General features: G+C 47.0%; 39 protein-coding genes (1 of these 39 running past the window's edge). 25 read left to right on the plus strand and 14 right to left on the minus strand.

Features of this window, described 5'->3' with window-relative positions; genetic code table 11:
• The first annotated feature begins 158 nt into the window (after positions 1-158).
• From BMZ56_RS20135 to BMZ56_RS20180, 10 genes are all read left to right on the plus strand, one after another.
• Entirely contained in the window at positions 159-1,970 is a 1,812-nt protein-coding gene (locus BMZ56_RS20135) for a DUF4838 domain-containing protein (protein WP_177195231.1), read from the plus strand.
• A gap of 5 nt (positions 1,971-1,975) precedes the next feature.
• Positions 1,976-3,544, plus strand: a complete 1,569-nt coding sequence (locus BMZ56_RS20140) for a hypothetical protein (RefSeq protein ID WP_218146631.1) — start codon at positions 1,976-1,978, stop codon at positions 3,542-3,544.
• Between the two features lies 1 nt (position 3,545).
• Complete coding sequence (locus BMZ56_RS20145; protein WP_090629973.1) at positions 3,546-5,123, plus strand: sulfatase family protein; 1,578 nt, start codon at positions 3,546-3,548, stop codon at positions 5,121-5,123.
• Entirely contained in the window at positions 5,120-6,697 is a 1,578-nt protein-coding gene (locus BMZ56_RS20150; protein ID WP_090629977.1) for a sulfatase, read from the plus strand. The genes BMZ56_RS20145 and BMZ56_RS20150 overlap by 4 nt, the downstream gene beginning before the upstream one ends.
• Positions 6,698-6,722: 25 nt before the next feature.
• On the plus strand, positions 6,723-8,273 hold the full coding sequence (locus BMZ56_RS20155) for an ADP-ribosylglycohydrolase family protein (protein WP_090629979.1): 1,551 nt from the start codon (positions 6,723-6,725) through the stop codon (positions 8,271-8,273).
• A 21-nt stretch (positions 8,274-8,294) separates the two neighbouring features.
• Complete coding sequence (locus tag BMZ56_RS20160) at positions 8,295-10,103, plus strand: arylsulfatase (protein ID WP_090629982.1); 1,809 nt, start codon at positions 8,295-8,297, stop codon at positions 10,101-10,103.
• 205 nt (positions 10,104-10,308) lie between these two features.
• On the plus strand, positions 10,309-11,334 hold the full coding sequence (locus tag BMZ56_RS20165) for a nucleoside hydrolase (RefSeq protein ID WP_090629983.1): 1,026 nt from the start codon (positions 10,309-10,311) through the stop codon (positions 11,332-11,334).
• Between the two features lie 124 nt (positions 11,335-11,458).
• Positions 11,459-12,973 carry an aldehyde dehydrogenase (NADP(+)) gene (locus BMZ56_RS20170; protein ID WP_090629986.1) on the plus strand — a complete coding sequence of 505 codons (1,515 nt, stop codon included), beginning with the start codon at positions 11,459-11,461 and terminating at the stop codon, positions 12,971-12,973.
• Between the two features lie 11 nt (positions 12,974-12,984).
• The gene (locus BMZ56_RS20175) at positions 12,985-14,637 is read left to right on the plus strand and encodes a UxaA family hydrolase (protein WP_090629989.1); all 1,653 of its coding nucleotides are present in this window, start codon (positions 12,985-12,987) and stop codon (positions 14,635-14,637) included.
• Between the two features lie 18 nt (positions 14,638-14,655).
• Positions 14,656-15,501 carry a fumarylacetoacetate hydrolase family protein gene (locus BMZ56_RS20180; protein ID WP_090629991.1) on the plus strand — a complete coding sequence of 282 codons (846 nt, stop codon included), beginning with the start codon at positions 14,656-14,658 and terminating at the stop codon, positions 15,499-15,501.
• On the opposite strand, the gene BMZ56_RS20185 is transcribed toward BMZ56_RS20180, so the two are convergent.
• Positions 15,492-16,397 (minus strand): AraC family transcriptional regulator, encoded by a 906-nt coding sequence (locus BMZ56_RS20185; RefSeq protein WP_090629993.1) that lies wholly within the window; start codon positions 16,395-16,397, stop codon positions 15,492-15,494. The genes BMZ56_RS20180 and BMZ56_RS20185 overlap by 10 nt on opposite strands.
• A gap of 55 nt (positions 16,398-16,452) precedes the next feature.
• On the opposite strand from BMZ56_RS20185, the gene BMZ56_RS20190 reads away from it, so the two are divergent.
• From BMZ56_RS20190 to BMZ56_RS20240, 11 genes are all read left to right on the plus strand, one after another.
• A complete protein-coding gene (locus BMZ56_RS20190; RefSeq protein WP_090629996.1) occupies positions 16,453-17,328 on the plus strand; it encodes an AraC family transcriptional regulator in 876 nt (291 codons plus the stop codon).
• 296 nt (positions 17,329-17,624) lie between these two features.
• Positions 17,625-20,651: a SusC/RagA family TonB-linked outer membrane protein gene (locus tag BMZ56_RS20195; protein ID WP_090630000.1), complete on the plus strand. Its 3,027-nt coding sequence runs from the start codon at positions 17,625-17,627 to the stop codon at positions 20,649-20,651.
• Between the two features lie 12 nt (positions 20,652-20,663).
• Positions 20,664-22,331: a RagB/SusD family nutrient uptake outer membrane protein gene (locus BMZ56_RS20200; RefSeq protein WP_090630002.1), complete on the plus strand. Its 1,668-nt coding sequence runs from the start codon at positions 20,664-20,666 to the stop codon at positions 22,329-22,331.
• A 24-nt stretch (positions 22,332-22,355) separates the two neighbouring features.
• A complete protein-coding gene (locus BMZ56_RS20205; protein ID WP_090630005.1) occupies positions 22,356-23,885 on the plus strand; it encodes an ADP-ribosylglycohydrolase family protein in 1,530 nt (509 codons plus the stop codon).
• A gap of 1 nt (position 23,886) precedes the next feature.
• Positions 23,887-24,675: an SDR family NAD(P)-dependent oxidoreductase gene (locus tag BMZ56_RS20210; protein WP_090630007.1), complete on the plus strand. Its 789-nt coding sequence runs from the start codon at positions 23,887-23,889 to the stop codon at positions 24,673-24,675.
• Positions 24,676-24,687: 12 nt separating this feature from the next.
• A complete protein-coding gene (locus BMZ56_RS20215; RefSeq protein ID WP_090630010.1) occupies positions 24,688-25,980 on the plus strand; it encodes an MFS transporter in 1,293 nt (430 codons plus the stop codon).
• Positions 25,981-26,000: 20 nt separating this feature from the next.
• On the plus strand, positions 26,001-26,834 hold the full coding sequence (locus BMZ56_RS20220; protein ID WP_218146632.1) for a sugar phosphate isomerase/epimerase family protein: 834 nt from the start codon (positions 26,001-26,003) through the stop codon (positions 26,832-26,834).
• Positions 26,835-26,864: 30 nt separating this feature from the next.
• Positions 26,865-27,362 carry a ribose 5-phosphate isomerase B gene (gene rpiB, locus BMZ56_RS20225; RefSeq protein WP_090630012.1) on the plus strand — a complete coding sequence of 166 codons (498 nt, stop codon included), beginning with the start codon at positions 26,865-26,867 and terminating at the stop codon, positions 27,360-27,362.
• Positions 27,363-27,524: 162 nt separating this feature from the next.
• Positions 27,525-28,184, plus strand: coding sequence for a 3-keto-disaccharide hydrolase (locus tag BMZ56_RS20230; protein ID WP_090630014.1), 660 nt, complete (start codon positions 27,525-27,527; stop codon positions 28,182-28,184).
• 64 nt (positions 28,185-28,248) lie between these two features.
• Positions 28,249-31,050 (plus strand): PVC-type heme-binding CxxCH protein, encoded by a 2,802-nt coding sequence (locus tag BMZ56_RS20235; RefSeq protein WP_090630017.1) that lies wholly within the window; start codon positions 28,249-28,251, stop codon positions 31,048-31,050.
• Between the two features lie 16 nt (positions 31,051-31,066).
• A complete protein-coding gene (locus BMZ56_RS20240; protein ID WP_177195232.1) occupies positions 31,067-32,233 on the plus strand; it encodes an FG-GAP repeat domain-containing protein in 1,167 nt (388 codons plus the stop codon).
• Here the strand turns inward: BMZ56_RS20240 and BMZ56_RS20245 are convergent.
• The 4 genes from BMZ56_RS20245 to BMZ56_RS20260 form a co-directional block, all read right to left on the minus strand.
• Complete coding sequence (locus BMZ56_RS20245; protein WP_090630022.1) at positions 32,209-32,670, minus strand: retropepsin-like aspartic protease; 462 nt, start codon at positions 32,668-32,670, stop codon at positions 32,209-32,211. The two genes, BMZ56_RS20240 and BMZ56_RS20245, sit on opposite strands and share 25 nt — an antisense overlap.
• A 3-nt stretch (positions 32,671-32,673) precedes the next feature.
• Entirely contained in the window at positions 32,674-33,612 is a 939-nt protein-coding gene (locus tag BMZ56_RS20250) for a malate dehydrogenase (protein ID WP_090630024.1), read from the minus strand.
• Positions 33,613-33,756: 144 nt separating this feature from the next.
• On the minus strand, positions 33,757-36,063 hold the full coding sequence (gene tamL / locus BMZ56_RS20255) for a translocation and assembly module lipoprotein TamL (RefSeq protein ID WP_245893338.1): 2,307 nt from the start codon (positions 36,061-36,063) through the stop codon (positions 33,757-33,759).
• Positions 36,056-41,305 carry a translocation/assembly module TamB domain-containing protein gene (locus BMZ56_RS20260; RefSeq protein ID WP_090630029.1) on the minus strand — a complete coding sequence of 1,750 codons (5,250 nt, stop codon included), beginning with the start codon at positions 41,303-41,305 and terminating at the stop codon, positions 36,056-36,058. The genes tamL and BMZ56_RS20260 overlap by 8 nt, the downstream gene beginning before the upstream one ends.
• 135 nt (positions 41,306-41,440) lie before the next feature.
• On the opposite strand from BMZ56_RS20260, the gene BMZ56_RS20265 reads away from it, so the two are divergent.
• The 3 genes from BMZ56_RS20265 (at position 41,441) to BMZ56_RS20275 (ending at position 48,018) form a co-directional block, all read left to right on the plus strand.
• A complete protein-coding gene (locus tag BMZ56_RS20265) occupies positions 41,441-43,555 on the plus strand; it encodes a ComEC/Rec2 family competence protein (protein WP_090630032.1) in 2,115 nt (704 codons plus the stop codon).
• A gap of 144 nt (positions 43,556-43,699) precedes the next feature.
• Positions 43,700-45,586, plus strand: coding sequence for a RecQ family ATP-dependent DNA helicase (locus BMZ56_RS20270; protein ID WP_090630034.1), 1,887 nt, complete (start codon positions 43,700-43,702; stop codon positions 45,584-45,586).
• Between the two features lie 218 nt (positions 45,587-45,804).
• The gene (locus BMZ56_RS20275) at positions 45,805-48,018 is read left to right on the plus strand and encodes an NADP-dependent isocitrate dehydrogenase (RefSeq protein ID WP_090630036.1); all 2,214 of its coding nucleotides are present in this window, start codon (positions 45,805-45,807) and stop codon (positions 48,016-48,018) included.
• A 43-nt stretch (positions 48,019-48,061) separates the two neighbouring features.
• Here BMZ56_RS20275 and BMZ56_RS20280 read toward each other — a convergent pair whose 3' ends face one another.
• From BMZ56_RS20280 to rpsA, 4 genes are all read right to left on the minus strand, one after another.
• Positions 48,062-48,487 (minus strand): DUF1801 domain-containing protein, encoded by a 426-nt coding sequence (locus BMZ56_RS20280; RefSeq protein WP_090630040.1) that lies wholly within the window; start codon positions 48,485-48,487, stop codon positions 48,062-48,064.
• Between the two features lie 4 nt (positions 48,488-48,491).
• A complete protein-coding gene (locus BMZ56_RS20285) occupies positions 48,492-49,058 on the minus strand; it encodes a YdeI/OmpD-associated family protein (protein ID WP_090630043.1) in 567 nt (188 codons plus the stop codon).
• A 1-nt stretch (position 49,059) separates the two neighbouring features.
• Positions 49,060-49,584 (minus strand): SRPBCC family protein, encoded by a 525-nt coding sequence (locus BMZ56_RS20290; protein WP_090630045.1) that lies wholly within the window; start codon positions 49,582-49,584, stop codon positions 49,060-49,062.
• Between the two features lie 110 nt (positions 49,585-49,694).
• Positions 49,695-51,638: a 30S ribosomal protein S1 gene (gene rpsA / locus BMZ56_RS20295; RefSeq protein WP_090630048.1), complete on the minus strand. Its 1,944-nt coding sequence runs from the start codon at positions 51,636-51,638 to the stop codon at positions 49,695-49,697.
• Between the two features lie 143 nt (positions 51,639-51,781).
• On the opposite strand from rpsA, the gene BMZ56_RS20300 reads away from it, so the two are divergent.
• Positions 51,782-52,705: an OmpA/MotB family protein gene (locus BMZ56_RS20300; RefSeq protein WP_090630051.1), complete on the plus strand. Its 924-nt coding sequence runs from the start codon at positions 51,782-51,784 to the stop codon at positions 52,703-52,705.
• A gap of 76 nt (positions 52,706-52,781) precedes the next feature.
• On the opposite strand, the gene BMZ56_RS20305 is transcribed toward BMZ56_RS20300, so the two are convergent.
• The 5 genes from BMZ56_RS20305 to BMZ56_RS20325 all read right to left on the minus strand — a co-directional run.
• Positions 52,782-54,905: a response regulator gene (locus tag BMZ56_RS20305; protein ID WP_177195233.1), complete on the minus strand. Its 2,124-nt coding sequence runs from the start codon at positions 54,903-54,905 to the stop codon at positions 52,782-52,784.
• A 96-nt stretch (positions 54,906-55,001) separates the two neighbouring features.
• Positions 55,002-56,009: a YihY/virulence factor BrkB family protein gene (locus BMZ56_RS20310; protein ID WP_090630056.1), complete on the minus strand. Its 1,008-nt coding sequence runs from the start codon at positions 56,007-56,009 to the stop codon at positions 55,002-55,004.
• Complete coding sequence (locus tag BMZ56_RS20315) at positions 56,006-56,419, minus strand: acyl-CoA thioesterase (RefSeq protein WP_090630059.1); 414 nt, start codon at positions 56,417-56,419, stop codon at positions 56,006-56,008. The genes BMZ56_RS20310 and BMZ56_RS20315 overlap by 4 nt, the downstream gene beginning before the upstream one ends.
• A complete protein-coding gene (gene mltG, locus BMZ56_RS20320; protein ID WP_090630062.1) occupies positions 56,420-57,466 on the minus strand; it encodes an endolytic transglycosylase MltG in 1,047 nt (348 codons plus the stop codon).
• Between the two features lie 30 nt (positions 57,467-57,496).
• Positions 57,497-57,671, minus strand: partial view of a PASTA domain-containing protein gene (locus BMZ56_RS20325; RefSeq protein WP_245893337.1) — the 3' portion only. The gene runs 590 nt beyond the window's last position; the window shows 175 of its 765 coding nt (coding positions 591-765); the start codon falls outside the window, past its right edge — the gene reads right to left on this strand; the stop codon is at positions 57,497-57,499.

Consider the following 57,671-nt stretch of genomic DNA (forward strand, 5'->3'; position numbering starts at 1 on the left):
TAACAAAAGGTTAGATAATAAGAGCCGTGTAAGCGGAGACGCTTACGCACGGTTCTGTGAGAATCTCGGGCTGAAATGCCCGGGTTTACTTGACAATGTAGTTTGTTGATAACGAAACGATGGAGATGCTTCGTGATATCACAATAAAGGCCGTTTTCATGGGGTGGATTGTTTGCAGCGGCGCCCTCGGACTGAAAGCGCAGCCGATCCGGCTTGCATCCGACGGTGCCGCTAACTACCGTATTTTCACTGCGGATTCGAGTCGTATCGCTTCGGAGGCCAGTGAAGAGTTAAAGAAATACCTCGCACAGCTGAGCGGCGCGGTTTTCGCGGATTCGGACGGATTAACCGGACGCACGATCGTGGTAGGTACAGCGCTCACAATCAAACAGCATCCTGCTGCGATCGATATTCCCTTGCTAACCCATGATTCCTATGGCTTGCTAAAACGTGGGCATACGATTTATTTGCTGGGGGGATCCGAACGGTCTATTTGGTATGCCGTGTATGATTTTCTGTCGAGACTGGGGTGTCGTTGGATAGCACCTGAATTTACCTTTTATGAAGGAAAGGATAAATATGTGCCCGTACGACCCCGGCTCGACTACCGCTATGCGGGTGATATCATCGAACAGCCGGCATTCAATTATCGAAAATTATATATCGAAGAAGGGCTTTCGCATAACGTTGAAAACCTATTGCAGTTGATTAGGTGGATGCCACAAGCCCGTTTCAATGTGCTGGTTGCCCCTATTGACTATCAGGGGCACGGTCGTGCCCAATGGGACAATTGGCGCCAACAGCTGATTCCGGAGCTTAAAAAACGCGGAATCGGCATTGAGGTAGGCGGACATGGCTACCAGAACTTCCTGCATGCAGGGATGGAAGATGGACGGTTATACACCGATCATCCGGAGTGGTTCGGAATGGACCAGAACGGACACCGTTCGGCGGATCCACATATTGTGTTCTGCACATCCAATGCGGAGGCCGTTGCCTACCTGAATCACCGCATTGGTGAATACCTGGATGCTCATCCTGAGATTGATATTTTTGATTTCTGGCCGCCGGACAATGAAAAGTGGTGTATCTGTGAACGTTGTGAGGCGTTGGGAACGGTAACAGAAAGACATGCTTTGCTGGTTAGCGAAACGGCCAGCTACCTGAAAAATAGATGTCCCGATGTAAAATTGGAATGCCTGGCTTATCACCATTATACGGAACCTCCGCAACACACCACGTTGGATAACAGCGTTCTGCTTGATTTCTGCCCAATTAATCAGCAGTTCGAGTACCAGATTTATGAACAAGAATCGGAAAACAACAAACGTTACAACGAAAGTTTACGTCGTTGGATGGACAGTTTCGGTGGCGATATCAGCATTTATTCTTATTATCGGAAATATGCTTGGCGCAGCTTGCCCAATGTGATTCCCCACTATATGCAACGTGATCTTATTTATTATCGAGACATTGGTATTAAAGGAATTTCTGTTTACTCGGAACCTGGCGATTGGTTTACTTTCGGATTGAACCACTATGTATTGGGAAACTTAGCTTGGAATCCGCGAATTCATGTAGATAGCTTGATACAGGGGTACTGTACGACGTTATATGGCGAAGCGGCAGATTTGGTTGGTGATATTTATACGGAACTGGAGGATATTGTTCGATTTGGATGTAATATTCCTTTTTCTGCACCGAAAACTATGGCAGCGTATGAAGCGTATACTGCCCGCCTTCTGGTATGTGGTGAGCAGCTCGAAGCGGCAACGGCAAATCCGGATTTGGACCTCATAACGCGTAGACACCTAAAACGTGTAGCGCTTATGGTAGGATATGCTAAGGCGAGCGCGCGTACGAAGTTGCTGAGTACACGCGGTGCGGTGGAAGAAGCCAATCGGGTGGCGAGGGAGATGAAACAAACGATCAATGAAAACAAGCATGCAGGGGTATTTATCCCGCGATAGACACCATGAATATCAATTATCATAGCGCAGCAAGTCGGTTACTTCAGGTAGCCAAACAGACGGTTGTTATGCTATTGGCTATGGCCTGTATCACTGGCTGTAAACGAAATAATATCCTACCGGATGATGAAGGAAATCTTCCGGAAGAACCGACGGAAACCGAAGCATATCCGGGCGTGCCAAAATCAACAATCTATGAGGTGACGATCATTCGCGAAAACGAACAGCAAAAAATGACCGTTTTTCAAAATTCATGTCCTGAATTCTCTTTGGGGTATATGGACATGCAGGAAAATGACCGGTTTCCCTTGGATATCTTTGCCGGTCGCAGCATCAACTGGACTCAATTCTCCTTTTCGGGGAGCGTTACCGTAGAGGTGAAAGTGGTCGATCCGCAGAAAGTACCGGTTGGAGAAACCATTAGCGTATGGCCTTCGCGGCATAGAGTATCAGCCACCGTCGAGGGAAACACCGTGCGGTTTACATTGACCAAACCGGGACAGTATTCGGTAGAAATTGGTGAAAACGGCTATAAAAATGGTTTGGTTATTTTTGCAGATCCACCGGAAACAGATCCACCGGGAAGCAATCCCGAGGGCTATGCGCTCTTAGATCAAGCTACAGCCGCCCAAGTCAATGCAGTGCCCGCTTCCTATTCAGGTGTTTACTTCAGGAAGGGCGTGCATGACATCGGTGTGTATCGTGTCCCTCCGCATATAAAAAATATTTACTTTGAAGCGGGCTCCTGGGTATACGGGGCGTTAATCATGGACGGGAATCCAAACGTGAAAATCTTCGGAAGGGGTGTCCTTTCTTCCGGTAGACTGAAATACCGCGAGTCCCATTGCATAGAGGCGATCAATCAAAGTAATAACATCCATATCGACGGGATTGTAGTAGCCGATCCAAAGTATTTTGCCGTCCGGTTAATCGGACAGAATAATACAGTCAAATGGACTAAGGTCGTCGGCGGATGGGTCTATAACTGCGACGGGATTGCAGCCTATGCCGGTTCTACGGTGTCGGATTGCTTCATCTGGGCGAATGACGATGCCATTAAAGTATACCGCAACAACATCACCTGGTCGGACTGTGTGGTATGGCAACTGAACAACGGGGGAGTCATCCAAATGGCGTGGGGCGGCTCCAACGCGACCAACGTGCACATCCGCGGTGTGGATGTGCTGCGCGCCGAATGGAACAAACCGGGTTTTAATCGGGCCTTGCTCAGTTGCGTAGGGAACCGGTATCAAGAGCCGGGCAAGTCCGGTAGTCAGCAAGATTGGGTCATCGAAGACGTGACCACGGAAACTCCGATTCCCATCGTCTTTAACGTTGTGCCTGATCCGTTCAGTCCAAATACCATCCACGGATTGAACCTTAAAAACTGGGATGTAAAAATGCCAATGGACACAGAATACCGAAACACCATTGTCGGAAATGATCCGGACGAACCGTTTGATGGATTTGTTTTTGATAACTTCCAGTTTAACGGAACGAAACTTACGCCAGCCAATTGGCTGGAAGTAACCGATTTGGAGGTAGACAATCTGATAACCCCTGAATTTAAGTGATATGAACAAATTCAACAGACTGCTGACATTGTTTTTACTTGGGTACCTCGTTGTGCCGTCTGCTTTGGGGCAGGACAAGGAACAGTTGCCTAACATTGTCATCATTATGGGCGATGATCTCGGCTGGGGCGACTTGAGCTGTTACGGTGCCACCGGCACGTATACCCCGGCCATTGATAGTCTCGCCGCTCATGGGATGCGGTTCACGGATGCGCATAGCTCATCCTCCCTGTGTTCGCCATCGCGATACAGTTTAATGACCGGGCGTTATTCCTGGCGTACTCATCTGAAGAAAGGGGTGCTCAAATGGTTTGCCAAACCGCTCATCGAAGAAGGACGGACAACGCTGGGAACCATGTTGCAAGCACAGGGTTACCAAACGGCCTATATTGGCAAATGGCATTTGGGATTCGAATGGCCCCTGCTGGCCGATCGACTGCCGGCCGATGCGGATAAGGAGGTGTTTGATACCTGGGAACGGACCTCGCAGGATTACATCGACTTTTCACAACCCGTGAAACAGGGGCCAACGCAGCGTGGATTTGATTATTACTACGGCATTGCGGCATCCAACAACATGATCCCGTTTGTCTTCATCGAGAATGACCGGGTGGTACAGCCGCCGACGGTAGAAAAAGAATATGTATACGACACGGACCAGGCTAAACCGCGTGCTCCCAATTGGGAATTGGAAAAGCTTGATCAGCATCTAACCGAGCAAGCGGTCAAAGTCATCGACCATCATTTTTCATCGGTAACCAAAAATCCATTGATGCTCATTTTCTCCACCGCATCGGTTCACCGCCCGTGTCTTCCCACCTTTACGAAGGGGAAAAGCAAAGCGGGGTTGCGCGGTGACATGGTGCTGGAATTTGACTGGGTGGTCAATGAAGTTGTCCAGGCATTGAAACAGCACGGTGCATTTGAAAATACCCTGCTGATCGTCACATCTGACAACGGCGCGGTGCCCGGCGATCCGGTGTTCGCGCTGGAGCGCTATCACAGGGATTTGGGGGACAAATATTACCTGGATTATTTTGACGGGCAGGTGCCGGAACACATCGACCCGAACGGTAACGAAATTGCGCAAAAAGGATGGTATACGTACGGCCATGCATCCGCCGGACCGTTTCGGGGGTTCAAATCGGAACCGTGGGAGGGCGGACACCGCATCCCGTTGATCGTACATTGGCCGGGAAAGATACGGGCGGGCAATGTGAACGACAATATGATTTGTAATGCGGATGTTATGGCTACGCTGGCTGAGCTAACCGGATATCAGGGTGGGATCGGGCAAGACAGTTATAGTTTTTTAACTAACTTGTTGAGCCAATCACCCGACCAACCCCGCCAATCCATGGTATTGGCGTCCGGTAGGAGCGGAGCGCTCATTGCCCGAATGGGCGAATGGAAATACATTGCCGAAGCCAATGGCCACCAAAAAGGAAGCCTATATAACATGATCGATGATAGCAAGGAACAGCACAATGTATATAACCAGTATCCGGATACCGTGATGGCTATCCAGCAGCTAATTGATCAAGTGGAACAATATAATAAACGGGAGACTTTACCATGAATACCAGACTCTTTTATTTGCTAATCGTATTTTTAGCGATTCGCCTAACCAGTGTGGCACAGGAACGCCAGCAGACAGGCAATCGGATGAATGTCATCTTCTTTCTGGTAGATGACTTGGGGTGGAGTGACGTAGGCTGCTATGGCAGCGACTTTTACGAAACCCCGAATATTGACCAATTGGCCAAGGAAGGGGTCAAGTTTGAACAAGCCTATGCATCCTGCCATGTATGTTCGCCTTCCCGCGCCAGCATGCTTACAGGTAAATATCCGGCCCGCCTCAACCTGACGGACTGGTTGCCGGGGCGAAAGGAATTTCCGTTCCAAAAGCTCAAGAATGCAGAAATCAACCAACATCTACCCTTGGAAGAGACAACGATTGCGGAAGCGTTACACGAACAGGGGTACCAAACGGCAATTATCGGCAAATGGCATTTGGGCGAGGAAGGATCAACGCCCCTAGACCATGGATTTGACTACCGGATTACGTCTTGGAATAAAGGTTGGCCGCTGACTTACTATGCACCCTTTCGGCTGGGAGGTATGGAAAACGTAAAGGAAGGCTATCTTACAGACTACCTGACGGATAAGGCCGTTGAATATATAGAAGATAACCAAGAATCACCTTTTTTTATGTACCTATCCCATTTCGCCGTACACGATCCCATACAGGGCCGTCCGGATCTGGTCAAGAAATATGAAGCCAAACTTGCTAAACTGGAACAGGTGCAAACACCGCCTTACATCCTCGAAGCGAATCCGGATACGGTTTCACCATTTTCGAGGAGCGAGCTGAATCGCATGTTGGAAGAACCGGCTTATCAAGGATTTGATCTGATGCCCAATCGTATTGTGAAAATCAAGCAACGTCAGGACAATGTTCAGTTTGCGGCGATGGTGGAAAGTATGGACGAAAGCCTAGGACGTATCGTGGCGAAGCTAAAAGAGTTGAATTTGTATGACAAAACCATCATCATCTTTACCTCCGATAATGGGGGAATGGCTGCGGCCAATTTTGGAAATCCTGCCAAGCACATCCCTGCTGAGGCTGTCGATAAACAGTTTTCTACGTCAAACTTGCCCTTGCGGGGAGCCAAAGGCTGGTTGTATGAAGGAGGAATCCGAGTACCTGCAATTGTGAAAAATCCACAGGTGTCTAAGAAGGGTATGGTTTGTGAAACCCCTATTATTAACACGGATTTTTATCCTTCAATTCTGGATATGTTGGATCTGCCGCTGCTTCCTGAGCAACATGTCGATGGCCAGAGCTTTACAGACTTACTGGCAAATAAACGCAGACGAACCGACACACCACTTTACTGGCATTTCCCACATTACAGCAACCACGGCCTGCAAAGCCCAGGAGGTGCCATCCGATATGGTGACTATAAGTTGATTACTTATTTTGAAAACGGTACCGTGCAACTTTTTAATTTAGCCAAAGATATGGGTGAACAACACGATATTGCGTCGGAAAAACCCAAAAAAGTGGCGGAACTGCAATCCATGCTAGCGGCATGGCAGAAACGCGTTTCTGCCCAAAAGATGGTGCCTAATGAAGCATATAAACCCTAGTACTCGTATATAAACTCAAACAGATATGAAAAAGAGAGCCAATTTGATGCCTATTTGCATGGTTGCCCTGATGTCGGGCTGTACGGCCACGAACCCTTCCGGTGGACATGATCTGCCCACTGAAAAGACGCTGTCCACTGACGTGCTTCAAGACAAAATCAAGGGGGGATGGGCCGGTCAAACGATTGGTGTAACCTATGGCGGTCCCACCGAATTTAAGTACAACGGAACATTTATTCAGGACTATCAACCGATTCCCTGGTACGATGGTTACCTCAAGAAGACCATGGAGGAAACCCCCGGTCTATACGATGATATCTATATGGATTTAACTTTTGTGGATGTGTTCGAGCGGCTGGGGCTGGATGCTCCCGTAGATTCATTCGCACATGCATTTGCCCATGCCGAATATAGCCTTTGGCACGCCAATCAGGCAGCGAGGTACAATATATTGAACGGAATGAAAGCTCCGGAATCCGGTCACTGGCTCAACAATCCACATGCAGATGATATCGATTACCAGATTGAAGCTGATTTCGCAGGACTGATGTCGCCCGGTATGCCTAATGCAGCTTCGGCTATCAGCGATAAAATCGGTCATATTATGAACTACGGCGATGGATGGTATGGAGGTGTTTACGTGGGTGCCATGTACGCCTTGGCCTTCGTTTCGGACGATATAAATTTTGTCGTGCATGAAGCGCTAAAGACCATTCCAGTCGAAAGCAATTATTACAAATGCATGGCCGATGTGATTAAGTGGCACGATCAATATCCCGATGACTGGAAACAGACATGGTTCGAAATCCAGCGGAATTGGTCAGAAGATATCGGTTGTCCGAAAGGTACATTCAGTGCGTTCAATATTGACGCTACGATTAATTCTGCCTATGTACTTTTGGGATTGCTGTATGGAGGTGGTGATTTTGCAAAGACCCTAGATATCGCTACCCGTGCGGGACAGGACTCGGATTGTAATCCGGCTACGGCAGCAGGTATACTAGGTACCATGATTGGCTACGACCAGATTCCTGACCAATGGAAATTGGGATTGGCCGAAGCCGAAGATCTGGACTTCAAATATACCACCATGTCGTTGAATAAAGTATATGAAACGGGGTATAAGCATGCACTGGAGATGATCAAAAGAAACGGGGGCACCGTATCTGATACAGAAGTAACGATTGCCGTTCAGCAACCCGAGCCGGTCCGGTTGGAAAAGGCGTTCGAAAATCTCTATCCAACTGAACGGATAGAATGGGGTAAGAACCTCGCCGCCGGTGAGCATACCTTTGAATTCGAAGGTACAGGTATCGTGATCGGCGGAAATGCGGTAAAACGGCAGAATGATCTACCGCACGCAGTTCTTGAAGCAACGCTGTTTGTGGATGGCCAGGAAGTCGAAACGGCAAAGTTCCCGACGGATTTCGTGACGAGGCGATTGGAGTTGTTCTGGAAATACCAGTTGCCGAAAGGAAAGCATTCCGTAAAAATTGTAGTCAAAGACCATTCCCAAGGATATGAGCTACGTGCTACGGATTATTTAATCTATTCGGATACACCGCATAAACATTAGTTAGTCTAGCATTTATCCAACATGTGTAAACTGTTCTCCAGCTTTGTGACTATAGCGGCAATCTGTATGGGTGCGCCAAATGGGGCACGGGCTGCACTGCAAACAAACGTCGAAAACACGTCGGCTACATCGGCGCATCGGCCAAATGTTATCGTCATTCTATCGGACGACCAAGGCTACGGCGATTTTTCCTGTCATGGAAATCCGATACTGAAAACACCGGCACTGGACAAATTGAACGGCGAGAGCATCCGTTTCAGCAACTTTCACGTAGCCCCGCTGTGCACTCCCACAAGAGGCCAGTTGATGAGCGGAATGGAGGCGATGCGTAACAAAGCCAGCACCGTGCTTACGGCACGCGGCCTGATGCGTCGGGATATTTTGACAATGCCGGAAGTATTTGCCGACAATGGGTATCGTACCGGCATTTTCGGTAAATGGCACTTGGGAGATGCTTATCCCGATCGTCCAATGGACCGAGGCTTTGAAAAATGTGTCTGGACGAAGGGATGGGGCCTGCTTTCTGAGATGGAATTTGATAATGATTATTATCAAACGCGGTATTTGGACAGCTTGGATACGTGTTATGCTGAAAAATACTGTACCGATCTATGGTTTGATGAAGCAATGGCCTGGATGGGAGAAATGGCGAAGGAGCAACAGCCCTTTTTTACTTACCTCGCATTGAACGCCCCACATGGACCTTTTCATTCTCCTGAAAAAAACCGGAAACATTACCTAGGGAAAGTGGCCGATGACAAGGTGGCATCTATCTACGGTATGGTCGAAAACATCGACGAAAACATGGCGAAACTAGATGCATGGCTCGAACAGCAAAGGTTAAAGGAAAATACGCTTATCATCTTCATGAATGACAACGGTGCACCCAAGGGGTTGGAGATGTACAATGCAGACATGAGGGGATGGAAAGGTGATGTATATGATGGTGGGCACCGTGCCGCTTGTTTTATTCGGTGGCCAAATGGCAGTTTTGGCCGGCCGACAACGGTTGGTTATCCCACAGCCATTCATGACCTACTGCCTACATTTATCGATCTTTTTGACTTCAGTGTGCCGAGTGGCTATCCACCATTTGATGGCATCAGCTTGGTATCCGTTCTTGAACGCCCCATGGCCGACCACGGTAGCCGCATGTTTGTGGTTCAATATGGCAATTACCCAAAGACTCAACAGTACGATGGTTGTGTGGTCTGGGATGCGTGGCGTTTGGTAGGAAAAGATGAATTGTATAACCTCGATGAAGATCCGGGGCAGGAAAGAAATATAGCTAAAGAGTATCCGGATGTCGTCGAACAAATGAAAACTTATTATGACGCTTGGTGGACGGGTGTTGCGCCGGGTATCGATGAGTTCGTGCCGCTTATTGTTGGCAGTGAAGAAGAAGACTCCGTAATATTAAGCTGCGGATTCTGGGAAGGAGGGGATGTCAACACGCAATGGGCGGTGGCCAATGGTGCGGGTGGCGAAACCGGCGGACAATGGCATATCGACGTAGTAAAACAGGGTACTTATTTGCTTGAATTGAGCAGATGGCCATTTCACCTTGAACGTCAACTTACCCAAAATGGGCCGTCGGAGTCTATTGCAGGAACTGCCTTGAGAACAGGTAAATCGCTGCCGATTACTTATGGTTGCGTACAGGTGGATAATAGCGAACGAATAACCTCTTCCGCAGCGGCTGGCGCGGTTACTGTAAATACCAAAGTAACGTTAACGAAGGGTCCACATTTACTGAAGGCCTTTTTTAAGGATAGAAATAAAAATAACGTATGCGGAGCCTATTATGTGCGGGTAAGTCGATTAAAATAGACGAATGATTTTCTTTTATTATATTTTCGCTATAAAAATTGTCTCTCAGCGGCAGCCGAGCAGATCGATAAACTCGCTTTTATATTCAACGCGATTATATTGCATATAAAAGTGAATTTATCTAAGTTTAGCAACTATTTGAAAATGACAAATATGAGCCAGCTCGGTAGGCAATATGAAACGCGTAAAAACAATTAGCTAAAGAATGAACACAGCCAAAAGGTTTACCATCCCTTATATTCTTGTTGCAATACTGGCAGCCGCTTTTTCCGTTAGTTGTACGGGCGAAGACGAAAAATCTAGGCATCTTGCTGGCTCTACACCGAAAATTATCTTTGACACCGATATAGGCCCGGATTACGATGACATAGGTGCTATTTCTGTATTGCACGCACTTGCGGATAGTGGCGAATGTGAAATACTGGCAACCGTAGCCAGCGATGCACATCCATCCATCGCACCTACAATAGCCGTATTTAACCGTTATTTTGGCAGGGATAGTTTGCCTATTGGTGCAGCAGTTCAAGGAGCGCCCGACTTCACCGCTGAGAATGGGTGGAATGATACGTTGATCAATACGTTTGCACCAGATGTGCGGACAAAAGATTATCCGGATGCAGTAACAGTTTACCGACGTGTGTTGGCTAGCCAACCAGACAACAGCGTGACCGTTGTAACCGTGGGATTTTTGTCAAATATCAGCGCATTGTTAGATTCGCAACCCGACGAATATTCGGAACTTACCGGTATAGCGCTCGTTAATACGAAAGTTAAGCAGCTGGTTGCGATGGCAGGTACATTTCCCGAGGGTACTGAATTCAACGTAAACAAGCATGCTTCGGCATCTGTAAATGCGATTAACAGGTGGCCGAAACCGATATTGTTCAGCGGATTCGAAATCGGTGCCAAGATCTTTACGGGAGGTAAAGTAGCCCAGCAAACGGGAAATAATCCGGTAACCAAAGGCTATGCCTACAACCTTAAAACGTACACCGAGAAGGGAGAAACCAACCGTAATTCCTGGGATCAAACGGCAGTATTGGTTGCAGTCCGTAATCCAGAGGATTACTTTTATGTAAACGGACCGGGAAAATTCACGGTGCAGGAGGATGGTTCAAATACGTGGGATCCGACGGTCGATGCCGGCCATTATTTCATCAGCCATAAATATCCGTATAGTCACATTGCAGGAGTAATCGAAGGACTGATGTTGCAGGCACCAAGTCACTAGTACGGTAGTCAGGCCAATATAGTACCAAAATACGCTAACAATTTGTTGGAAAACCACCGAATTGTTGGCTTATTTTGTCCTAATATTTTGAGAACGTATAATCCAGTTAATTAACCAAGAACTGATGACAACGAGGACAGACAAACATGAGAGCGGATCGCCCACCTTATTGAATTGGGCCGAAGTTGAAGCATATATAAAACGTGCGAAAGATGCGTTTGAACCCTACAGGCAATCCGCTGTATCGCAACGTATTGACTTTTTACGGCAAATTGCTCGTGAAATTGATGCCATTCGGACTGATCTGATTGAAGCCAGCCACCGGGAGACACACCTTCCAGAGGGGCGCCTTGGTGGCGAGATCGACCGGACGATCAACCAGATCAACTTGTTTGCCGGGGTGTTGGAGGAGGGATCGTGGGTAAATGCAATTATTGATACGGCTAATCCACAACGTATGCCGCTTCCGAAGCCGGATATCCGGCAAATGCAACTGCCCATCGGCCCGGTGTGTGTGTACGGGGCAAGCAATTTCCCGTTTGCTTTCTCGGTGGCTGGGGGTGATACAATATCGGCTTTGGCCGCAGGGTGCCCTGTAGTATACAAAGTCCATGAGGGGCATCCGCAGACATCCTCGCTGGTAAGTGGTTGCATCGAAAGGGCTGCCCGCGAAACGGGTATGCCGGATGGTGTATTCGCTTCGCTGACGGTGGCGAGGGAGGTTGGCGTACAGGTGGTTACTCATCCGTCGATCGCGGCAGTTGCCTTTACAGGCTCTTTTGCGGGGGGCAAGGCGTTGTCCGACGCAGCGGCAAAGAGACAGGTGCCGATTCCGGTTTATGCTGAAATGGGAAGCATCAACCCGGTTTTTTTACTGCCTGATCAATTGAAGCTTCATGCGGAGGCAACCGCCACAGCTTTGGCGGCGTCTAATACATTGGGGGCCGGGCAATTTTGCACCAATCCGGGATTGATGGTTCTGTTGCAATCGCCCGACACGGAACGTTTCCTGTCAATTTATGGAACGCAGTTGGAAGAACAGACCTGCCACGCTATGTTGACGCCGGGCATCTACAGGGCGTACTCAGCAGGGGTGGAGCGTTTAAAATCCATCGGTGCGCTCAGCCTAATGGGTGAAGGTAAAAATTCGGAATTGGCTGAAGCTGCCGTTCCGGTGGCTTTCCGTGTCAGTGGAAGCGATTTTCTTCGAAATGAATTCTTGCAGGAAGAGTATTTCGGACCGGCATCCATCCACGTGGTTGCCGAAGATGAAGCGCAACTGATGGAAATCGCAAACGCATTGGATGGGCAGCTGACAGCTGGAGTTTGGTGCACCGACACGGATATCGATGCATTCGAGCCGTTATTTCGGGTATTGGAGCACAAGGCAGGAAGATTGATCATCAACGGAGCACCTACGGGGGTGGAGGTATGCCACGCCATGGTTCATGGTGGACCTTTTCCTGCTACCACGGACGCCCGGAGCACGTCAGTAGGAACCCAGGCCATTTACCGTTTTACACGGCCGGTGAGTTACCAGAATTATCCGGATCGGTTACTACCTGTTGAACTGCGGGACGGTAACGAATCCAGCATTTGGCGGAAAGTGGATGGCGAACTGACCCGGAAATCACTTTAAAAAAATAGGTAATGGCTATCAGATCGTTACGGATACATCCACACGACAACGTGGAAGTGGCATTGACCGACTTGTCGACAGGAGAATGGATAGAGGCAGACAACGAACGGATTCGCCTATTGGACGATGTGCCGGCCAAACATAAGTATGCCATTAAAGATTTTGAGGTAGATGCGGATATCATCATGTACGGCGTGTTGGTAGGCAAGGCGGTTGTTCCCATCCGAAAGGGGATGTTGATTTCGACTTCAAACATTCGCCACGCATCCGGTGAATACCGCGTGAGTCAGCGAAAGACAGATTGGTTACGGCCAGATGTATCCCCATGGAAAGAGAGAACCTTCATGGGGTATCATCGGGCCGATGGATCGGTGGGGACGAGAAACTACTGGCTCCTCATTCCATTGGTGTTTTGTGAAAATAAAAATGTGAGCGTTATTCATGAAACCCTCGTAAAAGAATTGGGTTATCAGCGCGAAATATCTCCTTACGGTGGTTTGGTACGGGCATTGAAACAGCGGTATCACAACGGAGGTAACGGCGATGTATTGGAGCCTTCGATAGTCGATACCGTGTACGATGCCCCGGAAGATAACGTATTCGGCAACGTTGACGGCATCAAGCTGCTCACCCATACCCTCGGCTGCGGGGGAACCAAAGACGATGCACGGACGCTGTGCGGATTGCTTGCCGGCTACATCACACACCCAAACGTAGCGGGTGCAACGGTGTTGAGCCTCGGATGCCAAAATGCCCAAATCCCATTGCTTGAAGCGGAGATTGCCCGCCGTGACGCACACTTCAGCAAACCTTTATACCTACTGGAACAACAGCGGATCGGTAATGAATCGGAGTTGTTGCGTGATGCCATTACCAAGACCTTCGCCGGATTGGCGATTGCCAATACATGCATGCGTCAACCTGCGCCACTTAGCAAATTATGTCTGGGTTTGGAGTGCGGCGGTTCCGATGGGTTTTCGGGAATTTCGGCGAATCCGGCCTTGGGTTATGTATCCGATGTGTTAGTGAGCTTGGGTGCATCGGTGATCCTTTCCGAATTTCCAGAACTCTGTGGCGTGGAGCAGGAGCTTAGCGATCGATGTGTAGATGAGGATACCGCGGATAGATTTATACAGCTGATGCAGACGTATCAACATAGGGCAGAGGCCGTGGGATCGGGATTTGACTCCAACCCCTCGGCGGGTAATATCCGCGATGGTTTGATCACCGATGCCATTAAATCGGCAGGTGCTGCCAAGAAGGGCGGGACGTCGCCTGTGGAGGATGTATTGGATTATCCCGAAAAAGTAAGCAAACCGGGGCTAACGTTACTATGCACACCGGGTAGCGATATTGAATCCACTACGGCAGAGGTGGGATCCGGTGCGACGGTGGTGGTGTTTACCACCGGGTTGGGCACGCCGACGGGAAATCCGATCGCGCCTGTGGTGAAGGTTTCGACAAACACCACGCTGTACGAGAAGATGAAAGACATCATCGATCTCGATGCCGGACCGGTGATCCGAGGAGAAGAGACGATTGAAGAGGCAGGAGAGCGGATTTTGGAGCACGTGATCCAGATAGCAAGTGGCGGGTCAATGGCCAAAGCAGAGGCAGGCGGACACGACGATTTCATCCCCTGGAAACGAGGAATTTCGCTTTAAAAGAACTAATCGATTGTTATGAAGCTATACAAAACTATGCGAAGTGTCTTGCTCCATGCAGCAGGCGGTTATTATCAGGTCGATCAAGATTGGGATCAACTCATCAACCGGGACCGGCTTTACGATTACCTCAACGATCAGTTGAAATCAGCGCGCGCGGTACAAGAGGGGGATGCCAAGGCATGGATCGCCAACGAAGTGTTGCCCCCGATCGGAAACCAGGAGGTGTGGGCTGCCGGAGTAACGTATTTCCGAAGCATGGAAGCCCGGATGGAAGAGGCTAAAGAGTCGGGCGGAGCCGACTTATACGATAAGGTCTACCATGCCGAGCGGCCTGAACTGTTTTTCAAAGCGTTGCCACATCGGGTAGCGGGTCATGGTCAGCCAGTGAGTATCCGCAAGGACTCGGCGTGGGATGTTCCTGAACCGGAACTGACACTTTTCATTAATTCGGCGGGAAGTATTCAGGGATATACCATAGGAAATGATATGAGTTCTCGGAGCATCGAAGGGGAAAATGCGCTGTATCTTCCGCAAGCAAAAGTATATGACCGAAGTGCGTCACTGGGTCCCTGTCTTTACGTGCCGGAACTGCCGATTGACCCCGAAACGACCATTGCGATGCAGATCTCAAGGGCGGGCAAGGTGATGTTCAGCGATTCGGTGCAGATCAATCGGATCAAACGCCCGTTGGGAGAGCTGGCGGCTTTCCTATACCGCGAATGTCAATTTAGGTATGGAAGCTATCTGATGACGGGTACCTGCTTGGTTCCTCCCACTGATTTTACGTTGGCTCCGGGAGATAAAGTCGATATTGCCATCGACTCCATCGGTACGTTGAGCAACGTCGTAGGCTACAATTGAGGATTGGCTGTGTAGGCTTTTACATACTGAAGCGGGGTAAGTCGCATCACCGATTTAAACTGGCGGTTAAAATTCGATAGGTTGTTGAAACCGGATTCAAAGGCGATATCGGAAATATTGCGTCTATTTTCAATCAGTAGTTTGCAGGCATGACCGATGCGCACTTCCAACAGGAACTGCCAATAGGTTTTCAACGTACGGGTTTTGAAATACCTGCAGAAGGAATGGGGACTAAGGTTCACGGCTGATGCTACTTTGTGAATGGATAGCGGCTCTTTGAAATGGGTGAATGTGTAGTTGAAAATCTGATCGATCCGGTCTGTATTGCTGGCATTAAAGGTTTGGACAAATCCGGTACTGGACAATAATTCGTATTCTTCCGACGTAGCGATGCCGTTGAGTATATGAAGCAGCTGTTCAACGCGGGCAATCCCCTGTGTGTGGATAATTTCCTCCATTTTTTTTGCGATATAGGTTCGCATATTGCCCTTGATTTTTATTCCATGTTGCGCGCGCTCCATTAGTTTTTTTACGGGGACCATCTCCGGTAGTGCCAAAAAAGCCTCACCCCAGAAATCGCCTTTGAAATGAATAGCGACGGCTTCAATGACTAAATCGGACGAGGGTTCAAAGTAACTGGCATCACTGCGCCACAGGTGTGGCACATTGGCACCGAGAAGGATCAGGTCGCCGTCTTCAAACGGTTGCATGCTGTCGCCGACCAGCCGCATGCCCTTCCCCCGGCGGATCAGGGTAAGCTCAACCTCCGGGTGGTAGTGCCAATGATGATACAAATACGGATGAATATCTTCCCGTATGCTGAACGAATAATCGGCACCTGTATCGATTTTCCGGAGGATGGGTTTCACGTTGGAATGCTGAATAAATTTTACCAAATTTACATTAAATTAGGATAGATCTGGAACAATACTGCGTATTAGAAGAAAGAAAATGAAGCCATTATTGAAAATTATCAATAAGGAGCAGCAGGATGTGTTCCAACTGATGCGGGTTTGTGAACCCCATTTCTTCCCGGCGTTGCATTTCCACCCCGAATGCGAAATCATGTTGGTACTCAAAGGAACCGGGATCCGGTTTGTCGGTGACAGCATGGAGCGTTTTCAGCCGGGAGACTTGGTTTTCTATGGCAGGGATATTCCCCATTTTTATCGGAACGACCGGAGTTTTTATCAACAGGTCTCTGATTCGGCCGCCCAAGCCATTGTCATCTATTTCCGGGAGGATTTTTTGGGAAAGGAGTTTTGGGAATTACCCAAAAACATCCAGCTAAAGAAATTATTTACGAACTCAAAACGGGGTATCAAATTCACCGGCAAATCCAAAACGGAGCTGGAAAGACAAATCAAACGATTAGATGATCACAAAGATAGCCTAGCCAAATTGATTGATTTGTTATCTATCTTACAAGTGATGGCCAATTCTAAGGAATGCGAGCTGTTATCCAGCCGTGGTTTTGTCTTGCCCATAGAAGAAAATGAATGTAAGCGGATGAATGATGTTTATCAACATATTATCAATCATTACGTGAGCAACCCGTCTTTGGAAGAAGTTTCGGCCATCGCAAATATGAGTCCGTCTGCTTTTTGCCGCTACTTTAAACAGCATTCTAACAAGACGTACACCCAGTTTTTGAATGAAATTAAAATTGGGAATGCTTGTAAGTTGCTTATCGATAACAAGCTGCCTATTTCGCAAATTTGCTTTGAGGTTGGCTTTAACAACTTTACCCATTTTAATGGCCAGTTCAGACGGATTATCGGCGTAACTCCCAGTCAATATCAGCGGCAACACCTATCAATGAGCTAAATCGATTCCTTCACATTCCGAACCGATAGAGTTAAAGTATTTTGCCTTCAATATGAATTATTTTGCGGTTGTAGCTGTCAAAATAATTTAATCATTAAACAGAATACTTGTAGCCCGAACTGCGTTTTGATGATACCTTCGTAACTATAAACATCAAGTACTAACTAGCGTGCTTGAGACCAATTGTAGCCGTGATCTTACGTGTGATGTGTGCGATGTAGTGCAGCCATCAATGGATTTGAGGCAAACTGGATTACAGAATTTAATAACCAAGTTATAACCAAAAGTAAGTTAACATGAAGAAAATTAAACATTTCCTTGTGCTGTTCACTTTTCTTCCAGGGTGTTTAGTGGTTTTGGGACAAACTAAACGGATATCCGGTACGGTGACCTCGTCGGGAGACGGAACCGCATTAAATGGCGTATCGATATGGGTGAAGGGAAGCGAGCGGGGAACAACTACGGATGAATCGGGTGTATTTGCCATAGATGCTGCCAAAGGAGATACCTTGCGTCTTACGTACGTAGGTTATCGACAACAGGATGTCGTTGTTGGAGAGGCCAATGCGTTAACCATTCGATTGGAATTGTCAGCGGGAAATTTGGACGAGGTGGTGGTGGTTGGGTATGGCACACAAAAGAAGCAAGACATCACCGGCGCCATCACCTCCATTTCAACGCAGGCGCTCCGCGAAGTACCGGCAACAAGCGCTCCGCAGATGCTGCAAGGACGGGCGGCTGGCGTGGATGTGGTGCATGCAGGTAATAAACCCGGTGCGGGCGTTACAGTGAGGGTGCGGGGAAGGCGGTCGTTCAACGCAGGAAACGACCCGCTGTATGTGGTGGATGGCATTCCGATATCAGGAGGATTCAACGATATCAATCCCGATGACATTGAATCCATTGACGTACTAAAGGATGCCTCTGCTACGGCAATATATGGTTCGAGGGGTGCAAACGGAGTGGTTCTGGTTACTACCAAACGGGGGAAAAGTGGCCGCACAAACATCCATTACGATGCCTATTATGGAAGTTCAACCATTATGAGGTATGCTGAGTTGATGAATGGCGAAGAATTCGCCGAATATAAACGGGAATCGAGGAGAGCGGTAATTAGCCCCGTGACGGGCAGGCCTTTGTATGACGATGAGGATCCCAATGCGGATGTAAATTCAGGCATATTTGATGCTGTTGAACTTCAATCAATCACCGAAGGGAGGTCGACCGACTGGCAGCGGTTAATGATCAAAGACGGATCGGTGCAGAATCACGGACTGAGCGTTTCGGGAGGAACTGACCATACCAACTTTAATATTTCATTGGGATATTTTAATGACGTGGGTATTTTGAAAGGACAGGATTTCACCCGTTATACCACACGGCTTAATGTTGACCAAAAGATTGGCAAACGGGTAAAAGTAGGCATGTCGACGCTTGGTTCGTATAGTGAGCGAAATGGAGAAGATGTCAATCCATATAATGCGGGTGCCGATTTTGGAACCTTGACAGAAAATCCACTGGGCATACCGTATGATGAAAATGGAAACATCATCTTCCGCCCGACAAGTGATGGACTTCGTACCAATCCGTTGTTGGAAATTGTGCCGGGTGCGGTTATTAATAAATCGAAGGTAGTCCGCTTATTCAGCAGCATATATGGCGAAGCCGAGGTATTTGATGGCCTGAAATTCCGGATGAATTTTGGGCCCGATTTACGTCAAGATCGGAAAGGCGACTTTCGTGGTAGCCTCACCAATGCGCGCCAGGGAGGAGACCCCGCCGCCAACAATGCTGAAAATTTTGCTTTTCAATATGCGTGGGAGAATATCCTGACCTACCAGAAGACCCTCAGTGAGAAGCACCAATTGGATATAACCGGTTTATACAGTGTGCAATCGCTGCAACAGGAAGGAACAACCATCAATGTATTGGGGCTGCCTGTGGAATCACTGGAATATTATAACCTCGGGGCAGCGTCGACCATCAATTCGGTAGGAAGTGATTATGAAAAGTGGACCATCCTTTCTTATATGGCCCGGATTAACTACATATTTGACCAGCGTTTTCTTCTTACGCTGACAGGTCGCGCGGATGGATCTTCGAAATTTTCCACGGGCAATAAATGGGGATATTTTCCCTCGTTAGCCCTTGGCTGGAATCTCAAAAATGAACAGTTTTTGCAGGAAAGCAACCTTTTTTCCAATTTAAAATTGAGGCTTAGTTACGGGGAAACAGGCAATGAGGGCATCATGCCTTATCAAACCCAGGGATTGGTGTCCCGAACCGTTTATGATTTTGATGGTAGCTCGGCATTTGGATATCGACCTTCCACTATCCGGAATGACGGCCTGAAATGGGAAACTACCAAGTCTGCAAATATCGGTCTGGATTTTGGACTTTGGAATAACCGGGTAACCGGGGCTATTGAAGTATATCAGTCGCGAACCACGGATTTATTACTTCCCCGGGTTTTGCCTATAACAAGCGGATATAATTCGATTTTATCAAATGTTGGCGTAAAAAGAAACAGGGGACTGGAAGTGTCGGTTTCTTCCCTAAACATTGTTTCGAACGATGAACAGGGCTTCGAATGGGCCACCGATTTGAATCTTTACACCAACCAGGAGCAGATACTTGAATTGTCGCAGGGAAAAGTAGATGACATCGGAAATTTGAGATTTATCGGGCATCCCGCGGTGGTGTATTATGATTATGTTAAAGCGGGCATTTGGCAGCTGGGGCAGGAAGGGGAGGCCGAACAATATAGCTCGATCGTGGGTGGGGTGAAAGTGAAGGATGTAAATGGAAACGGCGTAATTGACCCCGACGACCGGCAAATATTGGGAAGTGATATACCCAAACTGTCTGGAGGTTTGACCAACCGATTTCGCTATAAAGGATTCGATTTGTCAATTTTTGCATTTGCTCGATTAGGAGGAATGATTCAAAGTACGGAATACGGGACCTTTAGGTTCCTGTCAGGAAGGGTAAACCAGTATCGGGTGGATTATTGGACAAAGGATAATCCGACAAACGCATTTCCACAACCTAATTCCAATTTGGAAACACCTTATTTTGGATCGACACTGCGCTATTTCAGCGGAAGCTTTGTAAAAATCAGAAACATCAATTTAGGCTACAATTTTTCGGAACGTATCGCCCGTAGCATAGGAGCCCAATCGTTGCGGATTTACCTAAGCGCGCAGAACCCGTTAGTTTTCTCGGAATACGTCTCCAAATACAGCGGACTTGATCCCGAAAACCCAACCAATAGCACACCCCCGAGCCGCGTTTTTTTGGCTGGGCTGAATGTTAGATTTTAATCCATTTTTGATATGAAAACGGTTAACTGTCTTTTATTTATCGTAATCGCCACCTCCTTTTTCTCTTGCAGTAATCTACTGGAAGAAGATGTCAGGTCGCAGATTACAGACAACCATCTCAGTACGGCTGGTGGGTGGCTCGAAGGTGTGAATGCATCCTATAGTTTCTTGCGGTCTTTTTACGGAATAAATGAGAACGGAGCTACGGTGACTGTATTTGGTACCGATGAATTTACGAATGGGTTTGACGGAGGACTGAAAAGTTTTAATTTTTACGACTTTGGCCTGAATCCACGAAATGGTGTTGTCAATACCCTTTGGAACAATCTGTATGTTGCTATCAATACCTGCAACGCCGTGATTAGCCGGGCACCGGAAGTGACTGGCCTGGATGAAGCGCTTAAAGAGACTCGGCTGGGGGAAGTACATTTTTTACGGGCGCAGTATTATTTCCTGCTTGTGCAGTTATTCGGGCCGGTACATCTAACCCTTGAAGAGGTTCAGGGTATCCAAACTTCAGCGGCACGTGCACCCGTTGAGGATATTTATGCGACCATTATAGAAGACCTGAATTTTGCGCTTGGGCGATTGCCAATGATCGCTTCGGACTATGGCCGTGTTACCAAGCCCGCAACCGAACATTTGCTGGCCAAAGTTTATTTGACCAAAGCTGGGTCGGCAGCGCAACAGGCGGATGATTATACAAAAGCCGCTGATTACGCCAAAGGCGTGATTGATAACTACAGCTTCCGGTTGTTGGACGACTTCATTACCGTTTTCGAGCAAGGGGAAGGTGAGAAAAATGACGAAGTTATCTGGTCTATTCAAAACAGCAAGAGTTTTATCACCGCTGGTCAGACAGCATGTTGCGACGGTGGAAATACGTTGCATACCTATTTTTTGATGAAGTATGACGATTTGCCGGGAATGCAGCGTGACATTGAAAATGGAAGGCCCTGGGCACGGTTTAGGCCTACTCGGTTTACATTGGAACAGTTGTTCAACCGAACCTTGGATGATCGGTACGAAAAGAGTTTTAAGCGTGTGTTTTATGCCAATAGGCCCGGTACCTATACAATTAACGGAAGGCAGATAACGTTTAATACGGGTGATACTGCCGTTTTTGTATCGGATCGGGAGTGGTCAGCAAGCGAATTGAGCCAGGTTAATTATAACGTTTTTCCTCCAAGTCGCCAAAATGAACGGGTCTATCCCACGTTAACTAAGTTTTTAGATCCAGATCGTCCTGATCCGCAGGAAATGCGAGGTTCGAGAGACTTTATTGTTTTTCGGTTGGCAGACACCTATCTCATTGCAGCTGAGGCATTGATGAGCGATAACAAAACTGACGAAGCTATAGAATATGTAAATGCGGTACGCCGTCGCGCGGCAAAGAAGGGAAATACCGCCGAGGAAACGCTAGCCAATCAAAAACAAATGGAGGTTACGGCCGATCAGTTGGATATTGATTTTATACTCGACGAGCGTGCCCGGGAGCTTTTGGGTGAAATGACTCGCTGGTTTGACTTGGTACGCACAGGGAAGTTGGTAGAGCGGGTAAAAAAATATAATCCAGATGCTGCGAATAACATTGAGCCTTTTCATGCATTGCGGCCTATCCCTCAAGATCAGATTGATCGGACCGATACCGAGTTTCCGCAAAACGAAGGATACCAGTGATATGTATAAACCATAAATGATAAAATGATGAAAAGAATCACGCATTTGACGATCTTATTTTTAGCAATACAGGGGCAAACTGTATACACGCAGACCACCCAGAAACCGGGAACATTACAGGTACCTGTCGAAACAGTTGTTGACAAAATCAGAGGCGGTCTATTGGGACAGATTTTAGGGAATTTAAACGGCTTACCGCATGAGTTTAAGTATGAGAAAGAACCCGGACAGGTAAAAAATTATGTGCCACAGCTCTTAGAAGGTGCTCGAACGGATGACGATACCGATTTTGAATGGGTATATATCCTGGAGATGCAAAAGAAAAGGAACGTTTTCTTACCGTATGACGAAATAGAAGCCTTATGGAAGGACCGGATCAACCGAAGGATATGGTGTTCAAACCGGTATGCAAGGCATTTGATGGATTTAGGTATAAACCCACCCTATACGGGGAATGTGTTGCTAAACCCCTGGGCCGATTTTAACGTCTCTGGCCAGTTTTTATGCGAGACATTTGGACTGCTCGCGCCGGCGATGCCGCAAACAGCGGCCAAGATCGGTCTCAATTACACTCAGGTCGCAATTGATGGTGAACCGGCACAAACCACTCAGCTGTTTACGGCGATGATCGCGACTGCCTTTTTAGCGCGCGACATTGACGAAGTACTTGAGGCGGGTATTGCAGCCATCGATCCTAAAAGCAATACCTACGTAATCATTGAGAATGTCCGGAACTGGCATCGTCAATATCCCGAAGATTGGCGGGAAGCAAGGCGCCAAATACGAGATAAATATACGCAGGAAGGGGGAGCAATTCGGGACATGAATGGTACGGAATTGAATACGGCGGCTATCATCGCTGCTTTATTGTACGGGGATGGGGATTTTGCAGAGTCCTTGAAACTGGCTTTCAACATGGGCTGGGATGCGGATTGCAATGCGGCGACTGTTGGAACAATCATGGGCGTTTTGGAAGGTTACCGAAGCCTGATGAGTAACGAGTGGAGAATTGTTGACCGATATCAGAATACAACCCGCGACAACATGCCGATGGACGAGACGATTACCAGCTTTGCCGATCGTTTGATCGATCTCTTCGAGATCGTGAACGAAGACAACGGGGGAAGCAAAGCAGTTTCCGGCCAAAAATTGGTATACAACATCGTTCGAGAAGAACCTAAGCCAGTCATTGTAAAAAGGCCCGAAGAAGCACTGAAAAAGGAACTTCTGGAACAAGAGCCAATGGAGGTGCTGATTTCAAAAATCAAGGAAGGAACCAGCGAGGAAAAAGCACGTGCCGCTTATATTGCAGTTTGTCTCGATCTGTATCCCGAGATCAGTAAGAAATATCCGTCCGAATGGGCCGTAGCTAAACAGGCGTTAAGCGGCTATGTAAAAGTGATGAATAACGTATTTTATGGAGGCAATTTTAAATCCCTGACGGCATTGAAACAGAAATTCGTTTCTGCTGGCTTCACCGCTCCTGCACAGCGGTTGACAGACAACGAGGTATACAGCGAAGTAGTATGGGTAGATCCGAAAGGGCTGAACTGACATGGGGAACCGATTGTTTGAGCTAATGGGCAAAAATGCCCTCGTAACCGGCAGTACCCAAGGCATCGGGTTGGCTATTGCCCGAGGACTGGGTGCGGCAGGGGCTAGAATCATCATAAACGGCCGCGATAATTATCGGGTGCAGGACGTCGCAGCGATGTTGCAAGCAGACGGACTAAATGCCGATGGCTATTCATTTGATGTGACGGATGAGCGGCAAGTTAGCGAAGCGGTTGCCGGGATAGAATCTGCTGTGGGTCCGATCGATATTCTCGTAAATAACGCCGGAATTATCAGGCGTGTACCCACGGAAGAGCTGGAAGAGTCCGACTGGAATGCGGTTATTCAAACCAATCTTACCGCTCCTTTTTTGGTATCAAAGCACGTCGGCAAATTCATGATTAGGCGGAAAAGAGGAAAAATCATCCATATCTGCTCGCTGATGAGTGAGCTGGGGCGGGATACGGTTTCTGCATACGCGGCGGCTAAAGGTGGGTTGAAAATGCTTACCCGCAATCTGGCTACCGAATGGGCAGTCCATAATATTCAAGTAAATGCCATCGGACCGGGTTATATTGCCACACCCATTAACATAAGCTATCGGGATCCCGACAACCCGTTAAACCGATACATCATCAGCCGTACGCCGGCAGGGCGTTGGGGTACACCGGATGACTTGGTGGGTACGGCGGTTTTTTTGGCATCCGCCGCGTCGGATTTCGTTAACGGACAGCTTATCTATGTGGACGGCGGATTGGTTACCTCGTTTGGTAAGCCCTTTGACAACTAAGTTATTAGCCAAATGAACAAGCGTATCCGTATCAAAAATTTCCGTTGGTGGATTGTTGCATTGATTGCGCTGGCCACCGCGATCAATTATTTAGATAGGCAAAATCTGCCCGTTGCATTAAGCGAAATCAGAAAAAGTTTTGAAATCAGCGATGTCGATTACGGTCTGATAAATAGTCTTTTTCTGTTTGCTTATGGGACCATGTATGCCGTTGGTGGGCGGATCATCGACGTGTTGGGTTCCCGAGTCGGTTATTTTATATTGATTGTGTGGTGGTCCATCGCCAATATGTTTCACGGATTAGTGTCCAGTGTCATGGGATTGGGAATTGCCCGGTTTTTATTGGGGATAGGTGAGGGGGGAGCTTTTCCCGGTTCAGCAAAAGTCGTGTCGGAATGGTTCCCTAAAAAGGAACGAGCCTTAGCGTTTGGGATTTTCAATACAGGTTCAAGTGTGGGTGCGGTGGTCGCTCCACCAGTGATTGCACTGATCATCGCGACCTGGAACTGGCATTGGACGTTTTTTATTTTTGGTGCCGTGGGGTTGATATGGGCAGTTGTGTGGTTGATCGTATACACGGTACCCGCGCGCAGTAAATTGGTGACCGATGAAGAACGTGCATGGATTGCCGCCAGCCAAGCGGAGGGACAATTGGAGGATCAACACGCGACGCAACGGATTCCTTGGATAAGTCTCTTCAAATACCGGAAGCTATGGGGGCTCTTAGCCATTAAGTTTTTGCCAGATGCGGGTTGGTATTTTTTTATTTTTTGGCTTCCAAAATACCTGAATGACGTGCGGGGCTTGGACATTCAAGGTATCGGTTCGTATGCGTGGATTCCATATGCCATGGCGGGAGGAGGAAGTTTTCTCGGAGGTTGGCTAAGTAGCTTTTTGCTGCGGAAGCAATTTTCCTTGGATCTTTCCCGAAAAATACCCCTTGGCATCGCGGCTGCATTGCTCCCTCTTTCGTTGTTTATTACGGATGCTTCGTTGCACATGGCGGTATTCTTTTTCGGGATGGCGATGTTTGGGCATCAACTATACTCTACTATTGTGCAGACGTTGGTGGCGGATATGTTTCCTTCCCGTGTCGTAGGCTCGGTTTCAGGGTTGATGGGATGTGCAGCTACCTATGGAGCGATGTTATTCAGCTTGGTCATCGGATTTATTATCGACGATTATGGGTACAGACCGGCTTTCTTTATTGCGGGTTTATTGCATCCGCTGAGTTTTATTTTATTATTTATCATTATTAAACGGATAGAAATGATCAAAATTAGTGGATCTGTCATCAATCGTTAACCGGAACATAGCTAAAACTCATGATAAAATTATCCATTGCCATAGCCGATACTCACGCGCTACCTAGCGCTTTCGTTGTATTTCGAGGATTCGATGCGTGCATACCTAAAGCAGCGCAATTGGGATTTAACGGCGTTGAGTTGGCGTTAAAACGACGAAGCGAAATAGACGAACACCGATTAAAGCAACTCTTAGAAGAACATCACCTAGCGGTATCCTGTATTTCAACAGGACAAGTATATGCTGACGGGGGACTTACGTTAACGGAAGAAGATATCGAAAAGCGGGAGGAAGTGATTTCGATCTTTAAAGAACTGATTGATCTGGCAGAAAAATTTGGAAAGCTGATCAATATAGGGCGGGTGAGGGGACAAATCGGGCAACGGCAAACCGAGGAAGTAGAAGTTATTTTTTGTGAAACCGTCCGCTTGCTGTGCGACTATGCGGCACCAAAAGGAGTGACCTTGATGCTAGAACCCGTGAATCGGTATGAATGTGATTTTGTTAATTCGATTGAAGAGGGAGTGGCATTGCTGAAGCGGATTGATAGACCCAATTTTAAATTGATGCCGGATGTTTTCCATATGAATATCGAAGACGTTACGATAGCCGACGAGTTGGCAAAGTATATCCGTTACATCAGTTATATACATTTGGCAGATTCGAATCGATTGGCACCAGGGCAAGGACATACTGATTTCAAGAAGATTTTTGATCGACTGGCTGCGTCGCAATACGATGGATGGGTGTCGGTCGAAATTTTGCCCAGGCCGGATCCTGACACAGCAGCTTTCCAGTCCGTCGATTTTTTATTACCTTTAATAAAGGCATATAATGAGACCGTATTTCAATGAAATGATAAGCGTAAGAACGAGGAGGTTTCTATGAACGTGAAAAAAATTATCATCGGAAATGATCATGGCGGTTATGATCTAAAGAAAGTCATAGTCAAACACCTGGAACAACAAGGGTATTCGGTTGAAGATGTCGGATCGCATTCGGATGCCATTGTGAGGTATCCGTATTATGCCGCTTCGGTAGCCCATGCCGTAGCTCAAAATCCGGAAGATAATAAGGGCATACTAATCTGCTCCACAGGAATCGGCATGTGTATCATTGCCAATAAATTTAGGGGAATTCGGGCGGCACTATGCAATACCTCGTATCAGGGAAAGATGACGTCAGCCCACAATAATTCAAACATCTTGTGTTTGGGAGGACGATGCATCGGCGCCTTTGAAGCAATTGATATTTTGGATGCATGGTTAAATACGCCTTACGAGGGCGGCCGCCACGATATATCACTCGGATTGATCGGAGAAGCAGAAAATACCAATTTTTCCGATGAACAATGGAACCCTGATATTCCGGATATCCCGTAGATCCGGCCTATTTATATTAGACTGATTACTGACCTTATTTTTTCTATAAATTGATTAATGAGGGCAAAAAACAGTTAGAATAGGATAGCAAATGAGTGGCTTGCCGCGTAGGGTGTTTTTATCTTTGTTATAGTAAGTATTACCTTAGTTAGCGAAAAGAGCATGCGAGTAGTTTTGATATCCTCCTTTATGGTAGTGTGCGCATATCTTACCCCTGTGCGCGCCCAACCGTCTGTTCAATCGGAAAAGACAATCAATTTATTTGACGGAAAGACATTGAATGGCTGGAGAACGGTAAACCCCGACGACGCGAAATATTGGAGGGCAAAAGATAGCCTGATTGTGGGCGGAGACGGTGACACCAATGTGCCTCAAAATACGTATCTGCAAACAATCGATGAGTACGATGATTTTGAACTTAGATGCCTTTTTCGGCTTTCCGGTGACCCCAATACAGGTTTCATCAATAGCGGCATTCAATATCGATCCAAAGTGGTAGCGAATGACATCATAGGCTATCAAGCAGATATCGGCGATGGACATTGGGGCGATATTTATGACGAACATCGCCGTGGGTTATTACAATCAGGGGACTTGCATACCGTTTGGCGCATCCTCAAGAAAGATGGTTGGAATAGTTATATCGTCCGGGTTCGGGGGAACCATCATGAGCTTTACATCAATGGCGTCAAAACATGTGACTACATCGAAAAAGATGCGACTGTCCCCGTCAAAGGTATCATTGCGTTTCAGCTCCATGGCGGTGGGGCCGCAAAAATCGAGATAAGGGATGTGACAATAACCCCTTTGACTAAACGGTAACCAGTCTCAAATTACCTACAATATTTCTGTGAATTATTCAGCATACATAACCCGTTTATTAACAATGCAATCACGCCTATTTACCCTTTATTTTCTCAGTTTGTTTATCGCAATAGCAGGAATTTCCTGCACTGGTAATTCCGACTCAACGGATTCACACCAGATTGACCGCGAATATGTATTGAACGCCAAGATGGTTGGCTATACGGGGGTGGGTGGCGATATCGACGGACAGCACAATCCAATATTGCGTGCAAAGAAAGGTGAGCGGGTAAAGATTTCGTTAATCAACGGAGAGCTCATGGCCCACGATATTACGTTTGAAAAGCAATCGGATATAAAAAGCGAGACAATGCTCGAAGAGGGGGATACCACCAGCATCATTTTTATGGCGACGGAAGACGATACCTATTATTGTAGTTTACCCAATCATAAGCAATCCATGCACGGCGACTTTAAAATTGTTGACCAGATTGAAGCGGTGGCTGCAACGGAGGATAACTGGGGAAGCTCGCCGCGGAACGCCGATGGAAGACCATTGAATTTCGGATTTGAACGGGCAAGTCTACAGGATTGGAAAGCAACCGGCGATGCATTTGGCCCGAATGCGGTGGCGTTTGATCCTAGACCTTGGTATCCGGACAGTATGGTGCTGAAACAAGCGGGCGACTACTATGTAACCAGTGGGGGCACGTCGAATTATAAGGCAAAAGGAACACTTACTTCGACGTCGTTTAACGTAACACACCCGTGGGCTTCCTTTAGGATTACCGGTGGGGCAATGGAAGGATTACGGGTTGAGCTGGTCGACGCGAAAACAGATACGGTCATTTTTAAGATTTCAGGCTATATAAACGATAGTAATCCAGGCAATCCTGAACATGCGGCGTTCCGGCCGGTGGTCGTGGATATGACGCCGCATAAAAACAAAGAGATATACATCCGCGTGGTCGACGAAGAGACCGGTATGATGCCTGAAATTCCTTATGTCGGAGATAACCCATGGGCGCATATTTCGTTTGACGATTTCCGCTTCCATACTAAACGGCCTACATACCCGAACGAATTGCGGCCGGATGACGTGATTATCCTGCCTCCTCGCGATCCCGTGCCACATGCCGGCCTGTCCGGGAAGGAAGCGGCGGAGGCGATGGATGTGCCCGAAGGATTCAAAATTACCCTAGCAGCTGCAGAGCCGGATGTTGTACGGCCGATCGCATTTACACTGGATGATCGCGGACGCCTGTGGGTCGTAGAGGCACACACGTACCCCGTAAGGGCAGCGGAAGGGCAGGGCAAGGACCGCATCCTGATTTTTGAAGATACCGATGGCGATGGTACGCTGGACAGTCGGAAAGTCTTTATAGAACAGCTCAACTTGGTAAGTGGCATTGCATTGGGATTCGGCGGCGTTTGGGTAGGTGCTGCTCCCAACTTGTTGTACATCCCGATCGACCAGGAAAAGGATTTACCCGCGGGCAAGCCTCAGGTAATGCTCGACGGATTCGGTTACGAGGATACTCACGAGGTGTTAAACACGTTTAGATGGGGGCCGGATGGATGGCTGTATGGTACACACGGGGTTTTTACCCACTCCAACGTGGGTAAACCCGGTACGCCTGACGATGAGCGCACCAAACTCAATGCGGGGGTATGGCGTTACCATCCTACAAAACATGAGTTTGAGGTATTTGCCCATGGAACGAGTAACCCCTGGGGGGTTGATTTTAACGACTATGGTCATGCATTTGCTACGGTTTGTGTGATCCCGCATTTATACCACATCGTTCCTGGAGGAAGATATCTCAGACAAGCCGGTGCACATTTTAACGCCTATACGTACGGTGATATCAATACCATTGCCGACCATGTTCACTGGTTAGGAGATCAGGGACCGCATGCGGGTAATTTCCGGTCGGCCGCGGCTGGAGGAGGTCACGCGCATGCAGGAGCGATGTTTTACCTGGGTAATAAACATTGGGGGATCGATCGGAATGCGATTTTTATGAACAATATCAATGGCTTCCGCGTCAATATGGATGTAACCGAACGGTCAGGGTCGGGATACGTGGCCCATCACGGCAAAGACTTTATCTTGAATAACGATTTTTGGTCGCAATGGTTGAATTTCCAGATTGCTCCCAGCGGATCGGTGTATGTGAATGACTGGTACGACAAAAACCAATGCCATAGTCCAAATCCCGATGTGCACGACAAAACATTGGGGCGTATTTTCAAAATCTCCCACGAAAAGGATCAGTGGGTTACTGTGGATTTAGGGAAGAAAACAGATGCGGAATTGGTAGCTTACCAACTCCATGAGAATGAGTTTTATGTGGTGCACAGTCGCCGATTGCTGCAGGAACGGGGAGGCAATGCCGAAGTCCATGCAGGCTTATGGAAGATAGTTAACGACAATCCGGATGTCACCCGTAAACTGCGCGCGTTGTGGGCCTTGCATGTTACGGGAGGAATCAATGAAGAGCAGGCTGAGCGCTTGTTGGATCATGCCGACGAATACGTTCGATCTTGGGTTATTCAACTGATTGCGGAAGATAAAACGGTGCCTGCGGGGGCGCAGCGCCGGTTTGAATCGATGGCAAAGCGGGATACATCGGCATTGGTACGCTTGTACCTCGCCTCAGCACTTCAGCGGATGGCTCCGGATCAGCGGTGGGAAATTGTCAAAAACCTCAGTATGCATGAGGAAGATGCGGCAGACCAAAATATTCCGCTGATGGTTTGGTATGCACTGGAGCCGTTGGTGGCTGAAGATGCCGAACGCGCGACCGAATTGGCGAAAAATTCGAAACTGCCAAATTTACAGGAATTTGTTTCAAGACGTATTGCAGATGGGAAAAAATAAATTTATCTTGCTTGTTATGGCACCTTTGGTTCTGGGTGTAGCTTGTGACGACGCAAGGACACAGGAGCGTACAGGAAGCGGAAGTGATGTAATATTTAAAAAACAGGTGCTGACCACCGAATTTATTTCGGAGGGAGTTGCGGTAGCGGATGTAAACAAGGACGGGGTTGTCGATATCATTGCGGGGGCCAAATGGTTTGAAGGACCGGATTGGAAGAATGTACACGCTATCTATCCCGAAAATCAGGTGTTTGACGGTACGACGGGATACAGCAATTCCATGTTAAACTTCACCGCTGATATCGATCAGGACGGGTGGATCGATTACATCCGCGTGGATTTTCCAGGCAAGGAGGTATGGTGGTACCGAAATCCGGGGACGGATGGTGGGTTTTGGAAACAACATACCGTCGCAAAGACAGCATCCAATGAATCGCCTGCATTTGTGGATATCGATGGCGATGGACGCGCCGATATGTTATGCGGTGATCCGCACACTGGCGAGATGGTTTGGTTCCGATGTCCTTCCACCAAGGGCGATACCTCGTGGGTTCGTCATACCATCAGTGAGCCAAAGATGCCCGGTACAGAAATTTTTTCCCATGGGCTTGGTTTCGGAGACATTAACGGAGACGGTCGTGCGGATGTCATCATCAAAGAGGGGTGGTGGGAAGCACCTGTAGACCCAACACAGCCCGGCTGGACGTTCCATAACGCTGAATTGGGACTGAACGCCGCCCAAATGTATGTAATGGACGTAAATGGCGACGGCTACTCGGATGTGATCAGTTCATCAGCCCACCGATTCGGAATGTGGTGGTATGAACAAGGACGTGATGCCGGAGGCAAGACGACATGGAAACTCCACGAAATCAACAGCGAATATTCACAAACCCACGCATTGTCCCTGGTGGATTTAGATAAGGATGGTGATCTGGATCTGGTGAGTGGTATGCGCTATTTTGCCCACCAGGGCCATGATCCAGGCGAATCCAACGACCCAACCCTTTTCTGGCTGGAATTTAAGGCGGGAGAGACACCGAAGTGGACCTTACACGTTATTGACAGCGATTCCGGAGTGGGAGTAAACAATGTGGTGGAGGACATAAATGGCGACGGGTTATTGGACATCGCCATTGCCAACAAAAAGGGTGTGTTTTACTTTGAGCGGGTCGCTCCGTGAACGGCCCGTTGCCGCAGCTGAAGCCTGTTTTTTCGGTAATCGATAACGCCGCCGTAACGTGCGAGGATATCGCCCCCAATGACTCCGATAACCGGCTCTACCTCCAGTTGTTCGTACGCAAAGTTGATCGAAGATAAATCAAGGATAGCCACCTCGTAATCGCGAAGATGTAATCCGCCAATTTGCAGATCAGGCACGTTTAGAACGAAGCTGGGCATGGAAGTGGTCCCCAGGCCAGTGGACAGCATGTCGGTGTGCCGTAGCACGCTGTCGGGGTGGAGATGGAGATGTGTTTCCACCGTTGCCTTATCAAATACGGTTTTGGAAGCACCTGTATCCAAAACAGCTTTGAAATGCTTGCCAAAAACAATGACTTCCAACAAAAGGTGGAAGCCATCGTCCTGTAGGTTAAGTAGCGTCAGGGGAATGTAAACCATGAATTACAAGGCCCCGATCTCTTTTAATACATTATTCATGTTACGTACCGCATCGGCGCTCTTTGCAAAGGTCGCTTTTTCGTCTTCATCAAGCGGAAGCTCGAGGATACGCTCCCAACCGTTTTTACCAAGGACTACAGGAACACCAAGGTTGATGTCTTCCTGGCCATATTCGCCTTCCAAATAAACCGAAGCCGTAAATAGTTTCTTTTGGTCGCGAACGATACTTGCTACCACGGCTGCGCTGGACGCCCCTGGCGCATACCATGCGGAGGTACCAATCAACTTAGTGAGGGTAGCACCACCCACCATGGTATCCGCTACAATCTGTTTCTGTTCTTCGTCCGTCAGGAATTGGGTCACGGGCAAGCTGTTCCAAGTGGCGTGCTTAATCAGCGGAATCATGGTTGTGTCGCCATGGCCACCGATGACAATCGCATTGAGATCGGCAGGGGAGGCCCCAAGCCGCAGACTGAGCTGGTACCTGAATCGGGAGGAGTCCAATGTGCCTCCCATACCGATAATCCGGTTTTTGGGTAATCCAGTGGCTTTCAGCGCCAGATAAGTCATGGTATCCATCGGGTTGGAAACGACGACCAGAATGATATCCGGCGAATGTTTCAATAGGTTTTCGGCAACGTTCCGCACGATGTTGGCGTTGGTGCCGATCAGCTCCTCACGGGTCATTCCCGGTTTACGCGGCAATCCCGAAGTGATCACAGCAACCGTAGAGCCGGCTGTTTGGCTGTAGTCGTTGGTCACACCGATGATTTTGGAGTCAAATCCCAGCAATGCCGCCGTTTGCGACATGTCCTGTGCTTTGCCTTCGGCAAATCCTTCTTTAATGTCCAGTAATACAACTTCTTCAGCGAGTTCACTGCGGACAATGTTATCAGCAGTAGTGGCACCTACGGCACCGGCACCTACAACGGTTATCTTCATAAGTTATTTTTTAGTTGGTTCTCAATCGTGTTTAATGGAACGGTAGCTAAGGTAATTATTATAGTTGAAAATGGAAAGTGAATTGACAATGGAAGTGAATGGAAAGTGGAAAGTGAAGAATTGAAAAATTCAGCATTCAACTAGTTAAAATGGATATCCGATGGCCAGATTGAAGACAAGGTTATTCCGCCGCCAATCACTATTCCGGAAATTGATTTCATCGAATACCCAGCGATCGCCTTTGGCTCGGTACGGGATACGTAAAGGCATTGCCAAATCTGTTCGAAGGATTAAGAAGCTTAGGTCGAACCGAAGGCCTAAGCCTGCGCCCACTGCCATTTCATTGATGAAGTTACTGCTGAATGCCGCTCCTGGTTTTTCGGGGTCTGAACGCTGGAGCCATATATTGCCCGCGTCGATAAATGCGGCCCAGTGGATGATGCTTGCCAGCTTGGCCCGGTACTCGGTGTTCAGTTCAAACTTAATGTCTCCCGTTTGGTCCGCGAAGAAATTGTCTTCTCCATAGAATTCCGGCGTATACGAGCCGGGGCCTAATGCGCGGGCACGAAAGGCCCGCAACCCATTGGGACCACCCATAAAGAATTGCTTTACGTAGGGAAGCTGCGTGGAGTTTCCGTAAGAGTATCCGAAACCGGCCATGGCGCGGGATGCCCAGGTTGCATTTGCCCCGACTTTCATGTAGTGCCTGAAATCGGCCTCCATTTTTACGTATTGCGAAAAATTGGCATTTAAAATTTGGTATTGCCGACCTTTAAGTACATTCGCTCCGCGGATGATGCCATAAAGGTTAGCAGAAAGATCCAGCCCACCCTTAAAATAATAGGTGTGTTTCAGGGTTGCGTTTGTGGTGTTCGTACGGGTATAATTGTATAGGGGGCCAAACGTGAACATCGGCTCGATCGCATGGCGGAGCGGAGGGACCGTATCGAGCATCGCCTGATACGATTCGGTGATATTCCGGGGTTGTACATATGCCACTTCCAGTACTTTCAGGTCGTGATTTTTCTCGATGCTTTCCTGCCACTGATACCCAAAGGAAAAACGCATGGAATTGAGGCTGTAGGCAGTCCGGCGATTGAGGTATTCGTAACCTACCTGGAAGATCGAACGGGGTACATACTTGCGCGTAGGCTGCCAATTGAACGGGGCGATCATACGTGGAAAGGAAAGACTGACCTCAGCCCCGTATCGATAAAAACTGGAATTGAGATTGACGTTGCCGCCGGTTTGTGTTTCAAATCCACCAAACACCGTAAATGTAAGAAGTTCAGCACTTTTGAATGCATTACGATGTTGCCAATTTACATTGATTTCGGAACCATTGTACACCGCCGCTGTTTTGCCCAACAGTTCCGTTCGAAGACCGTGCTTGGGCATGGGAGTAAGGTAGTAATAGGCATCCAGTCGATTGGTTTTGCCCGAATCGACGTCTACAAACTCATTACGCACAAAACTAAAACTCCCCATGCCAACCAACTGTCTGAGAGTGCGTGATTGATCGCCACGGGTATAAAGTTCGCCGGGATAAAAGATAATTGCATTGGCCAGGGCAAACCGCCGGAATGTGTACTCAGGGTCAATGAAGTACAGGTCGTGGTAGCGTTCCGCTTTTGTAGAGTCTGCCCGTTGATATCCGCCTTCTGTGAGCTTATAGTTGGGATAAATATATATGTTATTGATGTAATAGGGTTGTTTGGCCTTTTTTGGGGTTTCTTCTTTGACCCGTACATAGAGGTCTACATGGTGATCCTTGCCCGTACTGTCAACATCCACGATCAGATGGTCTGGACTGAAATAATAATACCCCGCATTCTTGATGGCCCAATCGATGCGCTCGCGTTCGGCTATAATGTTGTCCAAGTTGTACGGACGGCCCGGCTGGAGAAGCGACTCGGGTTCGGTGGCTTTGATGGCTTTTCCCAGTTCGCTGCTGTCCACTTCAAACGTAACCGAATTGATCCGGTAAATAATATTTGGTGTAGCCGTATAGGTCACTGTGGCTTTGCGATTCTTAATTGTGGTGTCTGATTTGACCGCGGCATTGAAGAACCCGATGTTTTCCAGTCGATTACGAAGTACGTTTTCGTTGTATTCCCGGTTGACATCACTGAGTAGCACCGGCGGTTGTCCCACTTTGTTTTTTAACCAATTGCGAAACCCCCGGTCACTTTTGGGTTCTCCCGCAATGTTGTATAGGTAGAGTTGGGGGCGCATTCCTAAAATCGTGGTGTTCGGTTTAGGCCGAAGTAAATCTTCCAGGTTTGTTGTCAACGGCGCGATGTACTGATCGGGTATGGTATCGGTGTCGATTTCCACTTCGCCTTTTACGTAGAGGTTCTCCCCTTCGGGCAAATATTTGATGTTGCTGCAACCGATGAAAAATAGGACAGCTACTATCAGATGACTTAAACGTATAAATGTACTACTCATTTTCATCTTGCTCGTCACGCCAAGCGATGACATCATTATTGTGTGATCGGGTATCCGTTGATCGGTTATTTTTCTGATTTTCCCGCTCATGACGGCGCCGCTCCATCCGCTCTCTGAACTCGGGATCATGCTTTTGCAGGCTATCAAGGATTACCTTTCGTACGCTATCTCGATATACAGAATCCGTCTCGATGCGTTCGGCATCCCACCGCCTTCTGAACCGACGTGAGTCTGTGTTAAATTCTTGTGCTTGGCGGTTGCGACGGTTGAATATTTCCCTGAATTCATCGTAATCCATGTTCATGATAAAGCCGAGGCCCGTTTCTACGAATTGCCCTTGCAGCGTTACTTGATATTGGTTTTTACGGTAAGCACGGACGAGGTAGCGCCCATCTTCCGTCAATTGATAATCTACAGAGATGTCTCCCGCTATGTTGGTAGTCTGCTCACCGGGGCGGGCATTTCCTTCCAATTCAAAATTTGATCCTACCGTTACCTTCATGCGGTCATTGAACAACATTTTGGATACGCCGACGTTCAAATCAGTTCGATTCTGGCCGACCCCGGTAGAATAGTCTTCTTCAGATTGCAGGTTGAAATCGAACTCGACACCCTGTATCAAGTTGCCTGCCAAACGATTAAGCTGACTGCTTAAAAATGAACTCACGGTACTACGAGCGATGGCTTCGGCACCGCCGCCCCCGGAAAGGCTTTCAAATGGATTGGACGCCATAAACCGGCCTAATACGATCAGCGAGAATACCTGTTTGTTCATTTCGGATTCATTCTCACGTAACTGTGTTAATCCGGTATTTACCCGGCTTACCACGTCTTGGGAAGCAACCGCGTTGTTTTCATCCAGATCAATGTCAAACTTTAGCTGAGGTTGAAAGAGCTGCTCCGTAATTTGCAGCTTTACGTCAAACGGAATACGCTGTTTATAGAGGCCGGACTGCTGATTCCCGATTTGCGCTTGGACAAGTTCTAACGTAGGAGCTTTCAGTTTGTAAACAGCGGTGATATCCATACGTGCATCCATCGGATCGCCTGACCAGGTGAGCGTACTTCCTTTTTCAAATTCGAAAAGCCGCTTTACGGGTCCGAAGGAGAACGAATAGTTGCCGGATTCAACGGTGTAAGTGCCTGTGAGCCGAATATCTCCGCTGGGAGTCATTCCCGCGTTCAGCTCGGCCTCGCCTTGAATCTTCAGGGCATCCTGGCTTCCGGGATCGATTACCACCGTAAATGCCGCATCTTTGTCGGTTGCGATGTTGACGGAGAGGTTGATACCGCTCAATTCGGTGTGTGTAAGTGAATCTACTCCAGCGAACACGTTTGTCTGCGTGGTATCACTTCTATCGACAAAACGTACAATGCCCTGCCTATCCACCATCCCTGGGTCGTCATTAGGCAATACGAAGGTCACATCCGTCTTGTCGTCTACCCGCAATGTGCCGTTTACCGACGGGCTTTCCATGTCGCCTGTTATATTGAGGTTGGTAGATATGAACAGGAGGCCGTAATACATGTCGTTATCCTGCTGAGTGGAATTCAGTACCTGGAAATCATCCGTTCTTAGTGTCAGTCCGAATGCATAATCCGTATATGTTTTCGTATTAATTGTGCCGTTCAATACGGCCGTATTGCCTTTACTATCTTTGAGCTGGAACCGGTTAAAACGCAGTCCGTTGTTATTGAAATTAATGCTTTGTCCGTCTACGTTAAAAGTCGCATTCAGCATGGCTACGTTGAGACTCGCCTTGTCAAAATTGAGCGCACCGTTGATGCGGGGCTGATCCGTTGTGCCCGTGATATCGAGTTTCCCATTAATGGCTCCGGAAGTATTGCGCAGGTACCCCAAACTGAATGCCTCCAATGTATGCATAGAAAGGGGGTTCACATTCAATACAAAGTCTAGTTGAGCCGTGCCGCCGGGCGGACTGATGAAATCGCCGGTGAGCCTAACATCATTTCCATTTCCTGTGATACTGATGTCTGCGGCGAATACATTCTCACGCTCGTTGTTTACCTTAAGGTTAATGTCGCCCACCGTGTCTGCACCGAAGTAAAACTGATCGATCGTGATGTCTGATACAAAAACCGGCGAGGTTTCCAGCCGGGATACGGTGGCGGTCCCGTTGATGCCGCCGCCCATATCAAGCAGATCACTTTCGAGCATTTTGCTGAAGGTTTCGATCCTGAAATTCTTGAAAACCAGATCAAGTGGAGCGTTCAGTGTTGAGTCTTTAGATTGCAGCGTCATTTCCTGTCCGCTGTTGCTCAGGATAAACTGGTGCACACGGAGACCATCGTTTCCAAAGGTAATCGCATTTTCAGGATTTACCTGCCATTGATCGTAGTTAAGCATCAGACCATCTTCCCTCAGATTGAAGAGGAAATTGCCGGCATCTACTTTAAGCCCCATCCCCAAATGGTAGCGTTCTTTGTCTGCATTGTCTTTGATCCACAGGCCGAAATCCAGCTGGTTGTGCTGCACGCTTCCGCTGAACAATGTATTAATAAGCTCAATGTTTCCAACGCCAATCCGGTTGATTAATGTATTATAATACAACGTACTGTCATACGTGTTGATGTCAAATCCGACATGATCGACGGTCGTACCCGCATACACGATATGTGGTGCAACAGCTTTAACGAGAAGCAACTTATCCGTACTGTTAAACGACCCATCCAGTGTCACATCATCCATTTCGGTTAGATCAGGAACCAGCCCCCGTATGAATCGGGAACGGGTAAACTGCGCACTGAAATCAAACCGCTGAGGAGAATATTCGTACACGGGTGCAATGGAATCCGGTTGATAATAAACGGCGATGATGTCTTGTATGGAGGTGCTCAGCTCGCTCAATTTATAGTTGCCAACCATATGGGCATTCAAAAATTCGGATTGCAGCTGCAATAGATTTGAGCTATCTTGTGAAACGGCTTGCAATCTGACGGTGTCCAACGTATAGCGTTCGTCGTTGTAAGCAATGGAAGAATTGACGACATCTATCGTTCCATTTAGGTAGTCTATATCCGCAGTTTCCAAATCTGCAATCAATCGGCCATGGTAGCGGAATTCGTCGTTCATCAACTTGAGGTTTTTAAGGTTGATGCTGTCTACCATCATGTTCACACGCACTTTCGGATATTGGCCGCGCATATCTGCATGTGCATCCAGGTTAAAATCTAGATTCGGATCGTCACTTATCACGGTTGCCGTGATGTCTCCGCTTTTTGCCGTTGCATTGATACCTACATCCGTGTATTCATATCCCATCGCCTCCAAACTGATCAGTTTTCCCTGAATATCCGCGATGGCCGTAGCCGGATCCAACCCCGAACCTTTTGCGTGAGCTGCAAATGAGATTTTACCGATTACCGAATCCATTTTCAGCAATTTTCCGATATCAATATCTTGAATACTTATCTGCGCATTGTAGGTGGTGTCGCCCGTTTGTCCATTAGCCTGATAGTCGGCATCGACGCTGGCGCTGCCCATTGTCGTACGGAGCTCCATATCGGTTTGAAAGCTATTCAGTCCACCATTAAAGGTTCCGGCAAGCTGAATGTCCTGAGGGAAATTGATGCTGTCCGGTAGCATGCTTTTAGCAATCAAGCGATCCAAATCACTTTTTCCCGTTGTCAGTTCGCGTAAGTTGAGATCGATGGTAAATTTATCGACATCCGGCAAGCCTTTGATGTGCGCTTCGGCCGCGATGCGTGTGTTGTCGAGTGCGGTTATTTCCAAATTTGGGATTTGGAGGTCATCCAATCGCCCGCTGATTTCCGTATTGACATGAAAGGTGTGCGCCCAGAGGGGTTTCATCACCTCCATGGTATCCAGGTCGGGCACGAAATACAGTACATCTTCCATACCCAAATGGCTCTCTCTGATATCGGCGGTCAGTTCGATTTTATCCAGCTGTTCCGTAATGGTTTCCAGGGAGGGATAACGGACTTTTAGGTAATCACGGATGAGTGTGTGTGGCGTTTCGGCGTAAAGATCGCCCAATTCCACCCCCTGATTTGTATAAACGAAATCCGTTTCGAGTTGGTTCAGTACGAATCCGCTGTGATCTTCGGCTTTCAAGCCCGATACCTGCCCCCGGATGGTGTCGGCCGAATAATATAGATCGGTTAGCTCGCCCTCAAAGCCGGTGATTCCAATGTTGCCGTAGTCGAAGCCTTTGGCTATTCGTGGCTGGTTGGCATCTTCAAAAGCAAAATTCGTATTAGCAATCCGGATTGAACGGGCATTTACCCGCCAATTGACGGGTTCACCAGCGGATGAGTCCGTAGATGAAGTAGCAGGAGTGGTTATTTGTCCGAAGAAAATGCGCGAATCTGACCCATCCAAGTCGATTTCACGAATGTCTACTACTTCTTTATTAAGATCGAGCTTGTTTAGCCGTGCCAATAGTTTGCCTATCTTGAACCGGGTGTCCATGGCACTGGCTTCGTCCACGTAAGCGAAGTCGATCTCAGCGAGGTTAAATGTTTCAAAGTCCAAATCGGGTAGCAGAGAGGATTCGGTTGTGTCGGGAATACCAAAATCGCCCGCATCAGGCGCTTCTTCGGAAGCAGCAACCGCCCATTGTCTCACCGAGCCCTGTAGTCCGTTTATGTTAATGCGGGGTATGCCGAAGTGCATATTTTCTTCCAGGTCAAATGTTTCAATACGTGTATCCAGGTGATTGAGATTGACTTCTGCGGCCATGCCAATCACTTCGTCGCGGTAAATGAAACGGATGCGGTCGAGGTTTACTTTGTCGATGTTAAATTTCATCGGGGCGGAGCTATCCGGTGATGCGGGTTCATCCTGCTCGCTGACAAATGCCCGGATGATGTAATCGAAATTGAATGAACTGTCGGGCAGCGTCCGGTTTATTTTGGCGGTGATACCCTGCAAATCGATTTGACTGATTTCGACCGTGTTTTTCAGCAGTTTCAGCATGCTGATGTCCACCCTCAATTTTTCACCCGCGAGTAGCGTGTCACGGGATTGATCTTCGAAATACACACCTTCAAGAACCAGCATTTTAGGGAGATCGAGGCTTACATGTGCAATCCGGACGGGGGTTTTGATTTTATTTTCAAGGTAGGAAGTAACTTTTTGAACTACATAGTTCTGTACGGTGGGAATGCGGATGAGTATAAAAACCAGCAATATCAGCCCAATGATGCCCCCGATAATCCAGAGGAGTGTTTTAATTGCTATCCTACCTATCCTGTTCAATGTCTACTAAATAACTTAAGCTTTCCCTTCTACGATAAACATAGTGCTCTTAAAAAGGTTTAGCGAAGATGCCTAAAACTTTCGATTTAGAAAAACGCAAAAATTAAACCGAATTTCTTAAATTGGCTTTTTAAAATGAAACAACCGATTCCGCTCCATAAAGGACATGTTCCCTTTGCCCGGTTTTTGATGGCGCTCGTTGCGGGAATAGCAGTAAGTTACGTGTATGTGCCAAACAGGTCTTTATATCTTATTGTATGCGGCGTGCTGATCAGCTCCGTGATTACTTTTGCTTCGCTGATTTTACTGACGCGGTTACGGCGACAACGGTATTATGGAGCAATGGGCTTTCTAGTGTTTGCAGCTTTGTTTGCCACGGGTGCTGTATTGACTTGGCAAACTCATCCGGAAATCGATCAACAGCATTTTAGTCATGGAAGATACCGTGCTTTAATCGGTAGTATTGCGGATGAGCCGGTGGTTCGCAGCGGTTATATCCGGTTTCCACTGGAAATCAGCCAGGCATATGGAGCAGACACCCTTACCGATGTGAGGGGTAAACTGATGCTAACGGTAACCATGCACGACAGTTTGTCGCAGTCGTTCAATTATGGGGATGAACTCGTGATACCGGCTACGTATGACGATGTGCCTCCTCCGTACAATCCCAGTGAGATGGATTACCAACGTTACCTGGCGAACAAGAACTGTTGGCATCGGGCTTATCTGTCATCAAATGAAGTGCAGCGGATCGGAACGGGGAAAGGTAGTTGGTTGATGGCGTATGCGCTCATGTTACGGAGGCAGCTCGTTGGTAAGTTTGAACAATATCTGCTTGATAAAGATGCCCTCTCGGTAGCGTCTACCCTGATTTTGGGATACCGTGCAGATTTGAGTGACGAATTGCTCCAAGCATTTTCGAATACCGGAACCATTCATGTATTAAGCGTATCGGGAATGCACGTGGTGATTGTATTCTGGATGTTCTCAAGACTATTGGGATGGATGAACCACGGCCGAAAACTACGAGTGGGTAAATTTACTATTTTGGTGACTGCTGTGTGGAGTTACGCAGCGCTTACGGGGTTTTCGCCATCGGTATTGCGTGCCGCAACTATGATCACCTTTGTGATAGCCGCTTCAACGTTTAGCCAGCAAAACAGAATCTACAACAGTATTTCCGCGTCGGCATTTTTTCTGTTGTTATACAACCCTAAATTTATCGTGGACATCGGTTTTCAGTTGTCTTATCTCGCTGTATTGGGGATTGTTTTCCTGATGCCTATATGGAAAGCAGCCTTCCAGACAGACTACCGGTTGATCAAACCTATCAGCGATTACGTAGGGATGTCTGTATCGGCTCAAACGAGTGCAGGACCGTTGGCCGCCTATTATTTCCACCAATTTCCGCTGTATTTCTTGCTTGCCAATCTGTTTATCGTATTGCCAGCAAGCGGCATCATGTATATCGGGTTTATTTTGCTGATCCTGCCATCAGGTATCGTTGCTTCTGTGGCAGGTGAAATACTTGAAAGGCTGATTTTGATAGTGAAATCCGGATTGCACTATATTGAGCAATTGCCCGGGGCAACTATTCGAGGGATTTGTTTGACCGGGTGGGATTGCCTATTGATTTACATGTGCTTATTTGCGGGAGCGATGGCGGCGGTAAATCGTAGTAAGCAGTGGTTTTACGCGGCTTTTATGTTTGTATGTATGTTGGTTGTTTTTTCTTTTATAGCAAATTTTCAGAAACTTAACCGTCACGAGGCTATCATTTTCAATGTCCGGCAAAAGCTATCCATCGGTTTAATGGACGGCGGAGAAGCATGGGTATACAGTGACCTAGGTTCTTTGGATGACCGAACGATGCGCTATGCGGTATTACCGGAATTGGAGGCTTATACATCGGCAGATAAGATCCACTTCGTGCCGAGCGACAGCAGCTATCGCAGCGATCGTATATATATAAAAGACCAGATACTACAATTCGGTAATCTGCGACTTATGGTATATGATGGCGAAAAAACTTACGGAGGAAAGTTCGAAACAGATATCTTGCTGATCAGAAACAATCCGTCGATTTCGTTGACTGAATTGGTTAAGAATATTCGTTGCAAACAATTGGTGGTTGACGGATCCAATTACAGTTCGACCATTAACCGACTATTATCCGAGGCCAAAATAGCGGCTATCCCCATCTATGTACTGAAGGATAATTTTGCATATCGTTATCGAATAACAGATTGATCCAATTGGTGTCTCCGTATTGGTTTTAAGCTGGTTAATGGTGGTGTCGAAACGGATGGTGTCACCGCCAATGGTTTATAGCTAGGGAATAAAAATGACTAACAGATAATTTTGTATGTTTGGTCGTTGGAATCCCTTTATGCGATGAATAGTGTAGATGTACTCCGAAAATACTGGAAACATGAGTCGTTCCGGCCATTGCAGGAAGAAGTCATCCAGTCGGTGCTGACTGGAAGGGACACCCTCGCGCTGATGCCTACCGGCGGGGGCAAGTCGGTATGCTTCCAGGTGCCTGCATTGATGATGGATGGGATATGTATTGTCGTGACGCCACTCATCGCACTGATGAAAGATCAGGTGGAAACTCTTAAATCGAAAGGTATTGAAGCAGTGGCCATTTTTTCGGGTATGAGGAAACGTGAGGTCGATATTGCGCTGGATAATTGCATCTATGGGCCGGTGAAATTTCTGTATCTCTCGCCGGAGCGACTCAGCAGCGACATTGTTCGCGAACGGATCCGTTACATGAATGTTAACCTCTTTGCGATAGACGAGGCACACTGTATTTCGCAATGGGGGTACGATTTCAGGCCTTCCTACCTCGATGTGGCGGTATTACGGTCTCTGCATCCCAACATCCCGTTTTTGGCACTCACAGCTACCGCGACGGCAAAGGTTGTGGATGACATTCAGCAGAAACTTACTTTCCGGGAATACCATGTGCTGAAAAAAAGTTTCTTTCGGGAAAATTTGGCTTATATGGCGTTTGACGAAGAGCATAAAACACGTCGTATGCTACGTATCATCCGTAAATTGGGCGGAAGTGGCATTATCTATGTCCGTAACCGCCGTGAAACGCAGGAAGTGACCCGGATCTTGTTGAACGAAGGAATTTCTGCAGACTTTTACCATGCGGGTTTGGAAACACCAGATCGCGCGCGTAGACAAGAAGGATGGAAAAGCAATGACATCCGGGTGATGGTAGCGACCAACGCTTTTGGTATGGGCATCGATAAGCCCGACGTCCGCTTCGTCATACATCTGGACTTACCCGAATCACTTGAAGCCTATTACCAGGAAGCAGGCCGGGCTGGCCGCGATGGCAAGAAGGCTTATGCGGTATTACTCCATCATCAGAGCGATCGCAATGAACTGCTAAAAAAGTACCAATTAAGCTTCCCCTCAATTGACTACATCAGGCAGGTATATCAGCAGTTAGCGAACTATTACCAATTGGCGTACGGCGCTGGGGAGGGGCTTACGCTTGATTTTGATGTGGCCGACTTTTGTAGTCGGTATAAGCTAGATGCCTTGATAACACTCAGCGCGTTAAAGTTTCTGGAACGCGATGGATGGATCAACGTAAGCGAAGCTGTGTATCTACCTTCACGGATCAAATTTGAGATCGATCAACCGGATTTATACAAGTTTCAAGTAGAAAATGCTACCTACGATGGATTAATCAAAGTTATTCTTCGAAGTCATGGCGGTGCGTTTGACCATTTCGTTCCCATCCGAGAAACGGAGTTGGCAAGGCGGGTAGGTAAGCCGTTGACGGCGATTGTTGAAATGATTGACTACCTTAAAAAAAGTGAGATACTCAGTTATCTCCCCCAAACAGACAGTCCGCAATTGCAATTTTTACGGCCCCGAATGGATAACAAGCGCCTACATATTGACAGTCAATACATTCGTGAACGGAAAGAAGTAAAGCAGCAACAGATGGACGCGGTTTTTCACTATTTAGATGACCTGAAATGCCGCAGTAAATTTCTGCTGGCTTATTTCGGTGAAAATAAACCTCAACGCTGCGGAATTTGTGATCGTTGCCTGAAAGCCGTGAAGACAGAAGGCTTGGAAGATAGATTAATGGGCGAGCTAACCGAAATCTTGGCCGAGGGGCCCGCAACAATCGACAAACTTATCACTCGTATGGTGTCAGGTGATGAAGAGGCCCGTTTAGCGTTTACTCGCAAGTGCTTGGAAGAGGGGAAATTGAAAGTAAATGGGGATAAATATTATTTAAGCTGATTTACTAAATAACTTGTTGGTCGAGGTTAGATTACCTTCTATTTGAGGATAGAATTTTGTTGAATGTGACGTCGTTGTAACGTAAAAAAAACAACTGGAGCCGGAAGTTGGTTTGTTTTTTAAATCGGAATTCGCGAATGCAAAGCATTTTGCCTAAGTTTGTGGCCGCTCAGTGGCCATAGCGCCATCAAACCCTTAACATTGTTATACAGTAAACCATGTCTGAAAACGCCAAAATTCATTACACGAAAACAGATGAGGCCCCCTTGTTGGCCACGTATTCATTTTTGCCTATTGTCAAGGCTTTTACTGCTCCGGCTGGCATATCGGTCGTGGAAAAAGATATTTCATTGGCGGGGCGAATCCTGGCCAATTTTCCCGAATATTTGGCAGACGGCCAAAAGACAGGAGATGCCTTGGCGGAGCTCGGTCAATTGGCTACGACACCTGAAGCTAATATCATCAAACTTCCGAATATTTCCGCTTCTATACCGCAGTTAAAGTCGGCTATCGCCGAGCTGCAGGCTAAGGGTTACCCAGTGCCGAATTATCCCGAGGAGCCCAAAACCGAAGAAGAGAAGGCGATCAAAGCGCAATATGCGAAAGTGCTGGGGTCTGCAGTTAATCCGGTGTTGAGAGAAGGAAACTCAGACCGAAGGGCCCCGCGTGCCGTAAAGAACTATGCCAAGCAGCATCCGCATTCCATGGGCACTTGGTCCGCGGATTCTAAGACACAAGTGGCCTCGATGTCGGACGGTGATTTTTACGGTAGTGAACAGTCGGTTACGATACCACGCGAAACTACGTTCGCCATTGAGTTTGTCGGTGAAGATGGTGCCGTGACACTCTTAAAGGCCCCCGCTAAATTGTTGGCCGGGGAAGTGATCGATTCGTCGCGCATGAATATCGGCGCATTGAAAAACTTTGTGGCCAAGGAGATTGAAGCAGCTAAGAAGGCCGAGGTATTGCTGTCTGCTCACTTAAAAGCGACCATGATGAAGGTATCGGATCCGATTGTATTCGGTGCCATTGTAGAGGTATATTTTAGCGATGTGTTTGTGAAGTACGCAGATCTGTTTGATGAGCTAGGTGTGGATACCCGAAATGGTCTGGGTGATGTCTATGCGAAAATTGCAGGTCATGCGCAAGAAGAAGAAGTGAAAGCAGCGTTGGCTGAAGCGATCGAAAACGGTCCAGACTTGGCGATGGTCAATTCGGATAAGGGCATCACGAACCTGCATGTGCCGTCGGATGTGATCGTAGATGCATCGATGCCGGCGATGATCCGTAATTCGGGCAAGATGTGGAATAAAAAGGGGGAATTACAGGATACCATTGCGCTTATTCCAGACCGCTCATATGCCGGCGTATATGTGGCTACGATTGACGATTGCAAAGCGCATGGCGCATTCGATCCGTCAACCATGGGATCGGTATCCAATGTGGGGCTCATGGCCCAGAAGGCCGAAGAGTACGGTTCACATGACAAGACATTCCAAGCCACGGCCAAGGGTACCATCCGGGTGGTGGATGCCGAGGGCAATGTGCTGATGGCACAACAGGTGGAAACCGGTGATATTTTCCGGATGTGTCAAACGAAGGACGCACCGATCCGTGACTGGGTTAAGCTCGCGGTAAACCGTGCGCGGTTATCCAATACACCGGCTGTATTCTGGCTGGATGAAAACCGTGCACACGATCGCCAAATTATTGAGAAGGTGAATACCTATTTGAAAGAACACGATCTGAATGGACTGGATATTCGTATTCTGAACCCAATAGAGGCTACAAAATTCTCATTGGAACGTATTCGTAGGGGGGAAGACACCATTTCTGTAACGGGCAATGTGCTTCGGGATTACTTGACCGATTTATTTCCGATTCTGGAATTGGGTACTTCTGCCAAGATGTTGTCAATCGTTCCCCTGATGAATGGTGGTGGTTTGTTTGAAACCGGGGCCGGTGGCTCTGCCCCCAAACATGTCGAGCAGTTTCTTCAGGAAGGGTATCTACGTTGGGATTCATTGGGAGAGTTTCTTGCGCTGGCTGTATCGTTGGAACACGTAGGGCAAACCCAGAACAATGCGAAAGCTTTGGTCGTAGCGGAGGCGCTGGATAATGCTACGGAGCGATTTTTGGAAAATGATAAATCGCCAGCGCGAAAGGTGGGGCAATTGGATAACAGGGGATCGCATTTTTACCTGGCATTGTACTGGGCTGAGGCCTTGGCTTCACAAGAGAAAGATACAGACCTAAAAGCTCAGTTTGCTCCGATTGCCGAAAAATTAAAAGCGAATGAAAGCAAAATCAACGAAGAGTTGATCGGTGCACAGGGTAAACCGCAGGATATCGGCGGGTATTATTTTCCCGACAGTAAATTGGCTGCCGAGGCTATGCGGCCAAGTGCAACACTTAATGCGATTATTGGATAGTTTATGCTTGGGGGGTGAAATACCCCCCAGCATTTTATGGCTTTCAATCTGGGTATTTTTTCCGCGTCCAGTTTAGGGAAGCGCTGATCAGCTTTCTCAGTATGTTTTCGTCAATATCTGCCAGTTTTTTTACATAAATGCAGGCCTTCCCGCTCTTGTGTTTGCCGAACTCACGAAGCATATCCTCCCTTCCGTCAAAATCATGTGCTAGGTAAAGCACCAGTTCCTTTTTGCGAGGAGAGAAGCCTATTAAGGGTGCATCTCCCTCTCGTCCACTATCATAATGGTAATGGTAACTTCCGAAACCAATGATACTGGCGCCCCACATACGAGGTTCAAAGCCAGTTTCGGTTTGCAGGATTTCCACGAGGCGCAAGCTATCTTTCCGCTTGGTTTCATCCATGACGGTGTCGATAAATTGGAGTACGCTATCGGTAGTTTCAACCGTTTTGTTTTTCGCTTGGGGCATTTGGTTATTTTTTAGGCTTATACTGATCATGTAATCCTACACCCTGCAGAATGAGTGGTTTGATTTTTTCAACCCTCGAAAATTTGGTGGTTTCCTGTTTCGCCCCGGTAATGTATTCGACGTACTCATTTTGTTTATAAGGAGGAAGGTTCTCAAAATGTTGCTTCAGGGCCTCGTTTTTTAACGCATCTTCCAATTGGGATGGAATGGGCAGTTTTCCTTTCGCTTCCGGTTTCCAGACTTTGCCCTGTTTTTCATTCGCTATTGCTTCATTGATATAAGCAATAATCAGTGACTCATTGATTTCTGTACCAGAGTTGAAACGCCATTGCCGCAACGACTTAGTCTTACCCTCCTGTGCATTGGTTAAGACATGGGCCTTATCATCCAGGAAAACACCCTTGTAGAACCAGAGTGTGAAATGGGATTTAAAGCCTGCTATCCCTACGACATTCCGCCTGTTATAAGTGAATACGGGTATTCCCCATTTAATCGTTTCTTCAAGCTCAGTTTTCCGAAGGATGGCGATCAATAGTGCCAGTTCTTCTTCCCAGCCGTTTGCCGCACCCATACTATTGATTTTCCAAGACAGTTTTCAATCCCTTCAGGCCTTCATCGAAATCATCTCCCATATCAAAAAATAGTCCCATAAGGTTAAAGGGATAAGGAGATTTACCTGAAATTCCCCACTTTACCACGGTTTGATTGGGCCCCTGTGCTTCGGTAATCAGGTAACAGGAAGCCGTCGATTCAAACGGAGTTTTGAATCGGAGTTCGGTATCGACCCGTTCATTTTCCTCGATATTGGTAATCTCCTGTTCTCCCTTGCCAATTTTTTCCCCATCCCAAGCATATACAAAGCCAACGGTACCATCTGTGCCACGTGTAGTCGTTTGGGCTCCTGGATCCATTTTATGCCACGTGTCGTAGTTTTTTTGATTGTTAAGGTGTTTAATGTAGTCAAACACTTCCTCTCGCGGTTTGTCGATGGTAATCTGGCGTTCGCTGGTAAACTCCCGCTTGACAAATAAGGCGGCAATCAATGGAATTGCAATGATAATGGCCAGGATGATTAAGATTCGCTTCAAGGTTTTCATCGTTTATAGGGGTTAATTCCTTGAACCAAATTACGGATTAATTCCAAATATGCAAAAAAAATCCCCACTCCTGATGGGGAGTGGGGAGTATAGTTGTTACGTTAAGACGATTACTTTTTGGCTTTTTTTGCGCTTTCTTCGTCTTCCAACTGTTCTTTCAATTGAGCAAGAACATCGAGATCTCCCAACGTAGATTTTTCAACAGAATCCTTCACTTTCCGTACCGCAGATGTAGCTGCTCTGGCCTCTTTCTTACGATTGTTGAATTCTTCCATACGTGCTTCAGCCCGTTGATCTTCCCAGATGCGGGAATGCGAGATCACCACACGCTTATTGTCCTTGTTGAATTCGATGATTTTGAAGTCAGCAGTCTCATCCAATTTCAATACGCTTCCATCTTCTTTAACGCTGTGTTTAGCAGGGCAGAACCCTTCAACACCATAGGGCAGCGATACAATGTTTCCTTTTTCGCCTACCTTGATAACCGTTCCTTGATGGATGGAATCCAGCGTGAAAATGGTTTCGAACGTATCCCATGGATTCTCTTCCAATTGCTTGTGACCCAAGCTCAGCTTCCGGTTTTCTTCGTCAAGCTCCAGAACAACCACTTCTAATTCCTCACCAACTTTGGTGAATTCATTGGGGTGATTGATTTTCTTAGACCAAGAGAGATCCGAGATGTGAACCAATCCATCGATACCTTCTTCCAACTCCACAAACACACCGAAGTTCGTCATGTTTTTCACTACGGCCTTTTGCTTGGAGCCAATTGGATAACGCTCGGCGATGTTTTTCCAAGGGTCGGGCGTCAATTGTTTGATGCCAAGGCTCATTTTGCGCTCGTCGCGATCCAATGTAAGGATTTGAGCTTCTATTTCGTCGCCCACCTTCAGGAATTCAGACGGGCTGCGCAAGTTTTGCGACCAAGACATTTCCGAAACGTGAATTAATCCCTCTACACCCGGAGTGATTTCGAGGAACGCTCCGTAATCGGCTACCGTTACGATCTTGCCTTTTACCTTTGAACCCACTTCCAATGCAGCATCCAATGATTCCCAAGGATGTTCGGTCAGTTGTTTCAAGCCGAGCGCAATCCGTTTTTTCTCGTCGTCGAAATCGAGTACAACGACGTTGACGGTTTGATCAAGCTGCAATACTTCTTTCGGGTGTTCGATACGACCCCACGAAATATCGGTGATGTGCAACAGACCGTCTACGCCACCCAAATCGATGAATACACCGAAATCGGTAATATTCTTGACGGTACCTTCCAATACCTGTCCTTTTTCGAGTTTGGAAACGATTTCGGTTTTTTGATTTTCCAAATCATCCTCGATAAGTACTTTATGCGAAACAACCACATTCTTGAATTCATGGTTGATTTTCACCACCTTGAATTCCATGGTTTTGCCTACATAAATGTCGTAGTCGCGGATTGGTTTTATATCAATTTGAGATCCCGGCAAGAAAGCTTCCACGCCTTTGATGTCCACAATAAGACCACCTTTGGTACGGCTTTTTACAAAGCCATCGATGATCGTATCATTTTCAAGCGCTTCATTAATTTCTTCCCAAGATTTTTGCGTCTTGGCACGTTTGCGCGAAAGTACCAACTGACCGTTGGCATCTTCCTGTGACTCAACGAATACGTCTACCACATCACCCACTTTTAAATCCGGGGTGTCGCGGAATTCAGAAAGGGATACCAAACCATCCGACTTGAACCCGATGTTGAGTACCACATCTTTGTTGTTGATGGATACCACGGTTCCCTGTACAATTTCACCCTTGTTGACCGAATTGAAAGTACCGGCGTAGAGGTCTTCCAGCTTAGCGCGCTCTTCGTCGCTATAGTTGCCAAAGCCCTTTTCATCCTTGTCCCAATCAAAATCATCGTCAGGAGTGCTCCAGGTGGTTGATTTGATTTCGTCCATGAACTTCGAATCGGCCTCCGATTCGATGTCTTCCTTCTCCTTCACCAAGGTATCCTCAGTGTCTTGAAGTTCAGCTTTTTTTGCTGCTAGTTCCTTTTCTGCTTCTTGTTTTTTTGCCATTAATTCATATTTCTCCTTTTTCCCGATTTTTATCGGGACTGCAAAGGTACGAAAACTTTTATTTATAGGGAGTTATTTGTTAAAAAAACATTTTTGGCATTAAGTTGGTATGATACCCTTGAATAACAAAACAAGGAGATAGTATGAAACGATTATCAATATACACAGGCATCGCGTTTATGGCGGTAGCATTGCTTCTGTCGGGATGTGTGAGCAATAAGAAATTCCGGTCACTGCAGGCAAGTTATGATGAAATGCGTACCAAGGAACAGGAGTTAAGCCGGAAATATCAAGATACCCAGCAACAACTTTCTGCTGCCAATACCCGCGTAACCAGTCTGGAAGATCAGATCGCATCCGAACGAGCCAATGTGAAATCGTTACAAGAAGCGCTCAACCAGTGTCTTACTTCATCCAATCAGGGTAATGTAAATATTTCGAAACTAGTAGACGAGATCAATGCTTCCAACCGGTACATCCAGCATTTAGTGAATACCAAGAATAAAAGCGATTCACTTAATATGGTGCTTACCAATCGGTTGACCCGCTCACTGAGTCGTGAGGAGATGCAAGATGTAGACGTACAGGTGCTAAAAGGGGTAGTCTACATTTCATTGTCGGATAACATGTTGTACAAATCGGGTAGTTATGAAATCTCTGAACGGGCGGGAGAAACGCTCAGTAAAATTGCAAAGATCATCATGGACTACCGGGATTATGACGTGCTGGTTGAAGGTAATACCGATAATGTGCCTATTTCGCAACCTAATATTCGCAATAACTGGGATTTAAGTGCATTGCGGGGCTCGTCGGTGGTCCAAGCATTGCAGGAAGAGTATGGGGTGGATCCCAAACGCCTTACTGCTGCGGGACGAGGCGAATACAATCCCATTGCAAGTAACGAAAGTGAAAGCGGCAAAACGCGTAACCGCCGAACCCAAATCATTATTACACCTAAACTTGATCAATTCATGGAGTTAATTGATAAGGCACCCGAAAACGGGTCGTCTACGGGTACAGCGGACGTATCGAGTGATACGACCACGGTATCACCTATTCGGCAATAGCGCGAAAGCAGATTGTTAATTTGCATAAAATCCTCGGCCAACCCGGCCGGGGATTTTGTATGCAGATTTGACGCAATCAAGAAAGTGCTTTTAGAATCGTTTTCACAATCTCCGCTTCTGTAAATGGCTTCTCAATAAATCCGTCAAAAGATGCTTCAACTTGGGCCTCTTCAGCATATTTCAGCGTAGAGATGTCTGCTGAAATAGCCACAACTTTAATGGATTTAAAGCGTTCATCCGTCTTTATTTTTTCAAGTAGTTGTATTCCGCTTATACCGGGCATATGGATGTCGGTGATGACCAGATCGAAAGGCCGCTCGTCCATCAGCACCAATGCATCTTCTCCATTATTGACAGTATATATATGTTCCAGACCTTTAAAAAACTGTTTCATCAACAGTATATTTATAGGGTTGTCATCCACTACCAGTAGGCGGAGATGTGGCGGCAGATCCGATAAAGTTGCTTTTCGGTGTTCATGTGTCTCCATCCGACTATCAGAAAAAGGAATCTCGGCAAAGAAAATGGAGCCTACTGTCGATTTGCTCTTTATTCCAATGTTGCCACCTATTTCCTCAATCATGATTTTCGATATATACAGCCCTAAGCCGATGCCTCCAGCATTTGCATTGGTTGTGAAGTATTTGCGGAATACCTGATGTTGGTCTGGCTCGGTAATCCCGATGCCGGTATCTTCCACTTCCATATATAAGCGCTGGCCATCATTTGCCGTGGAGAGGGAAGCGCGAAATGTAATCTTACCTTTCTGCGTATATTTGATGGCATTACTCAGGAAATTGGAAGCCACTTGTTTCACCCTAAACTCGTTGTTTAACAAACTGAATCTAGGGTCTATGTCGATCGCTGTTTCCAGTTGTAGACCTTTCAGTTCAGCTTGGTTTTTGTGCAGTGTTACCAATTCCAGAAAGATTCGGTTTGGCGAAAAATACTCCATCGAGATATTGCCCTTGTTGGATGCCTCCAGTTTGCTGAGACTGAGAATGTCTGCAATGTTGTTGCTGACGATGTTGATGCTGTAGTATGCGGAATCAATGAGTTTCCTATCTATGTTATCCGATTTCGTACGGTTTTTTAATAAGTCAACCACGCCCAGCAATGAATTGAGCGGGGTGCGTATTTCGTGACTTATATTGGCAAGGACGCTGGTTTTTTCTTCAACGAGTTTTGCTGCGTAGTCTTTTTCCACGTGAAGCCTCCGTTCATAAGAAGTAGCATAGAGTTGATAATATACCAGGGCGGCAATCATGACCAGCATAAGCGCCAAGGCAAAAATCAGCTGCTTGCCGAACACGTCGATATTTTTTCGATAAAGTGAGAAATTATTTTCTTCCGCTTTACGTAGTGCATAGACATCAAGTGTTTTGATGATTTCCATGCTTTTTTTAAGTTCGTTCAATAAATCGAAGTTGGTCGTAACAAGCTCTCTTTCTTTGCCTCGAAGCTTTAAAAACGTACTTTGAAGCTTGTCAATGGTATTTATATAAGATTGCTCAATCCCCATCTGAACGGAGGAGAGGCTTTTTTTGAGTTCGGTTACCCGTTCCACGTCCAGCCGATTGTATTCGCGGGTAAGTACAATGGTGTCGTCTTTTGGATCAAAGATTCGTTTAAGTAAGCCCCGGCGTTTTCTGACGATGGTATCGGCAGTAATTTTTTTTGTTGTGTCTTTGAGAACATGATTAACTACAGATTCAATTTCAGGCGTATGAGGGGGGCTGAGGGAAATATTGCTGGTTAATAGGCCCAATGAATCACTGGTATGAATCACCAAATGATCTAACCGCATTTTAAGGGCGGCAAATTCCAGTGCAATTTTTTGTTGGTCTAATACTTTAAGTGCTGGATTGTTTTGTGGACTGTGGGCAAACGGAAATTTTAAGGAATCGACAAAGCTTTTAAGCAGATTGAGTTTATCAAGATATGCGTAATAACTGCTGTCGCTGAAATCCAACGTGTATAATCTGAACATGTTTTCAGCTTCACTATAGGTGGAAAACAGGTAATTTAAGTCTTCGGAACCGAGCTGTTGAGCTTTGTAAGCATCGGTCAGTCGTTTTTCAAGCGTACGGTATTGACCATATTGATACACGAAGATGGTTCCGATGAATAGGAATGAGATTACGAAACTGTACAGTAATATAATCCTTACTGTCGGCGTTTTTCTGGCTTTTTTTTTCATGGTTAAATGGCTGATGTGCCTTGATACCGTCATCAATGCCGTTACCTAGCACTTTTGAATAGGCAAAAGTATGGCAAAAAAATGTAATGGGGAAAATTAATTGAGATGCTTGGAACTCTTTGTTGTGAGTTTTTCCGGTTCCGCGTCGGATTTGAAGGTATTGAATTTACGTGGCCTTACAATCTTGATACTCTGTTTAGAAAGGGCGATACTGGCATTTAGTTCAAAACCCACCAACAAAATAAGCGAGTTAAGATATAGCCAAATCATAATTACAATCAACGTACCTATTGAACCGTACAGTTTGTTGTACGCATTAAAGTTATTAATGTAAAAGGCAAATCCAGAAAATGTTAAAATGGCCAATATAGTAGCTAGCATTGCTCCAGGACTAAATAGCTTCCATTTTCTTGACGAAGCCGGGCCAAACTTGTAGAGAATGCTGACCGTAAAGAAGTAGATGCCGAATAAAATAAGCCAGCGAGATGCGGTGATGATAAAACCCCAAAATGCCGCATTGATTTTGATGTTATCCTGCAAATATCGGATGACATAGCCCGCGGCCGTGAAAATAGTCATTCCAGCTGCCAGCGCAATGATAATCATCAATGTCAGGCCTATGGCAGCTAGACGTTGATGGCCCCAGCTGCGGCTTTCTATAATCAAGGAAGCTTTGTTGAAGGCGAGCATCAACGAGCTAACCCCATTGGTGGCAAAAAAGGTGGCTAATATAAAACCAATGGATAGTAAGCCACTATTTTGGTTTTTTACGATATCTTCCAGCGTTGACTCAACAGTAAGGAAGGCATTTTCAGGCATCACCACTTCCATAAAGTTGAGCAACTGCTCCTGAAAATTGTCAATGGGTATATAAGGGATCAGCGTGAAGAGGAAGATAATACCAGGAAAAATAGCCAACATAAAGTTGTAAGCCAAAGAAGATGCTTTGTTGAGAATAGACTCTCTTGCAATTTCCTGAAAGAAAAAGGTGGCCACCGTGTATAATGGCAGCGAACCGAACCCTGGGAGCACAACAACCTTAGTCCACTCAATGAATTGGAAATAAGGTTTAAATTTTAACAGTGTTCGATGTGCCCAGTTCATGGTTTATCAAAGTACCTTCGCAGCCGAGCCAGGAAATCCGCTGGAGCCTTGCACGGTTTGTTACGTTTCATGTCGATGAAGACCAATGTGGTACTACCTGTATTTAGTAATTCCCTGTTCTGATTAAACAATTCATAATCAAAACGGATTTTGACCGATGGTTTTTCCTTCAAAGATGCTTTCACTGATATTTCTTCATCATATTTTGCGGGTTTCAGAAATTTCGATTGTAATTCGATGACTGGAAGCATGATTCCGCTGTCTTCCAACGCTTTGTAGGAAAATCCCAGGCTACGGAACAACTCGACACGACCGACTTCATAAAACATCGCGTAATTACCATAGTAGACGTAGCCCATTTGATCGGTTTCGGCATATCGGACTCGTACTTTTGTTTCAAACGTATACATTTAGCGCTTGATGTTTCGTTCATTCAATGCCTGCTGGAATTTTCGGGCATTTATATTGTGTTCGGCTTGGGTCACCGCAAAATTATGATAACCTGAAAAATCGTCCTTGGCACACATATACAGATAATTATGCTTCTTATAATTTAATACTGCATCGATTGAAGAGATACTAGGCATCATAATCGGCCCCGGCGGCAGTCCGCGATACAGGTAGGTGTTGTAAGGTGAATCTGTTCGTAGATGTCGATAGAGCACGCGCCGGATCGTGAAATCATTGTTGGCGAAAATCACGGTCGGATCAGCTTGCAACAACATCCCTTTCTGTAACCTGTTGAGGTATAGTCCTGCGATTGCCGGCATTTCGTCCGTATGCAGTGCTTCTCCCTTTACAATGGAAGCCAATACACTCACCTGTTGCGGTGTTAAATTGAGGTTGGCTGCTTTTTCTTTCCGTTCGTCGTTCCAGAATTTTTGGTATTCCTCATGCATTCGTTTGGCAAATGCGTCGGTAGAGGTATTCCAGTAAAACTCATAGGTATTGGGGATGAACATGCTGAAGAAATTCTCGGTGTCAAACCCGTAGCTGACCGCCAGGCTGTCGTTGTTCAGTACATTGATGAACGCAATGGAATCCGGTTCAAGTTGGTTTGCCAATACTGCCGCAAGGTTTTCTTTGAGTCGCACATTTTCAAAACGGAGCTTCACCGGCTCCTGAAATCCGCCGCCCAGCATGTTGATCAACGTACGGTTGTTCATGCCAGGGGTCAACTTGTACCTTCCGGGCTTCACGCGTGCCGGGTACTCCATTTTGTTTGCTGCCCATCGGAAGGAGACTGTATCATTCACAGCATGCAGCTCGCCCATGCTTTGTATTACATCTTCAAAATCCCAGTGCGAGTAAATGTAGAGGTACTCAACATCGGTGGTCACGTTGGGGGAGAAGAAGCCTTTATAATACTTGTAGCCAATAATCCCTCCAATAGCCACGATCACTACGGTAATCGCCAATATAATTTTGAATAGCTTACCCTTTTTCGCTTTTTTCATAGATCTGTTTCGCTATTACGGTTGCAATACTTACTGATTTGCAAGTGCAATATTAATCGGGGAGCCGATACTCACAGCGGGATCTTCCGGTGTCGGTGTTTGAGAGATAACGGTTGCGCTGGCACTGTCGGCTATCAATCCCATATAATTAACAGTTCCCAACGTTAGCGAATTCCCTTGAAGCGCAAAACGGACCTGGTCCAAC

Origin of the sequence: Parapedobacter indicus (genome assembly GCF_900113765.1) — a bacterium.
Taxonomy (GTDB): Bacteria; Bacteroidota; Bacteroidia; order Sphingobacteriales; family Sphingobacteriaceae; genus Parapedobacter; species Parapedobacter indicus.

Coding starts and splice junctions, on each gene's coding strand:
- BMZ56_RS20135 (WP_177195231.1), top strand. CDS start 159: ATGGGGTGGATTGTTTGCAGCGGCGCCCTCGGACTGAAAGCGCAGCCG.
- BMZ56_RS20140 (WP_218146631.1), top strand. CDS start 1,976: ATGAATATCAATTATCATAGCGCAGCAAGTCGGTTACTTCAGGTAGCC.
- BMZ56_RS20145 (WP_090629973.1), top strand. CDS start 3,546: ATGAACAAATTCAACAGACTGCTGACATTGTTTTTACTTGGGTACCTC.
- BMZ56_RS20150 (WP_090629977.1), top strand. CDS start 5,120: ATGAATACCAGACTCTTTTATTTGCTAATCGTATTTTTAGCGATTCGC.
- BMZ56_RS20155 (WP_090629979.1), top strand. CDS start 6,723: ATGAAAAAGAGAGCCAATTTGATGCCTATTTGCATGGTTGCCCTGATG.
- BMZ56_RS20160 (WP_090629982.1), top strand. CDS start 8,295: ATGTGTAAACTGTTCTCCAGCTTTGTGACTATAGCGGCAATCTGTATG.
- BMZ56_RS20165 (WP_090629983.1), top strand. CDS start 10,309: ATGAACACAGCCAAAAGGTTTACCATCCCTTATATTCTTGTTGCAATA.
- BMZ56_RS20170 (WP_090629986.1), top strand. CDS start 11,459: ATGACAACGAGGACAGACAAACATGAGAGCGGATCGCCCACCTTATTG.
- BMZ56_RS20175 (WP_090629989.1), top strand. CDS start 12,985: ATGGCTATCAGATCGTTACGGATACATCCACACGACAACGTGGAAGTG.
- BMZ56_RS20180 (WP_090629991.1), top strand. CDS start 14,656: ATGAAGCTATACAAAACTATGCGAAGTGTCTTGCTCCATGCAGCAGGC.
- BMZ56_RS20190 (WP_090629996.1), top strand. CDS start 16,453: ATGAAGCCATTATTGAAAATTATCAATAAGGAGCAGCAGGATGTGTTC.
- BMZ56_RS20195 (WP_090630000.1), top strand. CDS start 17,625: ATGAAGAAAATTAAACATTTCCTTGTGCTGTTCACTTTTCTTCCAGGG.
- BMZ56_RS20200 (WP_090630002.1), top strand. CDS start 20,664: ATGAAAACGGTTAACTGTCTTTTATTTATCGTAATCGCCACCTCCTTT.
- BMZ56_RS20205 (WP_090630005.1), top strand. CDS start 22,356: ATGATGAAAAGAATCACGCATTTGACGATCTTATTTTTAGCAATACAG.
- BMZ56_RS20210 (WP_090630007.1), top strand. CDS start 23,887: ATGGGGAACCGATTGTTTGAGCTAATGGGCAAAAATGCCCTCGTAACC.
- BMZ56_RS20215 (WP_090630010.1), top strand. CDS start 24,688: ATGAACAAGCGTATCCGTATCAAAAATTTCCGTTGGTGGATTGTTGCA.
- BMZ56_RS20220 (WP_218146632.1), top strand. CDS start 26,001: ATGATAAAATTATCCATTGCCATAGCCGATACTCACGCGCTACCTAGC.
- rpiB (WP_090630012.1), top strand. CDS start 26,865: ATGAACGTGAAAAAAATTATCATCGGAAATGATCATGGCGGTTATGAT.
- BMZ56_RS20230 (WP_090630014.1), top strand. CDS start 27,525: ATGCGAGTAGTTTTGATATCCTCCTTTATGGTAGTGTGCGCATATCTT.
- BMZ56_RS20235 (WP_090630017.1), top strand. CDS start 28,249: ATGCAATCACGCCTATTTACCCTTTATTTTCTCAGTTTGTTTATCGCA.
- BMZ56_RS20240 (WP_177195232.1), top strand. CDS start 31,067: ATGGCACCTTTGGTTCTGGGTGTAGCTTGTGACGACGCAAGGACACAG.
- BMZ56_RS20245 (WP_090630022.1), bottom strand. CDS start 32,670: ATGGTTTACATTCCCCTGACGCTACTTAACCTACAGGACGATGGCTTC.
- BMZ56_RS20250 (WP_090630024.1), bottom strand. CDS start 33,612: ATGAAGATAACCGTTGTAGGTGCCGGTGCCGTAGGTGCCACTACTGCT.
- tamL (WP_245893338.1), bottom strand. CDS start 36,063: ATGAGTAGTACATTTATACGTTTAAGTCATCTGATAGTAGCTGTCCTA.
- BMZ56_RS20265 (WP_090630032.1), top strand. CDS start 41,441: ATGAAACAACCGATTCCGCTCCATAAAGGACATGTTCCCTTTGCCCGG.
- BMZ56_RS20270 (WP_090630034.1), top strand. CDS start 43,700: ATGAATAGTGTAGATGTACTCCGAAAATACTGGAAACATGAGTCGTTC.
- BMZ56_RS20275 (WP_090630036.1), top strand. CDS start 45,805: ATGTCTGAAAACGCCAAAATTCATTACACGAAAACAGATGAGGCCCCC.
- BMZ56_RS20280 (WP_090630040.1), bottom strand. CDS start 48,487: ATGCCCCAAGCGAAAAACAAAACGGTTGAAACTACCGATAGCGTACTC.
- BMZ56_RS20285 (WP_090630043.1), bottom strand. CDS start 49,058: ATGGGTGCGGCAAACGGCTGGGAAGAAGAACTGGCACTATTGATCGCC.
- BMZ56_RS20290 (WP_090630045.1), bottom strand. CDS start 49,584: ATGAAAACCTTGAAGCGAATCTTAATCATCCTGGCCATTATCATTGCA.
- rpsA (WP_090630048.1), bottom strand. CDS start 51,638: ATGGCAAAAAAACAAGAAGCAGAAAAGGAACTAGCAGCAAAAAAAGCT.
- BMZ56_RS20300 (WP_090630051.1), top strand. CDS start 51,782: ATGAAACGATTATCAATATACACAGGCATCGCGTTTATGGCGGTAGCA.
- BMZ56_RS20305 (WP_177195233.1), bottom strand. CDS start 54,905: ATGAAAAAAAAAGCCAGAAAAACGCCGACAGTAAGGATTATATTACTG.
- BMZ56_RS20310 (WP_090630056.1), bottom strand. CDS start 56,009: ATGAACTGGGCACATCGAACACTGTTAAAATTTAAACCTTATTTCCAA.
- BMZ56_RS20315 (WP_090630059.1), bottom strand. CDS start 56,419: ATGTATACGTTTGAAACAAAAGTACGAGTCCGATATGCCGAAACCGAT.
- mltG (WP_090630062.1), bottom strand. CDS start 57,466: ATGAAAAAAGCGAAAAAGGGTAAGCTATTCAAAATTATATTGGCGATT.